Origin of the sequence: Capnocytophaga endodontalis (assembly GCF_002209445.1) — a bacterium.
Classification (GTDB): domain Bacteria; phylum Bacteroidota; class Bacteroidia; order Flavobacteriales; family Flavobacteriaceae; genus Capnocytophaga; species Capnocytophaga periodontitidis.
The window spans coordinates 3,322,568-3,378,314 of the sequence record NZ_CP022022.1; the positions used below are offsets into that span (position 1 = coordinate 3,322,568).

The 55,747-nt window shown below is 39.0% G+C and carries 68 protein-coding genes and 1 pseudogene (2 of these 69 cut by a window edge); 60 read left to right on the forward strand and 9 right to left on the reverse strand.

What is annotated here, in order from left to right:
* The 6 genes and pseudogenes from CBG49_RS15210 to CBG49_RS15235 form a co-directional block, all read left to right on the forward strand.
* A protein-coding gene (locus CBG49_RS15210) for a hypothetical protein (RefSeq protein WP_088595134.1) crosses the window boundary here: on the forward strand, positions 1-563 show its 3' end. 622 nt of this gene lie to the left of the window's left edge; only the last 563 of its 1,185 coding nucleotides appear in the window; its start codon lies off the left edge, out of view; its stop codon occupies positions 561-563.
* Positions 564-634: 71 nt separating this feature from the next.
* On the forward strand, positions 635-1,012 hold the full coding sequence (locus CBG49_RS15215; protein ID WP_088595135.1) for a hypothetical protein: 378 nt from the start codon (positions 635-637) through the stop codon (positions 1,010-1,012).
* Between the two features lie 6 nt (positions 1,013-1,018).
* Entirely contained in the window at positions 1,019-1,396 is a 378-nt protein-coding gene (locus CBG49_RS15220) for a TfoX/Sxy family protein (RefSeq protein ID WP_088595136.1), read from the forward strand.
* A gap of 367 nt (positions 1,397-1,763) precedes the next feature.
* A complete protein-coding gene (locus tag CBG49_RS15225; protein ID WP_088595137.1) occupies positions 1,764-2,186 on the forward strand; it encodes an organic hydroperoxide resistance protein in 423 nt (140 codons plus the stop codon).
* A gap of 105 nt (positions 2,187-2,291) precedes the next feature.
* Positions 2,292-3,077, forward strand: coding sequence for a DUF481 domain-containing protein (locus CBG49_RS15230; protein WP_088595138.1), 786 nt, complete (start codon positions 2,292-2,294; stop codon positions 3,075-3,077).
* Positions 3,078-3,140: 63 nt separating this feature from the next.
* A pseudogene (locus tag CBG49_RS15235) lies at positions 3,141-3,805 on the forward strand (DUF421 domain-containing protein).
* A 4-nt stretch (positions 3,806-3,809) separates the two neighbouring features.
* Here CBG49_RS15235 and CBG49_RS15240 read toward each other — a convergent pair.
* On the reverse strand, positions 3,810-4,343 hold the full coding sequence (locus CBG49_RS15240; RefSeq protein ID WP_088595140.1) for a DUF488 domain-containing protein: 534 nt from the start codon (positions 4,341-4,343) through the stop codon (positions 3,810-3,812).
* Between the two features lie 109 nt (positions 4,344-4,452).
* Between CBG49_RS15240 and CBG49_RS15245 the strand changes: the two genes are divergently transcribed.
* The 14 genes from CBG49_RS15245 to CBG49_RS15310 all read left to right on the forward strand — a co-directional run bounded on the left by CBG49_RS15245 (position 4,453) and on the right by CBG49_RS15310 (position 17,175).
* Positions 4,453-5,769: a DUF389 domain-containing protein gene (locus tag CBG49_RS15245; protein ID WP_088595141.1), complete on the forward strand. Its 1,317-nt coding sequence runs from the start codon at positions 4,453-4,455 to the stop codon at positions 5,767-5,769.
* Between the two features lie 142 nt (positions 5,770-5,911).
* The gene (locus tag CBG49_RS15250; RefSeq protein ID WP_002666814.1) at positions 5,912-6,256 is read left to right on the forward strand and encodes a YciI family protein; all 345 of its coding nucleotides are present in this window, start codon (positions 5,912-5,914) and stop codon (positions 6,254-6,256) included.
* A 1-nt stretch (position 6,257) separates the two neighbouring features.
* Positions 6,258-7,478, forward strand: a complete 1,221-nt coding sequence (locus CBG49_RS15255) for an RNA polymerase sigma factor (RefSeq protein ID WP_088595142.1) — start codon at positions 6,258-6,260, stop codon at positions 7,476-7,478.
* A 59-nt stretch (positions 7,479-7,537) separates the two neighbouring features.
* Complete coding sequence (locus CBG49_RS15260; RefSeq protein WP_088595143.1) at positions 7,538-9,100, forward strand: hypothetical protein; 1,563 nt, start codon at positions 7,538-7,540, stop codon at positions 9,098-9,100.
* A gap of 52 nt (positions 9,101-9,152) precedes the next feature.
* Positions 9,153-10,322 carry an alpha/beta hydrolase gene (locus tag CBG49_RS15265; RefSeq protein ID WP_088595144.1) on the forward strand — a complete coding sequence of 390 codons (1,170 nt, stop codon included), beginning with the start codon at positions 9,153-9,155 and terminating at the stop codon, positions 10,320-10,322.
* Positions 10,323-10,330: 8 nt separating this feature from the next.
* A complete protein-coding gene (locus tag CBG49_RS15270) occupies positions 10,331-10,795 on the forward strand; it encodes a DUF302 domain-containing protein (protein ID WP_088595145.1) in 465 nt (154 codons plus the stop codon).
* Positions 10,796-10,860: 65 nt separating this feature from the next.
* On the forward strand, positions 10,861-11,043 hold the full coding sequence (locus tag CBG49_RS15275) for a hypothetical protein (RefSeq protein ID WP_088595146.1): 183 nt from the start codon (positions 10,861-10,863) through the stop codon (positions 11,041-11,043).
* 143 nt (positions 11,044-11,186) lie between these two features.
* On the forward strand, positions 11,187-13,292 hold the full coding sequence (locus CBG49_RS15280) for a subtype B tannase (protein WP_088595147.1): 2,106 nt from the start codon (positions 11,187-11,189) through the stop codon (positions 13,290-13,292).
* A 157-nt stretch (positions 13,293-13,449) separates the two neighbouring features.
* Positions 13,450-14,454 (forward strand): MBL fold metallo-hydrolase, encoded by a 1,005-nt coding sequence (locus CBG49_RS15285; protein WP_088595148.1) that lies wholly within the window; start codon positions 13,450-13,452, stop codon positions 14,452-14,454.
* 137 nt (positions 14,455-14,591) lie between these two features.
* On the forward strand, positions 14,592-14,738 hold the full coding sequence (locus tag CBG49_RS16215) for a BRO-N domain-containing protein (RefSeq protein WP_227002915.1): 147 nt from the start codon (positions 14,592-14,594) through the stop codon (positions 14,736-14,738).
* 394 nt (positions 14,739-15,132) lie between these two features.
* Positions 15,133-15,702: a Crp/Fnr family transcriptional regulator gene (locus CBG49_RS15295; protein ID WP_088595149.1), complete on the forward strand. Its 570-nt coding sequence runs from the start codon at positions 15,133-15,135 to the stop codon at positions 15,700-15,702.
* 17 nt (positions 15,703-15,719) lie between these two features.
* Positions 15,720-16,259 (forward strand): hypothetical protein, encoded by a 540-nt coding sequence (locus tag CBG49_RS15300; RefSeq protein ID WP_088595150.1) that lies wholly within the window; start codon positions 15,720-15,722, stop codon positions 16,257-16,259.
* A gap of 82 nt (positions 16,260-16,341) precedes the next feature.
* On the forward strand, positions 16,342-16,812 hold the full coding sequence (locus CBG49_RS15305) for a DinB family protein (RefSeq protein WP_088595151.1): 471 nt from the start codon (positions 16,342-16,344) through the stop codon (positions 16,810-16,812).
* Positions 16,813-16,818: 6 nt separating this feature from the next.
* The gene (locus CBG49_RS15310) at positions 16,819-17,175 is read left to right on the forward strand and encodes a TfoX/Sxy family protein (protein ID WP_088595152.1); all 357 of its coding nucleotides are present in this window, start codon (positions 16,819-16,821) and stop codon (positions 17,173-17,175) included.
* Between the two features lie 55 nt (positions 17,176-17,230).
* Here the strand turns inward: CBG49_RS15310 and CBG49_RS15315 are convergent, their stop codons facing one another.
* Positions 17,231-18,130 carry a CPBP family intramembrane glutamic endopeptidase gene (locus CBG49_RS15315; protein ID WP_088595153.1) on the reverse strand — a complete coding sequence of 300 codons (900 nt, stop codon included), beginning with the start codon at positions 18,128-18,130 and terminating at the stop codon, positions 17,231-17,233.
* An 85-nt stretch (positions 18,131-18,215) separates the two neighbouring features.
* Here CBG49_RS15315 and CBG49_RS15320 point away from each other — a divergent pair, with 85 nt between their 5' ends.
* The 3 genes from CBG49_RS15320 to CBG49_RS15330 all read left to right on the forward strand — a co-directional run bounded on the left by CBG49_RS15320 (position 18,216) and on the right by CBG49_RS15330 (position 21,160).
* Positions 18,216-18,857: a helix-turn-helix transcriptional regulator gene (locus tag CBG49_RS15320; RefSeq protein WP_088595154.1), complete on the forward strand. Its 642-nt coding sequence runs from the start codon at positions 18,216-18,218 to the stop codon at positions 18,855-18,857.
* Between the two features lie 203 nt (positions 18,858-19,060).
* Entirely contained in the window at positions 19,061-20,131 is a 1,071-nt protein-coding gene (locus tag CBG49_RS15325; protein WP_088595155.1) for a TraB/GumN family protein, read from the forward strand.
* Positions 20,132-20,317: 186 nt separating this feature from the next.
* Complete coding sequence (locus CBG49_RS15330; protein WP_088595156.1) at positions 20,318-21,160, forward strand: aldo/keto reductase; 843 nt, start codon at positions 20,318-20,320, stop codon at positions 21,158-21,160.
* Positions 21,161-21,242: 82 nt separating this feature from the next.
* Here CBG49_RS15330 and CBG49_RS15335 read toward each other — a convergent pair whose 3' ends face one another.
* Entirely contained in the window at positions 21,243-21,662 is a 420-nt protein-coding gene (locus CBG49_RS15335; protein WP_088595157.1) for a SlyB protein, read from the reverse strand.
* A 138-nt stretch (positions 21,663-21,800) separates the two neighbouring features.
* On the opposite strand from CBG49_RS15335, the gene CBG49_RS15340 reads away from it, so the two are divergent.
* The 3 genes from CBG49_RS15340 (at position 21,801) to CBG49_RS15350 (ending at position 23,946) form a co-directional block, all read left to right on the forward strand.
* Positions 21,801-22,628 (forward strand): glycoside hydrolase family 16 protein, encoded by an 828-nt coding sequence (locus CBG49_RS15340; protein ID WP_088595158.1) that lies wholly within the window; start codon positions 21,801-21,803, stop codon positions 22,626-22,628.
* A 108-nt stretch (positions 22,629-22,736) separates the two neighbouring features.
* Positions 22,737-23,216 (forward strand): DUF1877 family protein, encoded by a 480-nt coding sequence (locus CBG49_RS15345; RefSeq protein WP_236854614.1) that lies wholly within the window; start codon positions 22,737-22,739, stop codon positions 23,214-23,216.
* A gap of 139 nt (positions 23,217-23,355) precedes the next feature.
* Positions 23,356-23,946: a Uma2 family endonuclease gene (locus CBG49_RS15350; RefSeq protein ID WP_088595160.1), complete on the forward strand. Its 591-nt coding sequence runs from the start codon at positions 23,356-23,358 to the stop codon at positions 23,944-23,946.
* Here CBG49_RS15350 and CBG49_RS15355 read toward each other — a convergent pair.
* The gene (locus tag CBG49_RS15355) at positions 23,936-24,259 is read right to left on the reverse strand and encodes a MerR family transcriptional regulator (protein ID WP_088595161.1); all 324 of its coding nucleotides are present in this window, start codon (positions 24,257-24,259) and stop codon (positions 23,936-23,938) included. The genes CBG49_RS15350 and CBG49_RS15355 overlap by 11 nt on opposite strands.
* Positions 24,260-24,358: 99 nt before the next feature.
* On the opposite strand from CBG49_RS15355, the gene CBG49_RS15360 reads away from it, so the two are divergent.
* The 7 genes from CBG49_RS15360 to CBG49_RS15810 all read left to right on the forward strand — a co-directional run bounded on the left by CBG49_RS15360 (position 24,359) and on the right by CBG49_RS15810 (position 29,269).
* Complete coding sequence (locus tag CBG49_RS15360) at positions 24,359-25,135, forward strand: SDR family NAD(P)-dependent oxidoreductase (protein WP_088595162.1); 777 nt, start codon at positions 24,359-24,361, stop codon at positions 25,133-25,135.
* A 696-nt stretch (positions 25,136-25,831) separates the two neighbouring features.
* Positions 25,832-26,695 (forward strand): AraC family transcriptional regulator, encoded by an 864-nt coding sequence (locus CBG49_RS15365; RefSeq protein ID WP_088595163.1) that lies wholly within the window; start codon positions 25,832-25,834, stop codon positions 26,693-26,695.
* 104 nt (positions 26,696-26,799) lie between these two features.
* On the forward strand, positions 26,800-27,267 hold the full coding sequence (locus CBG49_RS15370; RefSeq protein ID WP_088595164.1) for a hypothetical protein: 468 nt from the start codon (positions 26,800-26,802) through the stop codon (positions 27,265-27,267).
* Between the two features lie 19 nt (positions 27,268-27,286).
* Positions 27,287-27,463, forward strand: a complete 177-nt coding sequence (locus CBG49_RS15890; RefSeq protein ID WP_167372076.1) for a hypothetical protein — start codon at positions 27,287-27,289, stop codon at positions 27,461-27,463.
* A 1-nt stretch (position 27,464) separates the two neighbouring features.
* A complete protein-coding gene (locus CBG49_RS15375; RefSeq protein ID WP_088595165.1) occupies positions 27,465-27,941 on the forward strand; it encodes a hypothetical protein in 477 nt (158 codons plus the stop codon).
* Between the two features lie 8 nt (positions 27,942-27,949).
* Positions 27,950-28,888, forward strand: coding sequence for an SIMPL domain-containing protein (locus CBG49_RS15380; RefSeq protein WP_088595166.1), 939 nt, complete (start codon positions 27,950-27,952; stop codon positions 28,886-28,888).
* 204 nt (positions 28,889-29,092) lie between these two features.
* Entirely contained in the window at positions 29,093-29,269 is a 177-nt protein-coding gene (locus tag CBG49_RS15810) for a hypothetical protein (protein WP_157668412.1), read from the forward strand.
* 26 nt (positions 29,270-29,295) lie between these two features.
* Here CBG49_RS15810 and CBG49_RS15385 read toward each other — a convergent pair whose 3' ends face one another.
* Positions 29,296-30,876, reverse strand: coding sequence for a Na+/H+ antiporter (locus CBG49_RS15385; protein ID WP_088595167.1), 1,581 nt, complete (start codon positions 30,874-30,876; stop codon positions 29,296-29,298).
* A gap of 131 nt (positions 30,877-31,007) precedes the next feature.
* On the opposite strand from CBG49_RS15385, the gene CBG49_RS15390 reads away from it, so the two are divergent.
* The 25 genes from CBG49_RS15390 (at position 31,008) to CBG49_RS15510 (ending at position 52,197) form a co-directional block, all read left to right on the forward strand.
* Positions 31,008-31,646 (forward strand): NAD(P)H-binding protein, encoded by a 639-nt coding sequence (locus tag CBG49_RS15390; protein ID WP_088595168.1) that lies wholly within the window; start codon positions 31,008-31,010, stop codon positions 31,644-31,646.
* A gap of 64 nt (positions 31,647-31,710) precedes the next feature.
* Entirely contained in the window at positions 31,711-32,763 is a 1,053-nt protein-coding gene (locus CBG49_RS15395; RefSeq protein ID WP_088595169.1) for an AAA family ATPase, read from the forward strand.
* Positions 32,764-32,765: 2 nt separating this feature from the next.
* On the forward strand, positions 32,766-33,578 hold the full coding sequence (locus tag CBG49_RS15400; protein WP_088595170.1) for a hypothetical protein: 813 nt from the start codon (positions 32,766-32,768) through the stop codon (positions 33,576-33,578).
* A gap of 100 nt (positions 33,579-33,678) precedes the next feature.
* Entirely contained in the window at positions 33,679-34,614 is a 936-nt protein-coding gene (locus CBG49_RS15405) for a DUF6268 family outer membrane beta-barrel protein (RefSeq protein WP_088595171.1), read from the forward strand.
* A 189-nt stretch (positions 34,615-34,803) separates the two neighbouring features.
* On the forward strand, positions 34,804-35,391 hold the full coding sequence (locus tag CBG49_RS15410) for an outer membrane beta-barrel protein (protein ID WP_088595172.1): 588 nt from the start codon (positions 34,804-34,806) through the stop codon (positions 35,389-35,391).
* A gap of 30 nt (positions 35,392-35,421) precedes the next feature.
* A complete protein-coding gene (locus CBG49_RS15415; RefSeq protein WP_088595173.1) occupies positions 35,422-36,504 on the forward strand; it encodes a sensor histidine kinase in 1,083 nt (360 codons plus the stop codon).
* Positions 36,501-37,193: a LytR/AlgR family response regulator transcription factor gene (locus CBG49_RS15420; RefSeq protein WP_088595174.1), complete on the forward strand. Its 693-nt coding sequence runs from the start codon at positions 36,501-36,503 to the stop codon at positions 37,191-37,193. Before CBG49_RS15415 ends, CBG49_RS15420 begins: the two co-directional genes overlap by 4 nt.
* A gap of 155 nt (positions 37,194-37,348) precedes the next feature.
* A complete protein-coding gene (locus CBG49_RS15425; protein ID WP_088595175.1) occupies positions 37,349-37,939 on the forward strand; it encodes a Crp/Fnr family transcriptional regulator in 591 nt (196 codons plus the stop codon).
* Between the two features lie 115 nt (positions 37,940-38,054).
* On the forward strand, positions 38,055-38,702 hold the full coding sequence (locus CBG49_RS15430; RefSeq protein WP_088595176.1) for an NADPH-dependent F420 reductase: 648 nt from the start codon (positions 38,055-38,057) through the stop codon (positions 38,700-38,702).
* A 51-nt stretch (positions 38,703-38,753) separates the two neighbouring features.
* Positions 38,754-39,179: a YybH family protein gene (locus tag CBG49_RS15435; RefSeq protein ID WP_088595177.1), complete on the forward strand. Its 426-nt coding sequence runs from the start codon at positions 38,754-38,756 to the stop codon at positions 39,177-39,179.
* Between the two features lie 116 nt (positions 39,180-39,295).
* A complete protein-coding gene (locus CBG49_RS15440) occupies positions 39,296-40,837 on the forward strand; it encodes an ABC transporter permease/substrate-binding protein (protein WP_088595178.1) in 1,542 nt (513 codons plus the stop codon).
* A complete protein-coding gene (locus CBG49_RS15445) occupies positions 40,834-41,544 on the forward strand; it encodes an ATP-binding cassette domain-containing protein (protein ID WP_088595179.1) in 711 nt (236 codons plus the stop codon). The genes CBG49_RS15440 and CBG49_RS15445 overlap by 4 nt, the downstream gene beginning before the upstream one ends.
* Before the next feature lie 252 nt (positions 41,545-41,796).
* The gene (locus CBG49_RS15450; protein WP_088595180.1) at positions 41,797-42,756 is read left to right on the forward strand and encodes a zinc-binding dehydrogenase; all 960 of its coding nucleotides are present in this window, start codon (positions 41,797-41,799) and stop codon (positions 42,754-42,756) included.
* A gap of 51 nt (positions 42,757-42,807) precedes the next feature.
* Entirely contained in the window at positions 42,808-43,257 is a 450-nt protein-coding gene (locus CBG49_RS15455) for a hypothetical protein (RefSeq protein ID WP_009413888.1), read from the forward strand.
* A gap of 216 nt (positions 43,258-43,473) precedes the next feature.
* A complete protein-coding gene (locus CBG49_RS15460; protein WP_088595181.1) occupies positions 43,474-44,292 on the forward strand; it encodes an alpha/beta hydrolase in 819 nt (272 codons plus the stop codon).
* Positions 44,293-44,332: 40 nt separating this feature from the next.
* The gene (locus CBG49_RS15465; protein WP_088595182.1) at positions 44,333-44,827 is read left to right on the forward strand and encodes a 3'-5' exonuclease; all 495 of its coding nucleotides are present in this window, start codon (positions 44,333-44,335) and stop codon (positions 44,825-44,827) included.
* Positions 44,828-44,884: 57 nt separating this feature from the next.
* Entirely contained in the window at positions 44,885-45,241 is a 357-nt protein-coding gene (locus CBG49_RS15470) for an MmcQ/YjbR family DNA-binding protein (RefSeq protein ID WP_088595183.1), read from the forward strand.
* An 8-nt stretch (positions 45,242-45,249) separates the two neighbouring features.
* Positions 45,250-47,742 (forward strand): excinuclease ABC subunit UvrA, encoded by a 2,493-nt coding sequence (locus CBG49_RS15475; protein WP_088595351.1) that lies wholly within the window; start codon positions 45,250-45,252, stop codon positions 47,740-47,742.
* Positions 47,743-47,868: 126 nt separating this feature from the next.
* Positions 47,869-48,648: a helix-turn-helix domain-containing protein gene (locus tag CBG49_RS15480; RefSeq protein WP_088595184.1), complete on the forward strand. Its 780-nt coding sequence runs from the start codon at positions 47,869-47,871 to the stop codon at positions 48,646-48,648.
* Between the two features lie 76 nt (positions 48,649-48,724).
* A complete protein-coding gene (locus CBG49_RS15485; protein ID WP_088595185.1) occupies positions 48,725-49,102 on the forward strand; it encodes a VOC family protein in 378 nt (125 codons plus the stop codon).
* A 125-nt stretch (positions 49,103-49,227) separates the two neighbouring features.
* A complete protein-coding gene (locus tag CBG49_RS15490; RefSeq protein ID WP_088595186.1) occupies positions 49,228-49,659 on the forward strand; it encodes a hypothetical protein in 432 nt (143 codons plus the stop codon).
* A 3-nt stretch (positions 49,660-49,662) separates the two neighbouring features.
* Positions 49,663-50,514 (forward strand): hypothetical protein, encoded by an 852-nt coding sequence (locus CBG49_RS15495; RefSeq protein WP_227002916.1) that lies wholly within the window; start codon positions 49,663-49,665, stop codon positions 50,512-50,514.
* A 189-nt stretch (positions 50,515-50,703) separates the two neighbouring features.
* Positions 50,704-51,258 carry an NAD(P)H-dependent oxidoreductase gene (locus CBG49_RS15500; RefSeq protein ID WP_088595188.1) on the forward strand — a complete coding sequence of 185 codons (555 nt, stop codon included), beginning with the start codon at positions 50,704-50,706 and terminating at the stop codon, positions 51,256-51,258.
* 62 nt (positions 51,259-51,320) lie between these two features.
* Complete coding sequence (locus CBG49_RS15505) at positions 51,321-51,773, forward strand: EVE domain-containing protein (protein WP_088595189.1); 453 nt, start codon at positions 51,321-51,323, stop codon at positions 51,771-51,773.
* Positions 51,748-52,197 carry a MarR family winged helix-turn-helix transcriptional regulator gene (locus tag CBG49_RS15510; RefSeq protein WP_088595190.1) on the forward strand — a complete coding sequence of 150 codons (450 nt, stop codon included), beginning with the start codon at positions 51,748-51,750 and terminating at the stop codon, positions 52,195-52,197. Before CBG49_RS15505 ends, CBG49_RS15510 begins: the two co-directional genes overlap by 26 nt.
* A 136-nt stretch (positions 52,198-52,333) precedes the next feature.
* On the opposite strand, the gene CBG49_RS15515 is transcribed toward CBG49_RS15510, so the two are convergent.
* The gene (locus CBG49_RS15515; RefSeq protein WP_088595191.1) at positions 52,334-52,711 is read right to left on the reverse strand and encodes a winged helix-turn-helix transcriptional regulator; all 378 of its coding nucleotides are present in this window, start codon (positions 52,709-52,711) and stop codon (positions 52,334-52,336) included.
* Between the two features lie 94 nt (positions 52,712-52,805).
* On the opposite strand from CBG49_RS15515, the gene CBG49_RS15520 reads away from it, so the two are divergent.
* Entirely contained in the window at positions 52,806-53,351 is a 546-nt protein-coding gene (locus tag CBG49_RS15520; protein ID WP_009419375.1) for an NAD(P)H-dependent oxidoreductase, read from the forward strand.
* A 68-nt stretch (positions 53,352-53,419) separates the two neighbouring features.
* Here CBG49_RS15520 and CBG49_RS15525 read toward each other — a convergent pair whose 3' ends face one another.
* Entirely contained in the window at positions 53,420-53,743 is a 324-nt protein-coding gene (locus CBG49_RS15525; protein ID WP_088595192.1) for a winged helix-turn-helix transcriptional regulator, read from the reverse strand.
* A gap of 134 nt (positions 53,744-53,877) precedes the next feature.
* Here CBG49_RS15525 and CBG49_RS15530 point away from each other — a divergent pair, with 134 nt between their 5' ends.
* Positions 53,878-54,294, forward strand: a complete 417-nt coding sequence (locus CBG49_RS15530; RefSeq protein WP_088595193.1) for a nuclear transport factor 2 family protein — start codon at positions 53,878-53,880, stop codon at positions 54,292-54,294.
* A gap of 41 nt (positions 54,295-54,335) precedes the next feature.
* Here the strand turns inward: CBG49_RS15530 and CBG49_RS15535 are convergent, their stop codons facing one another.
* Complete coding sequence (locus tag CBG49_RS15535; RefSeq protein WP_016420169.1) at positions 54,336-55,016, reverse strand: hypothetical protein; 681 nt, start codon at positions 55,014-55,016, stop codon at positions 54,336-54,338.
* Positions 55,016-55,747: the end of an HsdM family class I SAM-dependent methyltransferase gene (locus tag CBG49_RS15540; protein WP_088595194.1), read on the reverse strand. 2,175 nt of this gene lie beyond the right edge of the window; 732 of the gene's 2,907 nt are visible here — the last part of the coding sequence; its start codon lies beyond the right edge, outside the window; it ends in the stop codon at positions 55,016-55,018. The genes CBG49_RS15535 and CBG49_RS15540 overlap by 1 nt, the downstream gene beginning before the upstream one ends.

A 55,747-nucleotide genomic window follows, 5' to 3' on the forward strand; every position in this document is an offset into this window, starting at 1 on the left:
CTAAGGGGTGTTCTAAATATGTTTTTCAGTATAAATACCCCACAAAATCAAAAAGGAATAATGAGGAGGATAGTTACATAATATTTTTTAAACCTAAACAGGATAGTATTAGCTTTATCAAAGGGATTGAAGATGATTTGGAGTGTAATGATATCTTTAATAGATTGTTTTTGAACGATACGACTATTATCTTCCGCGACAGAGGTTATTTCTTCTATTTTAAAAAGAAATACAAAGATGATTTTGCAAGTAAAAACTTTCATATAGAAGGAATTCCAGGCGATGACAGAAATTATTGGAAGGTAGAAAAAGAATATAATTTTAGCAACCTCCAAGAGGCATACAATTGCTTTTTAACCGATTTTCCTTATGGTTCAGAAAACTTATTGAATAAAATACCTCTAAAAAGTTTCTATGACAATAAACACTATATAAATTACACAATACAGAAGAACAATATTATCATAGAAAAAGAAGTGCCCTTAGGAATTGTTTCAATCAGCTTAAAAAAGAAGAATAATGTATGGCTTTTGTCCTATGAAATAAAGTATCCACAAGAGTAATTTCTCATTTTTTATAGTAAGAGCATCTTCACTTTTTCAATCAGATTTTGATAAATTTATTCAATAACATTATGACCTCCGACGAATTTGCAAAGAATTTTTACCTTGAAAAACTAAATTTTCTAAAATCCTGCTTTGAAGAGCAGCCCCAATACCCCAGTGCTGTAAATGCCAAAATAAAAGAAATGGTGCTCAGTAACACTCAGCAAGAGCAGCTAAAAGAAGTAATAGATACTCTCCTAACAGATGTTTTTTACAGCGTTTTATTAGGATTAGATGGTGAAAATTCCATAGGCAACACCCAGCAGACTTACAAAATATACGATAAAGATGGCAATCTTATTTCCGATTGTGGGGAATTGGAAGTCAGTGCTTATGAATACTTTCACGAGGGCAAATATGAAGACAGTACTTTTGCCCCCGATTTCAAAGAGCATTTAAAAATCTAATATAATATGGCTTATAGTATAACACTTGCGAATAGAGTTCGCGAATATTTAGCTGAAATACCCCATATTACGGTGGAAGAAAAAGCGATGTTTGGCGGTTTGGCTTTCTTGGTAAATGACAAGATGTGTATCAATATAGGAGAGGATACCTTAATGTGTAGGTTTGACCCTGAGCAGACAGAAGAACTCGCAGAAAGGCAGGGCTTCTCGCCAGTGGTAATGAGAGGCAAAGAGCTCTCTGGCTATTGCTATGTAGACCCTACGGGGTACAACCAAAAAAAAGACTTTGATTTTTGGTTACAACTCTGTTTAGAGTTCAACAGCAAAGCAAAGAGTTCTAAGAAAAAGAATAAAAACGACTTAAACATTAAAAAATCCCTGTGAGGTACTTACCTCATAGGGATTTTTGTCAGTTATCAATTGCCCCACTGATCATCATAAATTCTATTTTAACGTGAGTTCGACGTAAGTAATTACTTAACAATCAGTAAAATATTTTTAATCTCCCACGAATTTCACGAATTTTCACGAATTTGGGAGTGTATAAAAGTCTTTATTTTTTATTATCTCACGAATTTTCACCTGACGGTGAATTATTTTGTAAATATATTATGATATAAAGCTGTAAATCAATATTCTGTTATATCGAACTGACGTTATTTTAGGAAATTGTTTGTAAAAAACATTGTTAAAAATATTTGTCGTATCTTTGTCTCTCAAAAGTAAAGTCAAAAAGTAAATAAGAATTATTATGAAAGCATTGTACACAGCAGTGGCTACCGCTACCGGTGGTCAAAAAAGGAAAGTAACTTCCGATAATGGCGTGTTGAGCCTTGAACTGCGCTCTCCTAAAGCCTTAGGTGGGGCTAATGACGATTATACCAATCCTGAGCAGATTTTCGCAGCTGGCTATGCAGCTTGTTTTGATACTGCCCTGAATTTGGTTATCAAGCAAGCTAAAGTAAGCACTGGCGAGACCTCTGTAACGGCATACGTATCTATAGGGAAGCTCGATAATGGCGGCTTTATTTTTGCAGTAACCTTACAAGTGAATATACCCAATGTATCACTTGAACAAGCTGAAGAACTTGCCGCAAAAGCACATCAAGTTTGTCCGTATTCTAACTCTACTCGTGGGAATATAGAGGTAATTACAGAAGTGACAAATAACTAATAAATCTCCGTGTGGTATGACTACACGGGGATTTTTTCATTAGCTAACTTGCTAATTATCTAATTATTCTTACTTTTGTCGCTTGAAAAAGAAAATTTAAGTACAATGAAAAAATTACTTTATGCATTATTAATACTATTACCTTCAGCTTCTGCCTACTCACAAATGCTTTTTTCGGAAAATCTCACTATGACAATAGACAGCACCAAAACCTTACAAGGGAGCTTGATGCCTATCTTGGACTTCAAAACTGAAAAAGAGGACGTTTTTACTCTTAAAAATACAGCTAATCTCAACTTGCTCATCAATCACAATAGGGTCATCAATGTAATTAACAAGTTTGAACTTTCTACTTATGGTAGTCAAGTAATCTTAAGTGGTGGATATGTACATTTAGAATACCGCTACTTGTTAGACCACGCTTTTGAGGTGTATCCTTATGCCGAATCACAATGGGCAGAGAGCAGGGGGATGAACCACAAAATTTCTACGGGTTTGCAGTCGCGCTATCGATTAGTAAACACTAATTCCTCACTAATGTTTGCTGCTGCGGGTTTGTTCTTTGAGTATGAAAAATGGCAACACCCAGCCCCTGATGCCAATACCCCTGACCACGCTTGTAGTCGTAGTATCAAAACCCATTTATCGCTCAGCTACAAACTTCGATTAAATGAAAAATGGGAACTTATCACCACTGCTATACATCAGGGGAAACCTGATAGCACTTACTTCAAAGAAGCGCGTTTTGGCGGGGCTCTCGATCTCACTTACAACATTACCCCTACCATAGGCATTATGGGTACTTACCGAATTATCTATGACACTGCCCCTATTGTACCTATAAAAAAAGAGTATCATTCGCTTGAAGTAGGGCTTAATGTTTCATTTTAATTATCAATTTGTCGATTTGTAAATTAGCAAATTAGTAAATTGTCTCATCAATAAATCAATTTTATGTTTACAATTCCTTATATCGAATCCGAGGAGTTTTTCTACTTGGATGTGTTCCTAAAACTCTTTTAGGATTGTTGGCTATTGCCCTAATTATCAACAAATCGGGCAAGGGTAATTTGGCGCCTACTTCGGCTATGGATCAGGTGCAAAACTACGTACTTGGGGGTATTATCGGGGGCGTGATTTACAGTCCGTCGGTTACGCTCTTTCAGTTTGCTATTGTATTGATTATTTGGGCATTACTCATCATTGGCTTGCGAAAACTCAAAACCAAGAACCACGCTTTTAAGAGTTTTATAGATGGTAACCCCGTGATTGTTATCAATCGTGGCAAGATAGACATCGCGGCTTGCAAAAAAGCTAAAATCACAGCACACGAACTCGCTTTCAAGCTCCGCAAAGAAGGGGTTTACTACATCAGGGATGTAAAAAGAGCCGTACTTGAACAGAATGGCGAGCTCATTATTGTATTATCGGGTGAAGAAAACCCTAAATACCCTATCATCACCGATGGTATTATCCAAAAAAGCGTATTAGAAGATGTAGATAAAACCGAAGAATGGTTGCTTGCGAAGCTAAAAGAGTTAGGCTATGATAGTCCGTCGGAAGTATTTTTAGCTGAATACGAAAGTGCGCAAATAAAGGTGATACCGTACGATAATTAGTAAATTACCCCCAAAGAATTCCATCATCATAGTACACTACCTTGTCTCCTATAACACGAGCTGGGGCAGTGTATTTATGAAGTTCTTCTTTGTCTATTGCCATAATATGGTCTACTTGCCATCCTTTGGCTTTCAGATAATCGGATATCATCGATCTATGACAGCGCCACCAGAGGGCTTCAGCGCACATATAAGCCGTTGTTTCTCTTTTGGCAATAGCGATAAGCTGCGCAATACCTTCTTCAAAATCAAGAGTTTCCATATAATCGGCATAAGCGCGGAAAGACTCATTATGCCAGCGGGTATTCTTGGAGTCTTTGTGCACTTTTTGTCTGCCCCCCAATAGTGCCAAATGAGTATAAGCAATACCAACTTGGGGTAATGCCACTTCTAAATTCTCTTTGTTGAATTGCGGATATTTGTTAGACCCTGGTAGTCCCCTAACATCCACTAAATGTTGTATCTCAAACGATTGTAACATTTTTATAAACTCCTCCAAGGTATGGGTAGAGTGCCCTATAGTATATATTTTCTTCATAATCAGAAAGCAAAAGTAGGAAAAAACAGTGAATTATCATTGCCTAATGAGCAAATTATTACTATCTTTGCCCCTAATATTTAAACTAACATCATAAATACTTAACATTATGAGTTTCTTAAAAAACCTATTTAATCTACACCAAGGCGAAGAGAAAAAAGAAAAAGTAATTGAGGATATCCTCAGCAATATCTCTTTCAGAGGTGCTAACTTGTGGATTTTAGCCTGTGCTATCCTTATTGCTTCAATTGGACTAAATGTCAATTCTACGGCTGTTATTATCGGAGCAATGCTTATCTCTCCGCTTATGGGGCCTATCGTGGGGGCAGGATTTGCGTTGGCTACCTACGACTTTGAGCTACTGAAGAAAACAGGGCGCAGTCTGCTTATCGCTACCGTTGTGAGCCTTATAGTATCGTTTATCTACTTCTATATCAGTCCGTTTAAGGATGTGCAGTCGGAGCTTTTAGCTCGCACCTCGCCTACTATCTACGATGTGTTTATTGCCTTTGTGGGTGGGTTGGTAGGGGCTATCTCGCTCACTCGCGAGGACAAAGGAAATCCTATCCCTGGGGTAGCTATCGCTACTGCCCTAATGCCTCCGCTTTGTACAGCAGGTTTTGGCTTAGCGACCGGCAATATTAGCTACTTTTTAGGGGCTTTTTACCTATACAGCATTAACTGCTTCTTCATAGGTATTGCTACTTTTCTCATTATTAAATACTTGAAATACACCCCTAAGAATACGGGTAATGAGGCGCTTAACAAACGTTTGCGGATTGTTATTTCTACCTTGGTAATCCTCATTGTTACCCCGAGTTTGTATTTGGCATATACTCTTTTGAAAGAGAAGGAATTCCACGAGAATGTGGCACACTATATCACTGCAGAGTTTGAAAATAGCGGTTATACTATCATTTATAAGAAAATACGTTACAATACGAACCCTAAAAGCATAGAATTAGCGTTTTTGGATAAGAAATTTAGCGATGAAGAGCTGAAAACGCTACAAAGCAACCTTAAAAAATTCAAATTGCTCAATACCAAGCTTATTATACTACAAAAAGAATCGGAAATTGATAAAGAAATACTATCGGAAATCAACAAAAACAAGTCGTCGCTCTCTAGTAAAGATGTGATGATAAAGAACCTAACTGACGAGCTGGAAAAATACAAGCCTACTGATGCTACTTTTGCTAAAGAAATGCAGGTATTATTCCCAAGCATAGACGATTTTTATTTTGGTAAGCTGAACCTCTTGTCTAATAAAGATTCTCTACAAACGGCTACTGTACTGCTCTACACGCCTAAAAAAGAAACTGTGAAGGGTAAAGAAGTCGCCAAAGAAGTAGATACCCAAAAGTTACAACAATGGCTCGTTGAGAAGTTTGGCGACAAGAAAGTAATTTGTAAATTGGCAGATTAGGTCGTAGCACGACAAGCTGTAAAAAATTCCCTGTGTAGTGAATAACTGCACGGGGAGTTTTTTATTTGTTAATTTTTACTATCTTTGTCCCCATAGAAAAAATTCAATCGTTATAGGGGTATAATATTAAATTTAAAAATATATGAAAGATTTTGTATTGATTTTTCGTTTGAACAACATCGCTGATTTCAAACCTACTCCTGAGCAAATGCAAGAACGTATGAACTGGCTTGCAGGTATCGCTTCACAAAACAAATTAGCCGACAAAGGCAATACTCTTTTGCCTATTGCTGGCAGTGCCAAAACTATCAAAGCCGATAAGGTTGTAACCGATGGACCTTTTACCGAAATTAAAGAGTTTATCAGTGGTTATGTGGTAGTGAAAGCTGAAAACATTGATGAAGCAGTAGAGATGGCAAAAGCCAATCCTATTTTTGAACAAGTAGGTGGCAGTATTGAAGTACGTGAAGTGCTAAAAAGAGATTAAAATGCCTCACTCACAACTTTTATCCGATTTGTTTCGAAAAGAATACGCTAAAATGGTGGCAGTATTATGTCGCCATTTTGGCTTTTCTCATTTGGAAATTGCTGAAGATATTGCGAGTGATACTTTCTTAAAAGCCTATGAATTATGGGAAATGCAGCCCTTGCCTGCTAACCCTACTGCGTGGCTTTACACCGTCGCCAAAAACAAAGCTAGGGACTATGAAAAACACGTAGCTATATTTGAAGATAAAGTAAAAAAGGCACTTACACCTACTGAAAAAAGCGAAGAACTTACCTTTGAAACTTCTGAAATAAACGACAGTCAGTTAGAAATGCTTTTCAATATATGTGACCCTTCTATTTCTGTAGAATCACAAATAAGTTTAGCTTTGCAAATACTCTGTGGTTTTACAGTAGAAGAGATTGCCAATGCCCTACTAACCAATACCGAAACTATAAAAAAACGACTTCTTAGAGCTAAAAGCAAGCTCAGAGAGCATCATTTTCAAATCAAAACCGTAAGCCCAGCCGATATACAAGCCCGATTAGAAACCGTACTGCGCTGTTTGTACTTATTTTTCAATGAAGGCTATTTTTCAGAAACTAACAATCAGTTCATACGAAAGGAGTTCTGCAAAGAAGCCTTACGTCTTACGCTTTTACTTGCCGAGCACCCTCAAACTGATACACCACAAGTGAATGCTCTTTTATCACTGATGTGTTTCCAAAGTTCCAGACTTGAAGCTCGTATCAATACCACAGGTGAAAACACCCTTTATGAACAACAAGACAAAAGCAAATGGGATAAAGAACTCATACACAGAGGCAACTATTACTTAGTAAAAGCCTGCGAAGACTCTCAAATCTCTAAATATCACTTAGAAGCTGGTATTGCCTATTGGCATACTACCCCTACCGATGAAAATAAGTGGGAGTATATTCTCCGCCTATATAACCAACTCATTATCATTGAATATTCTTCTGTAATAGCCTTAAATAGGACTTTTGCTTACGGCAAGGTGTACGGCAAAGAAAAAGCTATTGTAGAAGCTGAAAAATTAGGACTACAAGAGAATCGTTACTACCACGAGTTATTAGGATATTTATATACTGATATCAATAACCAAAAAGCAATTGCTCACTACCAAAAAGCAATTGCTCTTTCTAAATCGGCTAACGAGCGCGCTACACTGCAAAAACAGATAGAACAATTAGTGAAATAAGAGGAGTAGTTTTATTCGCTAATTATTATTACCTTTGCCAACAAAAACCTTAGGACGATATGTTAAAAAACTTTACCCTTATCATTGCTCTCTTGCTCACTTCTTTAGCGCAAGCACAAAAAGAAACTTCAATCCGTCATATTGATATCCTCGCTTATGACTCTGATGGGGGACTTTATTTTTATGCTCAAAAACAGAAAGACAAGTTTTCAGAGTTAGAATTTGATGCTCAAGAAGATGAAAATTTAGATACCGATACCGAAGTCTACGATCTCAAATTGGTTGATTATAATGAGGAGATTTTAGAGACCCTGAGCGAGATAAAAGAGGACGATAAGAAAATTATCTACCTCAAAGATATACAACGCACTACCCCCAGCGACTTTGTAGGCAAAACCTTCAAGACACTTCCTCCTATCTATGACGAGAATACTCAAACAATTCTGAAGATTTTTAACCCTCACTTGGCTTTGTTATGTGATATCGACACAGAAGAAGAAAAACCTTATCAAAGAAAAGACTATTATGCACTACACACTATCCATCTAAAAAAGGGGCGAAATATTTACCTCTTAAGTGATGGAGAAAATATCAAAGGTTTTATGGTACCCTTAAAAGATAAAACCTTGTTTTTAACCGGCAGAGAGACAACCATACTTGCGCCAACTCAATACCCTTCCTCCTATAGTGATGATTTTATCGATTATGAGCCAGAAGAGCATCTCATACTTCGCCCCAAAGGCAAACGTTATGAGCTTATGAATACGTATAAAGAAAAAGTGCTTTCTGGCAGATACGATACAATCTATTATAACAAATTTGGCGTTATAGGTAGAAGAGGAAGCAAATTCACTCTCTATGATAGTTACTTACAAAAAAAATCGTTCAAAGGGATGCGTAGTGCTTATTTCTACCGCAATGGTATTGAGATGCTTAACAAGCAAGGAGCAGCATATTACACAATAGATGGCGAACGTATCGAGAAATTCCCCAAAATCAGTTACTCACTCTGCGGAACAGTATATGAAAGTCGTTATTCATTGAAAAAAGACCCTAAAAAATCTGAACACCCTCACTATATGCTTTATGGTTTTGGAGGCTTTGCTTCAGATTTTGAAGCCGAAAAACGAAACTATCTTTCTGATAGAAGTGCCGATGAAACACTTTCTTTCATTGATGGTAGTAGGTATTTTGTATGGGATGATAATGACTTTTTTGTCGATAACATTTATCATCACCCAGAGCTTATACGTGTGCAACGAGGAAACAAATACGGACTGTTCAAATACAATTATCAAAAGATTTCAGAAAAAGAATTATATATTGAAGGAATAGAGGAGGATAAAGAAAACGAAGAAGAAAATAGCTATAAACGCAATGTACGCAAATATGCTTCAGCACATCTCACAGGAGAAGAACAGCTCCCTATCATCTACGATAATATTCAGCAACATAAGGATGGACTTATCTATTTCTACAAAGATAATAAGATAGGAATCTACCCCCAGCATAAAAAGGTTATATACGAAAAAATAGAACCCCAAACCCGCTCTTTCTATCAGATTGTAAAGAAAGGTAAAAAAGGTTATCTGGACATCAGAACAATGAAAGAGAATTTTTAATCCTTCATTACTTTTATACTTTAAAACTACAATTTCCTCACTGTATTAGCAAATGAAAAAGAAAAAGATGTATATCCTTATTACCATACTATTGCTATTGCTCGTAGGAGGGGGTTACTATATATTCCGCCCTGTGCTTTTTGCAAAACCTACGGGTAAGTATGCCATTGGCACGGTAACCTATTGTGTAACCGACCCTGATAGGGAAGAGATTTTCATCACGGATAAACACCAAGCCAGACAAATCCCTATACAAGTGTGGTACCCTGCCGAAAACACCTCTCAAGCTAATTACGCTCCTTATATCCCTGAAGCTATAAAGGTGAGCGAGGCTATTTCAGAGCTTTTGCATATTCCAAAGGCATTGCTTTATCCCTTGCAATTCAAGCATTCGAATGCCTTAGTAAAAGCTCCTGTAAACAAGGAAAAAGTGCAATATCCTATACTTTTGTACCTCACAGGACTTTACGGACACCGATGTATAAGCACTTTTCAGATACAAGAATTAGTCTCTCAAGGCTATATAGTGGTAGGTATTGATTGCCCTATGGCTGTAGCCTTGGCAACGTTCCCCGACGGCAGTACGCTCAAAAGCCTGTCGCGAACGCTCATCGACCCTATGCTCAATGAGAGTCTTACAGAAGAAAATCCACTCTTGAACTATAACGGAAAAACTTTTGAGGGGGGATTGATAGCCTATTTCGCCAAAGATGTATCACGAGTAATAGATTTCCTTACTATGCTCAACACAAACGACCCTAACAATCTTCTTTACAATAAACTCAACTTGGATAAATTAGGAGCTTTTGGGGTCTCTCTCGGAGGAATTATCGTATCGGAAGCCTCTTGGAAAGACCCTCGTATCAAGGCTAATTTGATTATGGAATCGCGGATTCCTCAGAAAATAGCACAAACGGGTTTGCGTGTTCCTACAATGGTTATCACGCGTCCTGCAGAAGCTATGCGCACAGAAAGAGAACGCTCAGGTGGGTGGACAGAAAGCGATATTCAAGAGCACCTCAGCACAATGGAAAACCTATGCAAAAACACAGCTGAAAGTGAATTTGTACAAATCCCCAACATCTTCCACGTAGATTTTACCGATGCACCTCTGTGGATACCTTTTGCTCATACCTTGGGATTTAGTGGCAAAACTCCTATTGAGGAAACTCACCGCAAACTAAACGAACTTACCCTTAATTTCTTTGCAAAACATTTATAATAAACTATATGAAACACTTAATTATCTTCCTATTATTCCCATTCTTAGCTGCAGCACAACCTATTATTAGCTGTACTGATGTGATAAAACCTTATGCTGATTTTGAGAGTCCATTGACTTTTGAAGAGACTGTAGCAGCTCTTCAGAAAACACTGAACAGCAAAGGGATTAACATTTTTGCTACTATTGAACACCACAAGGCAGCCGAGGCAGTAGGCGAAAGTATGCAGCCCGCGACTGTACTTATAGTGGGCAACCCCAAAGTAGGGACTGCCCTAATGCAGGAAAACCCTCGCTTGGCTATTGAACTTCCTTTGAAAATACTTATCTACAAGGAGGAAAAAATTGTACGCATACGCTACGAGAAAATCTCTGCTATCGCCGAAAAATACCATATAAAGCAAAACTTCGCTACGGCAGAGAAAATAGATGCAGCAATGCGACAGTTGATAAGATCGTCAATTAGCAAATGAGCAAATGAGAGAATTAGAAAATTAGCACTATCTTTGTTGCCTTATCATTTACTAATTAGAAAAATATGCACCCTTTACGACAGCACTTTGAGGAACTCCTCTCTCTTGCCGATGAGGAGTTCGACTATATCGCCTCACATTTTACGCCCCTATCACTTAAAAAAAACGATTTCTTACTACACGAAGGTAAAATCGTTACCCACGAATATTGGGTAGTGAAAGAGATCGCTATTACAACGCCTACCTAAGAGCTTGATAGCCTCCTATTTAGGGGTATCACGCGAAACCCTCAGCCGTCTGTATTTTTCTTCACACACAAAAAAGTGACATACCTCACAGCAATATAGAGATATTAGTTGTAATTTTGTCTCCGAATTTAAAAAGAAAAACAATGAAAAAATTAATCGTATTGCTCACCCTTATCTACAGTGTAGCTGGGGTAGCACAGAACAAAAAAGTACTTTTTGTAGTAACAAACCATACCCAACTGGGGAATACAGGTGAAACTACAGGCTATTTTCTATCGGAAGTAACTCACCCCTTAGAAGTGCTTACAGAGGCAGGCTATAAGGTCGATTTTGTGAGTCCGAAAGGAGGTACAGCTACTGCCTACGGCGTAAAGTTAGACGATCCTATCAATAAAAAATATTGGGAAAGTGCCGACTATCAAAAACAGTTAGCTCACACCCTTGCCCCCTCACAAGTAAAAGCTAATGATTATGTAGCTATCTTTTATGCGGGTGGGCACGGCACAATGTGGGATTTTGCCAACAGTGAAACCCTTGCCAAAATAGCCCAACAGATTTACGAAAAAGGAGGTGTAGTAGCTGCAGTGTGCCACGGGCCATCGGGTTTAGTGAATATTAAGCTCTCTAACGGCAAATATTTAGTAAGTGGCAAAACTTTGAGTCCTTTTACTAATGAGGAAGAAGAGGCTGTAAAACTCACCCAAGTAGTACCTTATTCGTTAGAAAACAAACTCAAAGAGCGCGGGGCTATCATTGATAAAGCAGGCTTGTGGCAGGACAAAGTGAGCATAGATAATCGCGTAATTACAGGGCAAAACCCGCAATCGGCTAAGAGTGTAGGCGAAGCAGTCTTAAAAGAACTGCAAAAATCACCTCTCCGCTTTGATGCTTCTAAATACACTACCCAGCAAGTAACACAAGGTAACCAGACCCTTGCAGTACGCGCCTATGAAGGAATTGTATACGTAGCCAATCCTGTAGAAGAACAATACCAACAGCTCAATCTCTACATTCCTGAAGCCTACTTCAATGGCAAAACAATCAACGGCTTTAACGCCCAAACTGCCCCTATCTTCCTTCCCAATGGTATAGGAGGCTATATGCCTGCCAAGCCTCTTTCGCTCACCGGAGGCAAGTTTAAAGATACAAATAATTCGCTCATTATGGCTCTTAGCAAAGGCTTCGTGGTTGCCTCACCTGGTGCACGCGGACGTACCTCGGCTACCGGCAAAGCCCCCGCTGTAATTGTCGATTTAAAAGCTGCCGTACGTTACCTCAAATACAACGACAAAGAAATACCTGGTGATGCTAATAAAATCATCTCTAATGGTACCAGTGCAGGAGGAGCCTCATCTGCCCTTTTAGGAGCCTCAGGCGACCAAGCCGATTACGAGCCTTACTTAAAGGAATTAGGTGCTGCCCCCGCTACCGATGCTATTTTTGCTGTATCAGCCTACTGCCCTATCACCAACTTAGAGAACGCTGATAAAGCCTATGAATGGCAGTTTGGCAATCTCTCTCAGTACAAAACAATGGAGGTTTCTATGCTCGATTACAACGTACAGCGCACTTATAAGACAGGGACTTTTACCCCTGAACAGAGAAAAGTTTCTGCTGACCTGAAAAAAGACTTCCCTGCTTACCTCAATAGCTTACAACTGAAAGACAGCAAAGGCAAACAGCTTACCCTAAACTCCAAAGGCGAAGGTAGTTTTAAAGAACTGCTAAAACAAACTATCATAGCCGCAGCTGAAAAAGCTCAAAAAGAAGGTACCGACCTTAGCAAATATTCTTTCCTTACACTTAAAAATGGTAAAGTTACTGCTATAGACTGGGAAGGCTATATCACTTATATGGAGCGACACAAAACTCCTCCAGCTTTTGATGCTCTCGACCTCAGCACAGGTGAAAACCAACTCTTTGGTGATAGCAACACCGATAAAAAGCATTTCACCTCTTATGCCTTAAAAAACAGTACTATAGAAAGCCAAATGGCTGATGCCAATATCGTAAAACTGATGAACCCAATGAGTTTTATAGGCAAAAAGAATGCTCATTTACCCAAATATTGGCGCATACGCCACGGTGCTAAGGATAGCGATACCTCTGCTGCTATATCCTTAATCCTTGCTACGACACTCCAAAATCACCATTACGCTGTAGATTACGCCCTCCCTTGGGACAAACCCCATAGCGGCGACTATGACCTCGAAGAACTCTTCGATTGGGCTGAGAAAATTAGCAAATGAGAAAATTAGCAAATGTGCTAATTAGAAAATAAACTCCCCGTATGCAAACTGCCTATGTAACTCGCATCACGGAGATTTTTGTAAACTATCAATGGTTAATTGTCAATTATTTTATATCTTTGTATCATCAATAAATAAAGTAAAGCTAATCGACATTATGAATAGACGTAAATTCTTTCAAACCACTGCCCTCAGTGGGGGACTTTTAGCAGTTCCCTCACTAATGAGTTTCTTACCTGAAAAAACTACTGACAGCAATGTTGTAGCAACAGGATGTAACCTTAAAATTACATTGGGAGATTTGGAGCTCTTTCTCTTATCTGATGGATATATGAATGTCACTCCTCCTCAATCTATCTTTGCCCCTCAAATACCTAAAAAGGACTTTGTAAAGCAGATGCAAAAGCTGTATCTCGACCCCGAACTGATGCAGATGTCGGTGAATATATTGCTTATAAAATCAGCTAATAAGTATATCTTAATTGATGCTGGTAATGGGAAGCATTCTGGAAAAACCAATATAGGAAGACTCCCCGAAAATCTCATAAAGATAGGTGTTTCTCCTTCTGATATTACTGATGTATTTATCACTCACGCTCACGGCGACCATATTGGGGGACTTACCACTCCCGATGGCAAACTCACTTTCCCTAATGCGCAATGTTATATCAACAAAAAGGAATACGACTTTTGGCTATCACCTAATCCCGATTTTTCTAAAACTAAATATAAGAGAACGCCCCAGCAGTTAGAACAATACTTAAACTATTCGCGCAATATTCTCAAAGCTCTTGGCAATCATCTGCACTTCTTCAGCGCAGGTGATACTCTTTTTGGGATATTAAAAACCGAGTTAGCCGAAGGACATACGCCGGGGCATACGCTTGTAACTATCATCTCAGAGGGACGTTCGTTAAAGCACTTAGCCGATACAGTTCACTCGCCTTTGCTCATTGCTAAACCCGATTGGGGTGTGTTGTGGGATACTGATTATCAGCAAGGAATTTACACACGCCTGCGCATACTAGAAAACTGCTACAAAGAGCATACGCTTATTCTTGCAGGGCATTTACCTTTCCCTGGTTTGGGATATATAGGCAAAGAGAAGGACTACCGATGGGTGCCTTTTTCTTATGCTTCTCCTGAAGATGTAATCATTTAACGAGAACAAATCACAAATAAAATTCTCGTATGCAAACTACTTATATAGAACGCACTACAGGGATTCTTTGTTAATTATCAATGGTTAATTCTCAATTATTACTATCTTTGTAACTTAAAAATATATCATCATCTGAAATGAAAAAAGAAGCTATCAAATTATTTGAAGAACGCAAGGTGCGCACCATTTGGGACGACACTCACGAGAAATGGTATTTCTCTATTGTAGATGTAGTAGCTATATTAACTGATAGCCCTAACCCTCAGACCTATTGGCGTGTATAAAAAAAACGACTAAAAGAAGAGGGAAATGAAACCGTTACAAACTGTAACGCTTTGAAGTTAAAAGCTGCTGATGGTAAAATGCGACTTACCGATAAAGCTAAAGACTACCTTAAAATTGAGGAGTCATAGCACAATACGCAAGTTGTAGCACAACAAGCAATAAATAAAACTTCCTGTGGTGCGAGTCGCACAGGCAGTGATTATAGGGAGTTTATTAGCTAACTTGTTAATTAACTAATTATTACCTTTGCAGTAGCACAACAGTAAATAGCCTCATCTTCCACTTATTTAGCAGTGATTAGACAGATGTTTTACACTATTATTAGACTTAGATGATGAAAGCTTCGTAAGTAACACCCTGCAGACTTACAAATGCAAATATCAAAGAATAACAATGACACATAACTTATTTCAAAATATCTACAAACACCCTCTGATAGGGGTTCAAGAACTACAACAAATACAAAAAGCCCATCAGCCTATTGCTTTTCGCAAGGGTGATTTTATCTTGCGCAAGGACGAAATAGCTCGTGGTTATCTCATCTTGCAGAGGGGAGTTGCTCGCGCCTTTGTGTATGACTATGAAGGGAATGATATCACTACCGACTTCTTTTGTGAAGGTGAAATTATCGTGCAAGAACTTTCTCTTTTTAAGCATTTACCTTCTGCCGAAAATATCCAAGCCCTTACTGATTGTGAGGGGTGGCATATAGATTATGACCATTTTCAAGAACTTTATCACAGTTTGAAAGGATATTCGGAATGGGGGCGACTCTTTATGACAGAGAAATTGTTTGAGGCAAAGAAACGATCGCTTGAAATGATTACACTCCCCGCCAAAGAGCGCTATATGCAGTTTATAAAGGAAAAACCCAGTGCTATAAAGTACGCCCCCTTAAAACATATAGCTACTTATTTAGGCATTACAGATACTTCGCTGAGTCGTATCAGGAAAGAAATGTAAAAATTAATTATTATAAAATGAAAAAAATAGTTTTTTTAGATTTAAAAAATATTATATTAATGATATTAGCTTCAATTATATCATATTTAATTTACAACTATTATGAAAATAAAGAGAGTAATAAAGATCTCATTAGCACTACAATAATGGCTATGAATAAAAAAGTATCTGAAATATCATTTATGAATATCGAACCTATCTGGACAAATTATAACGATAAGGACACTTTATTTTGTTATAAAAATCCTATAGAATTAGAATATTTAATTTTCTATGATGAACTCTTAAAAAGTAGAGGGTTGGACGATGAATTTCGTGTAAATATACTAGATTTTCAAAAGAAAAGTAGAAAGTTACTAAAAAATTACACAACAAAGGACAGTGACTTTTTAAGAAAAAAAATAAGTAATACTATTGTTTTAGAAATACAAGAAGAAAAAGACATATTAGAGGGAGAGCTTAATTATCTTAATCGTGAAATATCAAAAGATTCATTAAAAAAAGTCAGAGAAAATACATTTCGAAAATATATTTCTTTTGATCTAGATAATTACTAAGAAATAAAATCTTGTCATAAGACAAGATTTTTTTAGTTTGAAGGCAGTACTTTTGCCCCCGATTTCTAAAAAATATTTAAAAATGACAAAAACAAAACACTTTGATTTTCTTTTATCCATTCGCAAAAACCTATTGAGTTACTTAGATAATCTCACTCCTGAACAATTAGATTATATCCCAACAGGTTTTTCTAACAACATCTTTTGGAATATAGCACATTGTATTGCTGTACAGCAATTCTTATGTTATCAGCTCAGTGGAAATAAACTACTAATCAGTACTGATTTTTTAGAGAAATACAATCGTGGTACTTTTCCTCAAAAGATTACACCTTCAAAGGAAGAAATCTACCAAGTAAAGGAATTGTTACTCAGTACAGCCAATCAATTACAAGAAGATTATCAAGGAAGGCTATTCAATGAGTTTCCAACGGTTAAGGTAGGTTTATTTTCTATTGATACTATAGAAGATGCTATGTATGTAAACAATATGCACGAATCGAGACATTTGGGAACTATAGTAGCTTTAAACTATTTTAGTTCAAAAATCTAATATAAAATGGCTTATAGTATAACACTTGCGAATAGAGTTCGCGAATATTTAGCCGAAATCCCCCATATTACGGTGGAAGAAAAGGCAATGTTTGGCGGTTTAGCTTTCTTGGTGAATGACAAGATGTGCATCAATATAGGAGAGGATACCTTAATGTGTAGGTTTGACCCTGAGCGGACAGAAGAAATTGCCGAAAGGCAGGGCTTCTCGCCAGTGGTAATGAGAGGCAAAGAGCTCTCTGGCTATTGTTATATAGACCCTACGGGGTACAACCAAAAAAAGGATTTTGATTTTTGGTTACAACTCTGTTTAGAGTTCAACAGCAAAGCAAAGAGTTCTAAGAAAAAGAATTTAGCTAATTAAGTCGTAACACGAGTCGTAGCACGACAAGCGTAAATAAAACTCCCCGTGGTGAAGCCTATGTAGCTCGCATCACGGGGAGTTTTCGTAACTCGTCATTTGTCTCTCGTAACTCGTCTCTCATCATTCGTAACTTCCTCAGCCATAAACCTACGCCAAGGTACAGCAGACAAGGGATTATCCCCGAAACTGGCGAAATGAGGATCTCTCTACCCGTTTCAATGAGAATGTGCTTGTCGTATATCAAACTGTTGATAGTGGTATCCTCAATAGCATGCATCCACACCCCAGCCCATATCGACTTTGTAAGGCGGAAAAGTTCGGTATACATCACCGTCCACGAGGTGCAGCACACCAATGCCATTATACAAAAAGTAACCTTATCGTAAGGGAATACAGCAAATATCTGTTCGGGTTTTATGAAGTAGAAAAAGTAAGGCCAATGCCACGAACACCACACTACCCCCACAATGAGGTAAAGCCACACATCTTTAATATGCAAACTGAGCAAACGGGCGGTAAGATACCCCCGCCACGACGATTCTTCAAAGAAATTCTTTACAAATTCCGCTACTACAAAAATACCAAAGCCTGCAAGATAGTCTGTCCACCGGATTTGTACATCCAGCCAGCCCAAAAGCTCCCCTATAAGCAGGGTAATGGCAATCACCACAGGGTAAATAAGGGTTGCCACCCCATACCAACACAGGTTTTTCTTAATAAGCGGACACAATCCTGCATCGCTCCAACCATCGCCCATAAAAGCGCGCAACACAAGCCAAGTAAGCAGCGGGGCAACTATAAAAATACCCATTCCGTTAGTACCATTACTGGTATCACTGAAATCACCCGTCGTTTCGCCCGTAAGAGTATCTACCCATACGCCCACCCAGCCACAACTAAGGGCTACGAAAATAAAAATACATAAATTTCTAATGGTTCGTGCTTGATGCTTCATCTTTCAAAAATATTTGATTATCTTTGGCGCAAAATTACGCCGGTGCGCATCACTACACAATACTGAATAATAACCATTTTTAAAGATGACAACCGATAAAAGCATAGAGGAAATAGCCCAAGAATACATTTCTTATATGAAAATCTTGGAACAAGCAGGTAGTTTTGCCGTTTTTCTATCGGATAGATTCGGGCATTACTATTATGTAACCGAATATATTGAACCGCCTCAAGAGCTCAATATTGAAAATTTGGTACATCCCGATGATTTAGAGGTGGTAAGAAGAATTGATAAGAAAGTATGGGAGTTTTTAGACACACTCCCCGAGGAAGAAAAGTTGGCTTACAAATACATCTATGAGATGAGAGTGCTCGATAGAGGGAAGTATGTACGAATGATTTACCAAACGCGCCTATTGGCATTCAAAGACGATAATTTTTTGGCTATGGGTATGATAGACCTCGCCCCCGAGCAATCAGCAAATACTTCAGTGCGTTTTCAGATAAAAAACTGCCTTACCGATGAAGTGGTACCTTTCACTATCGAAACCGCTACCGATGTCCTGCTCACTCCGCGCGAAAGAGAGATACTCGCCCTTGCCAAAGAGGGAATGTTCAGCAAAGAAATATCGGAAAAATTGAACATCAGCATACATACCGTAAACCGCCACCGCCAAAATATCCTCGAAAAACTACAAGTAGATAATATAATTGAAGCCATAAGATAATTGGTCGTAGCACGAGTCGTAGCACGACAAGCAATAAAAAAAACTCACTCGGACTTACCCCTAAATGTTGTTGTACAAAAAAATACTCATTAATTATCTATTCATTAAAATTAATTTTATACTTTTGTTGTGAATTTAAGGAAATGAGATTCTTTTTACTTAGATTCTTGTGAGTTTATATTTATTAACTAAATAGTTATGTTATGAAAAAAGTAATAAAGAAAATACTACTTACTATTCTTGTTATTTTCTTGCTCTTAACCGTATTGCCCATAGCGTATTTCTTTATTTATGGGTTCTTCCTTCGTGGTAATATTAGTGAAGAAAAAGTAAATTACCTTAAAGCTAATAGCATAATATTACCGCCAGAAAGCACAATCTCCGATACAACATTATTTACAGAGGTTAATACACCTACTGTGTTTATGTTTGGTGAGATTCACGGATTTGCGAAGACACAGCTTTTTGACGCTCAACTTTTGATATACCTGAACAAAAAGTTTGGAGTTACTGATTATTTTAATGAATTTTTTACTGAAGATGCTGAACTTCTGAATCAATACCTAAATACTGACACTCCTGATGAAACGTTATTGAAACAACACTTCAACAACCTTAAAGAGAATATCCCGCAGCGCCAAACACAGGAGTATCTTGAAAAATGGAAGATACTTTACAACTATAATCAAACACTACCAAAGGATCAGAAGATACGAGTTTATGGACTTTTAGGTAAACAAGAAGCCTTTAAGCACAATCGCGATAGTGTTATGATGAGTAATTTTGGTTTAACTATCAAGCAGTTAGATAGTGTGAGTAATACAAAAAGAAACTATTATTGCTCTTTGGGTAGCGGACATATCTATCAGGAAAAATACAACGCGAGAAAATGTTTTGCTACTCTTCTAAAACAGAAAGATTATACAGTGATTTCTGTGATGCATCGCCCTTTCGATTCAGAAATGTATCTTCCAAAAGGTTTGGGTATGCCAACGAGCCCTAACGAGATGATTTCTTGGGCAAACTGCGATGGGCCTATCTCCTATTTCACAAATGCAGAAAATTTCAAAGAAGCCTCTGAAAATCCTTCAATAGTGCTTTACAAGCTCAACAGTAAAAATTCTCCTTATGCACACTGTCAAGATGTTGTTGGTTTCAAATCACCTATTAGTTTCCTTATGGGAAAGATAACGCCTGAGGAGGATAAATATACTACCGATTATTTTCAATATGTTTTAGTAACCAGAGGCTGGAAAGGCCCAAAATTACCATAGTAAGCTTCTGTGCTACAAAAAAACTCCCTGCGTGATACATACCACACGGGGAGTTTATTATTACTGATAAAATTCACTCGGATTTACCCCTAAATGTTGTTATACAAAGCGAGAGAAATAGGCAATGGAGAAATGAAAAAATATCTGTATCTTTGCTGGGTATAAAACTAAAAATAAGAATTACAAATGAAAAACATCCAATTAAACAACGGAATAGAAATGCCCCTATTGGGCTATGGTGTATACCAAGTAGACCCTAAAGAATGTGAGCGTTGCGTAAGCGATGCTATTTCGGTAGGCTACCGAATGATTGATACTGCCCAAATCTATCGCAATGAAGAGGGCGTAGGCAATGCTATTAAGAAAAGTGGTATCGACCGCAAAGAGTTCTTTATCGTTACCAAAGTGTGGATAAGCAATGCAGGTTATGAAAAGGCAAAAGCCTCTATCGAGACCTCTTTGCACAAACTACAAACTGATTATATCGATTTGCTGCTCATTCACCAACCTTTTGGCGATTATTACGACTCTTATCGCGCTATGGAAGAAGCCTACAAAGAGGGTAAAGTACGCGCTATTGGCGTCAGCAATTTCTATGCTGATAGATATCTCGATTTGGCATACCACTGCGAGATAAAACCTGCTGTAAACCAAATGGAAACACACGTATTCTACCAACAGCAAGACCTCCAAGAGCTAATGAAGAAATACGACACTAAACTAATGTCGTGGGGGCCTTTTGCTGAAGGCAGAAACGACTTCTTTGCCAATCCTACGCTCAATGCGATTGGTGAAAAGTATCACAAAACTGCTGCCCAAGTAGCTTTGCGCTATCTCTTACAACGTGAAATTATCTGCATTCCTAAGTCGGTGCGCAAAGAGCGTATGGAACAGAACCTTAATGTATTTGACTTCCAACTCTCAGTGGAAGATATGAGCCAAATAGCCGCTCTCGACACCCAGCGAACGCTTTTCTTTTCTCACAGAGATCCTGCTTTTGTAGAGATGATACTACAATATGGTAATTAGCAAATTAGCAAATGTGCTAATTAGTAAAATTCCCGTGTGGTAGTACCACACGGGAATTTTTAATAAAACATCTAACTTGTATCTATTTGCTAAATTCTACTTCAGCATTTAGTTTAGTTATCTTTTCTTGCAATTTAGTGATGTCTTTTTGCAACTTCTCAATACGGCGATTACTTTTGGCTAATTCCTTATTAGCCTTACTAGCCTTGCGCAAAGCCTTTTCAGCTTTGTTCGCTTTTTTAGCACTTGCCGAAGCCGAGTTGGCATCACTAAAAGCATCCGTACGATTGGTAGCTTCTTCATTAGCTTGTGTAGCCTCAGTTTGCAACGACTGATTATTGGTTTGCTCTTGTGTGAGTTTCATTTGCAATTCGTTGAGCTCGGTATTGAGTTTCAAGGCTTGTTGTTGTTTTTCCAAGCGTTTCATCTCTGGTGATTTAGCTGTACCACAACCCGCTAACATAAAGGAAGCTAACACTCCCATTAAAAGTACTTTTTTCATAATTATATTATTAATATTTTAATGCTGCAAAAGTAATACTTAATTGCCTAATATGCAAATTCCCTAATTTACTAATTTGCTAATTATCGAATTATCACTACCTTTGCATTTAGAATAACTTAAAAACAATACAATATTATGAGAAAAACTTTTATTATTTTATGCATTTGGAGCATCATTGTAGGCTGTTCTCAAGAACAAAAAGAAGATGACTCTTCTGGCATAGAAAAAGAGGGATGGAAATTAGTTTGGCACGACGAGTTCAACCGCGACGATATCTTTGCTACTGGTATATGGTCTAAAATATGGGGTTGTCCTACTTCCACTGCCGATTGGTGCAAAACAATGAATCACGACCCCAGTCTGTTTGAGATAAAGGATGGCAATCTTATTCTCTTGGGCAAACCCAGAACAGACCCAGCTAAGCACAAGACTCCTTACATTACGGGAGGGATAACTAGCCAAGGAAAGAAATATTTTCAAAATGGACGTTTAGAAATCCGTTGCAAGCTCGAAGCTACCCAAGGCGCGTGGCCTTCTTTGTGGATGGTACCCGATGCTCCTTGGCCTACGGGTGGTGAGATAGACATCGTAGAACGACTCAACTACGAGCCTTTTGTACACCATACGGTACACTCCACTTACACCCAAGAGGGCAAAAAAGACAAATCTAAGCGTACTCCCCCAAGCACCGCTACTGCCCCTATCAACCCCGATGATTACAACATCTATGCAGTAGAGCTCGACACCGATGAGGTGCGTTTTTACGTAAACGACAAACAAACTTTCAGTTATGCACGTGTGCCTGAAAAAGAGAGTGAAGGGCAATTCCCTTTCAACCGCCCCTATATGTTGCGCATTGATATGCAATTAGGCGGTAGTTGGGTAGGTGAAGTAAAACCTTTTACACAACCGATAAGAATGTATGTAGACTGGGTACGGTTCTATCAGAGAATTAACAAATAAGAAAATTAGCAAATTGCTTATTATTTTGTATTTTTGCCTTATTAAAATCACTTACGTATGAGTTTTTATATAGAATTAGTTAGCATACCAAAAGAAGATTTTGAAGAAATGCTAAAAGAACCTTGTTGGTTCAGAGAGTGGAAGCTTGGTTTTTCAAAAGAAAACTATTCTTATATTTACACTAATGATTGGGAAGATATAGAACGTATGATTGTAAGTTATAAACCTATTCTTCGTTCAAAAGACATTATTCATAAAACCTTTCATAGTGGTGTGTTTTTAGGCGAAGACTTAACAGGAGATTACTCTAATTGGTATTATGAATACCTTACTCCTGATGAGGTAAAGGAACTCAGTGCTGAATTAGCCAATATAACAGAACAAGAATTAAGAAAAATTTTTGATGCTGATAGTATGGAATGTGCAAATGCTTTTCCTTTATTAGAAGAGGAAGACACAGAAGTAGACCCTGAAACAGACGTAGAAAGAGTTTTTGACTATATGATGCAGGAATACGAGAAAGTAAAAGAATTCTATATGGCAACAGCTAAAAGTGGTAATGCTGTTATTAGCTTCAGATTATCCTAATTTTTGAGTTTTTTTTGTAGAGACTCCCTTATAGATCACCCTTTAATCTCCTCTTGCAATCAGTCTTAGCGAGGGGAGTTTTTTTATTGCCAATTATTTTATATCTTTGCCCTTGACAATCGTTTAAAATTAGTTAACTATGAGTACAACAATCAACAATATCAATCAGTTAGACCTTGCAAATGGGGTATATACGTATGCGGATTATGTACTTTGGGAAATAAAAGAAAGATTGGAAATTCTCAAAGGAAAAATTTTCAGAATGAGCCCTGCTCCTGCTATCTCACACCAAAAAATAGCAAGAAATTTAACGGGAGAACTTTATCATTATTTCAAAGGAAAAACCTGTCAGCTCTTTGCAGCTCCTTTTGATGTGGTACTCAAAAATAAAAATGGTTTGGAGGACAGTGTGGTACAACCCGACCTCTGTGTGGTGTGCGACCCTAAAAAGTTAGAGAACGACAAGCGTTGTTTAGGAGCTCCCGACCTAATTATTGAAATACTATCTCCTGGCAACACTAAAAAGGAAATGCGCAATAAGTATGAATTGTATGAAGAAACAGGGGTGATGGAGTATTGGGCAGTCCGCCCTATCGACAAGGAAATCACGCAGTTTGTTCTTGAAGAGGGCAAATATCGCGCCCTCCCTCCTATTGTAGAAGGCGATATAGTTCAATCAGTTAAATTTCCTGAACTCTATGTATCAACTGAAGATATTTTTAGACAGTAACTAATTGGCTCATCTTGGTGAGCGTTTCCTCTATCATCGCCATACGCTTCTTTACTTTCTCTACCGAAGCATCTAATGTATACCCCTCATCAAGGAGTTCTTTGATGAGGAGTATTTTTTTGATATTAAGGTAATCATATCGGCGGTTTTTTCCTTCCTCTTCTGTCAAACTGCTGATAATTCCTTTCTCTTCCCAATAGCGTATTTGTCGGGTAGGGATACCAGTGATTTGTGATACTTCCCCTATGCCCACTACCAATTTCCGCAGAAAATCAAAGTCTAACAAGAATTCTTTTTGTACTTCTTTTGCCATAGATTGTAAATAAATTACGAAATAAGTTGCAAATATACAAATAAATACTTTACCTTTGCACTTTGCAAATAATCTACAATTAAAGAAGATAATTAACAAATGAAAAACTTAAACAACAAGAACGCCGTGATTACTGGCGGAAGTGACGGTATTGGCTTAGGAATAGCCAAAGCCTTTGCCCGTGAGGGCGCGAACCTATTGCTCATAGGCAAAGACCCTGAGAAACTACAAAGAGCCCAACAAGAGCTACTAAATGAGTTTGGCGTGCAAGTACACACCCTCTCTGCTGATTTATCAAAAATAGAGACAGTAACTGAGGTAGTGAAAAACATTGAGCAACTGCTACCTGCGGTAGATATTTTAGTAAACAACGCCGGTTTGGCGAGGTTCGTGCCTTTTGAGCAAGTGGACAACACCTTATACGATGCTCACTTCAACCTCAATGTAAAAGCGCCTTATTTCCTTACCCAAGGTCTGCTTCCTGCTTTGGTGAAAAGCAAGGGGAATGTCATTAATATCTCGTCGTATTCTGTGCACCGAATGCTTCCTAACCGCGCGGCTACCGTCTATTCGGCTACTAAAGGAGCGTTAAACTCTTTTACCATAGCCTTAGCTTTTGAAGTCGGACACTTAGGCGTACGCGTAAATGCCATTGCTCCTGGAAATATTTCTACCCCGCAATTCAACCGCAATTTGCAAGCTCTCACCCCCGAAAAACAAGCCGCTTTTGAGACTATGGTAAAGGAAATATACCCTTTACAACACATTGGCTCTCCTGAGGATATAGCCAAAGCTTGTGTATTCTTAGCCAGCGACAATGCTTCGTGGATTACGGGCACTGTGCTTGCCGTTGATGGCGGGCTCACTACAAATTAAAATTTGCTAATTTGCTAATTATTACTATCTTTATCCTCTCAATTTCAGGTAGATTATATGCACACCGATAATTCCGATATACTTGCCAAGCTCATAAACACACGCCTTTTACAAGTGAAAAACGAACCAGCAAGAAGGATGTTGCAGAGCTACACAAGTACGCTCATATCATAAAGTTATATCAGATAAAAGAAGGAGAAGACCTCTATAAAAAAGATGGGTAAGAATTGGATTATACATATAGATGAAATAAGCAAGCTATAGACAATGATAGCTACCATACGAAAGCAATTAGCAGAAGTAAACCCTATGGAGAAGAAAAGCTGGTGAGTGTAGTCCCTTCTAAAAACGGCCTGCACCTCATTACAACTCCTTTTAATATCAGTGGGGCAACCTTCGCAGGCAATATAGAGGTCAAAAAAGATTATCTGACAAATTTGTTAATCTGCTAATAAAAATAAGCACTTATAGCTACTATTGTTTTTATTTGTTAATTAATTTATTTGTTACTATATTATTTTTTTTATTACCTTTGCCTATTATATAATAACAAATGAATATTTTCACTGACGAAACGCTTGAAGGTACGGGGATGAATCTCTTTCTTCAGGTGCTGTCAGTATGTTATCTCATTCGCCAATTGACTTAACAAATTGATAACTCTTTGCAAAAATAGCTAAACTATATTATAGACAAATGGAAAAATATAACCCACACAAAGACACCCCTACTGCCTTACAACTTGAGCTCGTTCCTCTAAATGAGTACCTTGAAAAGAACACTACTTATACCCAAAAGGCACATACACATAACTTTTACCAAATCATATGGTTTGCTAAAGGTAAAGGCACACACTATGTAGATTTCAAAGAATACGAGGTAAGCCCTCATCAACTCTTTTTTATTGGTAAAGGACAAATACACGCCTTCGACAACCAGCCTTATGAAGGTTTTGTTATTCACTTCAACAAAATTTTCTTAGCCGATGAAGTTGATACACTTGACATCTTCTTAAAACATAACATCTTCGATACTTTTTCGCAAAAGCCTTATCTATCATTAGCTCCTGAGGAAGTGCCTAAATGGCATCAGCTTATAGATAAGATGCAGGAAGAATTAGAAAACTCTGAAGCCTTTGCTCACACTGATTATTTAAAAAACTTATTGCATCTCCTACTCATCAAAATACAACGCTTTTTCCTTAAAGAAGACCGAAAACAACTCTCAATAAACGACCCCAAACATCTGCTTTTTATACGTTTTTGTGAAGCAGTAGAACAGCATTTCAAAACACTACACACCGTAAAAGAGTATGCCAAGCTGTTACATATCTCCACTAAAAACCTCACTAACTGTACCAACGAGCTCATACAACAAACACCTTTGGCTCTCATCAACGAGCGGCTTTCTCTCGAAGCTAAGCGTCTACTTACCTACACTGATGACTCCGTGAGTAAAATTGCCTATACTCTCGGCTTTGAAAATTCTTCCAATTTTATTCGCTTCTTCAAACGCCTGAATGGAATAGCCCCTTCTTTTTTCAAAAAAATAATTGTATAATTTGTCTCTAAAATCCGTTCATATATGGCATAACATACTAAATATATAGAACAATAAAAACTCTTATATAAGTAACTAACATCAATTATTTTATTAATAGACATATGAAAAAGATGAGTTTTATAGCTCTTTTGGTGCTATCACTCGCTGCCAATGTAGTATTGGTACGCAAATTATTTGTAGGAAATACCCAAGTAATTGAAGGCGACTCACGTACAAGTATAGTGGTAAGTCAGCCGAACCGTGATTTTGTGATGAGCGAAATGCGCAATTTTGTAGAAACCTTACATCAAATCAATATGGGAATTGAGCAAAACGATTCCTCACTGATAGTGGAAGCAGCACGCAGTTCAGGAGGTTCGGTAGCGCATCACGCTCCTGCAGGACTCATAGCTTCTATCCCTATGGGATTCAAAACTATAGGTTTCGATACGCACGCTAAATTCGATAGCATTGCCAATAGCGCCGAAAAGAACTTCGACCCTAAAGTTACACAACAACAAGTAACTGCCCTACTCGGCAACTGTGTAGCCTGCCACCGCAACTATCGTATGGATGTGAAAAAGGATTAGCAAAAACACATAATACACTATGAATTTGAACATATTCATTACCCTACACCTTTTAGAGAAACGCCAAAAAACCTTTGGGAGTATGCTAAGGACAATCCTTTTGTTTCCATTGGCATTTGTAGGGGATATGTGTTTGTTGATAGCTTATTTGGTAGCTTTGATAGTGAGCAACATACTTGAAAAATACAATAATTAAAATGAAAAAACTTTTTTTACTGGTATGTGTATGGGCAACACTTCCCGCTGTAGCGCAAACCTCGAAAGACAAAACCCTGATTATAGATGCAAGTTACCTCAAACAAGGTAGTAGCTACGGACAGTTAGGGGTACATTTCACCTATTATGACAGCAATAAGTTGGCACTATTTGCGGGATTGGCGGGCAACTTCCGTTCGGAAAACGGATTAGTCGCTATCCCCGAAGCGCAACTCTCGGCGTGGATAAGAGCCGATAATGAGCGTGGAAACTTTGTTGATATTCCTGTCTTGCTCTTGCGTCCACAGCTGAATTTTTCACCTTATTACTTCGCCCCTGAAGCGGGTATACAAATTCTCTTTCTTTACATAAAAGCAGGCTACGCATTTCCTTGGGGTAAAATGAGTGACAACTATCCTTTTGACACGGGTAAATTCCGCCTTTCAGTAGGAGCTATTATACCGCTAAATATTAAATAAAAAATAATATGAAACATCTCTTTTTCTCCGTAGCCCTTGTGAGTACAATGCTTGGTTTTGGGCAGGCCTCAGGAAACCTCAATTACCAAAACAGAGGCCGAAATAGCTTGAATAACAACGACTATTCTCTTGATTTCCCTACCAATTACGAAATGGTAGTCTCAGCCAAAGGGCTGGCTAATATCAAAGCCGATGCCTTTGTGGCGATCTTCAGTGTGGTGCAGGTAGGCAAGAGTGCTGAAGAGGCTACCTCCCTAATGAGTCAGCGCCTTTCGCCTGTACTCTCTGCCTTAAAGGCTAAGAATATGGAGGCTTTTGTAGATATGATCTCCTTTGTGCCTATGTACGAATACGAGACCGAGAAGAAAGTCTTTAGCAAGCGCACCTACAATGAAGTTCCTGTGGGCTTTGAACTCAAGCAAAATCTACATATCAAAATCAATGAAGCCTCCCGACTCAATGAGTTAATCACTCTACTGGCTAATAACGAGATTTACGACCTTGTACGTATAGACTACTACAGTAGCCAGTTAGAGACGGTAAAAAAAGAACTGAAGGACAAGGTAAAATCTGCCTTTGCTGAAAAACAAAAGGCCTATGAAACAACCCTTGGGGAAAGCTTTGCCTCCGCTGAAAAGAAGGTTATTGATGGTTTTTCGTACATTTCCCCTACTGAACAATATAGTAGCTACGAAGCCTATAGTAGTGCATCCTTACAAGGCAAGCGAGCAGGCAATGTCGTGCAAGCCAACAAGTCTACTACTCAGTATTACCAACCTATTGCTAACCGAGATTTTGATGTGGTGCTCAACCCTATTATCATAGAACCTATGATACAAGTAGTCTATGAAATAAAAATGAGTATAAATCGCCCTGATAAATATAAAAATAAAGAGGCACTATTGCTCACCCCTGCTGGCGAACTCAAGAAGATAAACTTGCCTTAGCTGATACCCTCAAAATACTCTTGTAATTCATCGGTTACAACCGATGAATTACCAACTTAATGTGTATCAATAACTTTGTAGTAGTCGTAAGCGATATAGAAGATTCTTTTTTTGAAGAAAGTATAGAGTTCAGGTGTCAGGTTTTAGGTATTAGTTTTGTCGCAAAAATACACTTTTTTGCGACAAAATAACAACTTATTTTATATGGAAAGCACTGATAAAGATTATCAAAACGCAGGAGGAATATTGAGAAATGACTTTTTGGTAGAAATTCAATCGCCGAAAACTACCAAATTTGAGGTGTATAATAGTGTTTATCCTTACTTTGCAAGCCTTATCGGATTGTATAATCCTAATGCTGATATAGAAAAATACGAATAATGATATTCAAAAAACATTCCTATAATTTACCCTTCCCATACTTCCCATTTTTCTTCTTCTAAATTCAACTGTCGGTGGAAATTGCGTATTTGCTCCTCATCAATACGTGGGTTCTTATTCAGTTGTCGCAATATCTCCCGCTGATGATGCAAAATAGCAACGTATTTCTTTCTCACTTCAGGGGTAGTATTGCATTTAGGCATATCGAGTTGGTATTGCCATATATCTTTCTGATTCTGTAATAGAAAACTATCAGTTATTCCTTCTTTGTAATGTTTTTGCATATAATCTAAAGCAGCTTGCGCTAAAGATTTTCGAATAAGGCTTTCGGCTTCGGCTTCAGGAATATGATCTTCATAATCAGGGAATTTAGCCCAACGGATAAGGGCAGGCAAACTAAGTCCTTGTACCAGTAGGGTTGCCAATATCACTATAAAAGTGATGTAGAGAATCAGGCTGCGATGCGGAAAAGGTTCGCCGTTCTCTAAAGTTAGAGGAATAGAAAGCGCTACCGCTAATGAAAGCACCCCGCGCATTCCTGCCCAACCTAATACCAAAGGTACCCGAGTTCCAGGATTACGCTCATCTGCTACAGTGATAAAGCGTTTCATTATTTGGGTAATGAGTACTGCCCCATAAGATGATAGCAGTCGCACCCCTACCACTACCCCTGTGATGAGGAGCCCATAGCTGGTAGCAGTAGTAAGACTCATTCCTTCGGCTTCTATCCCTTCGAGTACTTCAGGCAAAGCAAGTCCTATCAGCATAAAGGCAAGACCATTGAGTATAAAACCTAAAATATCCCATACCGCCACCCCTTTGTTGCGTGTGGAGGCAATAGAAATGCTAGTAAGGTGGAGCGACATATACATACCCCCAGCCACTACTGCCAACACTCCCGAAGCCCCTAACTCGTCAGCTATAATATGCATTATATAAGGAGCAATAAGGGTAAGGATAATATCCATATTAGCATCGGTAGGGAGGAATCTGTGCAACTTGCGCATCACCCAAGCGATAGCCAAACCTATAAGTGACCCAGCAATAACTACCCAAAGGAAATTCAATGCTATATCCGTCCACACCAGCTGACCGGTAGTAACTACCAAAGCCGCAAACCTAAATACAATCAGTGAAGAGGCATCGTTGAGCAAACTCTCACTTTCTATTATTGTTGAAATATGTTTAGGCACCTTCACAAAATTCATAATCGCTGCTGCACTCACGGCATCGGTAGAGCCTATCACTCCTCCTAAAAGAAATCCTAACGCCAATGAAAACCCTGGGAATACCATATTAGCTACCCACGCCACTGCAGCTGCTGTAATAAACACTACAATAAAGGCAAAACTAAAGATAATGCGTCGCCATTTCCACATCTCTTTGAGCGATATCGAGAAAACATCGGCATATAAGAGTGGAGGCAAGAAAATGATGAGTACCAAATCGGGGTTTAGCGTAATGGCAGGTATATTAGGAATAAAGCTAATCGCCAAACCTCCTAAAACCAAGAGAATAGGGTAAGCTACTTTAAGTCGGTTAGCCAACATAATCAGCAGCATAATAGCTACCATCAAAAGTAATAAGTAAGGGAAGTATTGTACCATAGTTTATGACTTATGAGGCGACAAAAATAGTAAAAAATACTTTTTATCCATAACCCACGAGTATTTTTTGTATCTTTGCAGCCTTGTGCAGCAGAACAAATTATCTCTTAACTCTTATCTCTTACCTAAAAATGAAAGCTCTTATCATCGGCGCTACAGGCGCTACTGGAAAAGATTTAGTAACACAACTATTGAACGACGACGCTTATACCGAAGTGCATTGCTTCGTGCGTAAACCCTTAGCCCTCACCCACCCGAAGCTACACGCTCACGTGGTCAATTTTGATACCCCCGAGACGTGGGCTGATTTGTTGCACGGCGATGTAGCTTTCTCTTGCTTGGGAACCACCTTAGCTGTAGCAGGCACTAAAGAAGCCCAATGGCGTGTGGATTACGACTATCAGTACGCTTTTGCTGAGCATTGTAAGAATAACGGAGTGCCCACCTTCGTATTGGTATCTGCAGCAGGAGCTACAGCGCAGTCTAAATTGTTCTACAACCGTATGAAAGAGGCTTTAGAAGAGGCAGTTAAAAAACTTAACTTTCCGCGCTTGCTTATCTTTCAACCCTCTATACTCATCCGTTCTAATAGCGACAGAAGTGGCGAAAACTTCACAGTAAAAGCCTTCAACTTTTTAAACAAATTAGGCATTTTAAAACGTTACCGCCCTATGCCTACCGAAATATTAGCCGAAAAAATGTTATCGGCTGTATACAACTCCCCTAAAGGAACTTTCACTTTTGTTTTAGATAAAATTTTTGAGCTATAATAAATTGGTAAATCGGTAAATTATTTCTAACTTTGCCTTCTCTAAGTTCAATAGTAAAAAGAATATGAAAATAAAAGAGATAACTCTTCGAAATTACAAACGTTTTGTAGAACAAAAAACTATTTTTTTTCACAAAGATGGAGAGATAAATGATATGACCCTTATTGTAGGGAATAATGGTACAGGGAAAAGTTCTCTGTTACAAGCTATTGTAATGATGATAGCCCCCCTTACACGTGATCACTTTAGTGTAGAAGATATCGATTGGAGTGGTTTTGAATACCGTTTTATACAAAGCGGAGGACGTATGCCTTTAAAGGTAGAGGCGACTATTGACTTTTCAGAAGAAGAACTCAATGAAACAGTTCTTTATGCTGAAAGACTTAAGAAAATGGGGAATAAGTTAGATCTCCCTAATAAAAATGAGACAGTCAACATTTTTTTTGATTATAAAAAAAAGAAGCCTATTGTTAGAGGTAAGGGAGGAGGAAATCTTTTTCAATTCTTTGGGCATCAATACGCTAAACAACTCACTTCTTTTGAAATCGATAAAAATAAACTTTTTGAAAAAGTAGGTAACATCTATTGGTATACAGAACAGCGTACTTCTTATAGTGTGAACAATATGTTTGAAGGAGATGTCTCTCAGTTAGACGCTATTCGTTCCTTTTTAGCTAATGCTTATAGTTTTCATATAGCTCTTGAAAAAGGACGAGAGTTAAAAGCAGGTGCGTTTGATTTTTACCAAAAAATATCAGAACTATATAGTAAGGTTTTTACAGATAGAAAATTTGTAGGAGCTACCCCTCGTTTTGATATTTACGAAAAAAGTACTGCTCCCGATTTCTTTTTAAACGACGGCAAAAACGACTATGAACTCTCTGAAATGTCAGCTGGTGAGCGCGCTATTTTCCCTATCTTGATGGATTTTGCACGCTATAATATTAATAATTCTATTGTTATTATTGATGAAATAGAACTACACCTGCACTCCCCATTGCAACAGGCTTTTATTCGCGCTTTGCCTAAATTAGGCTACAACAACCAGTTTATACTCACTACTCATTCCGAAAACGTTGCAACAATGTTTGACAAAGACCAATTTATTAGATTATAATTATGTCTGAAATTATTACTATTTATTGTGAGGGACAGAAGGAAAGCCACGATATTACAATACTTAACAAAGTTATTGATGGATTGAACAATATTTTAATCAAGCCCATCGGTGGAAAATTAGGAAGTAAAGCCATCGTCCAGTATTTGGAAAATAATCAAGAAAGGGAGTTATCAAAATCCAAAGACTACCTTCTCTTTAGAGATAGAGATTTTGACCAACCTATTCCTAATAAAGAAAGACTTATTATTGAAAAGAAAACCTGTTACAGCTATCGTACTACCATCGAAAACTATTTATTAGATGTAAAGACTTTTTTTCATTTTCTTCAAGAACAGGAAAATAACTATGGAATTGCTACAGAAGAAGCCGTAAAAACATTCTTTATAAAAGTAGCCAAAGAGTTACAATACTACCAAGCCGTAAGACACTCTTTAGGGGCTTTGCGTTTTGCCAATAGTTTTGATACTACTTGGGAAAAAGGGAGTGGTACACTACCTAATGCATTAGATTTAGGCTCTTGTAAGGCTAATGCTTGGCAACTGATTGAAAAGGTACTTAACAAGAGTAATCAACAATGGACAAAGAAAACTTTTGAAACTACCCTACAAGAGTTCTTAACCCTATTTGAAGCACAGTCTTTTTTTGATGAGTTGAAGTTTTTAGTCTATTACCAAGGGAAAGATTTTGCTAAAGCCCTCTCTAAAGAACTTCCTAACTTTTCAATAGAAAACTACTACAAATACGCTAAAAAAAATTTTGATTACACAAAATACCTCGATCTTGTAGAACTGAGAGCTTTTATAGAAAATTAGTCTAATAAATCCTGCTTTTGGTATAGAAAAACAACTCTTTTTCTTCTAACAATCCGTTTTTCTGTACTTTTGCCTCTGTAATACTTAAATCTTTATTATAGTGAAAGAAATAATAACTCTTATAACATTACTCTTTGCAGTAAGTGTTTCAGCGCAAATCAGTGTAAAAGCAGAGTATATAAGCAATTCCGAGTTCTACGATGCAGTAAGCGACAGCAATATAGGCGATGGTTCGGCTATGATTTACTCTGTGGGGGCTTTGGTGCCCCTCTCTATGCAAACCCCTGAGGAAGACGACCCTTACCAGCGACCTACCTTATGGGGTGTAGGGCTTAACGGCACTTTTGTAAAGATGAACAACCATAACTTTCCTATCGGGAAAGAACTACCTTCAGAGGTGATGAACCTCGGGGTAAGTGCTATCCACTTACGTCCATTAAAGGAACGTTGGTCTATGCTTATGGCACTCGGTGCGGGGAGCTATACCCCCGAAAATCGTCTTTCGTCTATTCACATAGGTGAAAATGTAGTAGCCAATGGTGCTTTTATACTTGTATGGCACTGTCGACCTAATATCGAAATAGGAGGTGGGGTAGCGCTGAACAATAGTTTCGGTTACCCTATGGTGTTCCCTGCATTTTATTTTAAATACAATGGTGCTTTTAGCGATAAATTTACTATTGAAGTAGGGAGTATCGATGGGCTAAAAGTTGCCTTAGGGTATAACTACCGCGAAAACCTCGACTTTAAATTAATAGCTAATATGGGAGGATATTCCGCTTACCTCAGGCGCAATGGAGAAAAGGAAATATTCAGTCAGCAGACTTTTGTTGTAGGATTGCAACCTGAGTTCAAGATAGGTAAACACGTGAGTATTCCACTTACTGTAGGGGGAAGTTTTATCCGTTCAGGGCGTTATAGAGAGCGCAAACTCAGTGCTATGTTTGCCTCAGAAGCTAAAAATGAAGACGGCACTTCTCGCTCCAGTCAGTTCAATCCTGCATTGTATTTCGCTGCCGGAGTTACAATTAAATAAGGGGCAGGCGTCAGGGGATAGGTATCAGGGATTAGTATAGCAATTCCTACTTTTGGTATAGAAAAGTACCTTTTTTTATTCTAATCATCCATTTTAGCGTACTTTTGTTACTGTAAAAATTAGTTTTCATTACAACAAATAATGAAAATATATATTTTTTATGTATATTAATTTTAAACATATAAAAAAATGAAAAAAATTATTATCTTTATAGCCTTGATAGCGTTCACCGCTACGGCTACAGCACAAGTAAAATTTGGCGTCCATGCGGGTTGTGGAATTGGATTGATGAGCAAAGATGTTCACGACGACCGATATGAAGGACAAAACAAAACGGACAAAGAGCCTTTTAGCACCTCTTCTTATGGTGGTTTCTTTGTTGAAATCCCTGCTTCTGAGAAATTATTGTTAGATCTTAGGGCAATATATACCAATTATTCCACTATAGGAAAGGGAAAAACAATACTTCACAGAATTGATGTGCCTCTGGCTATCAAATACGATATCAGTGGGTTACATCCTAAAGTAGGAGGCTATGTGAGTTATATACCTGAGGTTACTCCTTTTGAAAACAAATACCGTTCATTAACCAGAAAGGATATTGAAAAATTTGACTATGGGGCGCTCTTAGGTTTGGAATACAACTTCAACGAAAAATTCTTTATAGAAACCAATTTCTACTTAGGATTAGCCAATCTCCTTACCAAAGATCCTCGCCACAGTAGCGACTATTTGCACACACGCTCTATCTTTGTAGGACTAGGATACAGATTTTAATGGTTAACGACTAACAACGCCCTCTCACTAATGACTACCGAAAATCCATACATATTTTTGAAGAACAATCTCTTCTTGCAGTTCCTTATTGCCGATAGATTTCGTATCTATCGGCATATTGTGGCTTGTAGCTCATTACTGCTACTTTTCACACTAAGCAAACAATGGGGTGATTACGAAGGAATGATAGACCATTGGGATTGGATAGAGAAATGGCTGGGACTTACCGCTACTTTTTACTTGAATATGTATGTGTTTATTCCGCGTTTTTTCTTCAAAGGGAAGCTCGCTACCTATATCACCCTCCTCTCGCTATGGGTACTTTTTATGCTGGGTTCTACCTATTATCTCAATTTTGTACTATGGAAAGAGTATATGATAGGAAGAAAAATCATAGCAACAACAAAAACTCCTGCTTCTATAATAATTTTTTCTGCTTCATTTTATGTAGTGCCCTTTATAATGACTTCTACGCTTATCAAAACCTTACAAATATGGGTAAAAGATAGCAAGAGGATGCAAGAATTGGAACGACAAGCCAACGAGAGTGAACTACAAGCCCTAAGAAGCCAAATACAACCACACTTTTTGTTCAATATGCTCAACAGCATCAACACGTTGTTGTATATCGACCCCGAAAAAGCCTCTTATACCATTACCAAACTCTCCGATTTCTTGCGACATTTGCTGTATCAAACGCACGAAGAACAGGTTTTTCTCAGTTCGGAACTGCGTTTTTTAAAAGATTATCTCTCTTTGGAAGCAATGCGCCGTGATGATTTTACTTATGAAATTACTTACAGCGAAAAAAACCTACAAGGCATACAACTGCCCCCTAATATTCTGCTTATTTTAGCCGAAAATGCCGTAAAACACAGTACCGACGCCCTTGCCCCCACCTATATCTATATAGAATGTGAGCAAAAAGAAGGGAGGTTGTACTTTTCTGTTAGAAATTCCGTACCTTTGCAACCCAATCCAAAACACAAATGTAGTGGCATAGGCTTGCCCAACCTAAGCCGCCGATTGGAACTGCTCTATGGGGAGCGTTTTAAGCTGTTGCAAGAAGCTCTACCACAAGAATATATAGTAACCTTAGTTCTACAACTATGAATTGTTTGATAATAGACGATGAACCCTTAGCGCGTATCGGTATGGAGCGCCTCATCAGGCAATACAGTCATTTGAATGTAGTAGGCACCTTCAAAAACACTGTAGGCATTGCCGACTTTCTGAAAAAGAACGAAGTACACTTACTCTTTTTGGATATAGAAATGCCTGGAGTCAATGGTTTGGAGTTTGCCAAAACCTTACCTGAACATACTTTGGTTATCTTTACCACCGCCTACAGCCAATATGCCTTAGAAAGCTATGAAGTAGATGCCCTCGACTATTTAGTGAAACCCATTACCCCCGAACGCTTTAAAAAAGCCGTTGCCAAAGCCGAAAGTTACCACCAACTGCTCACTCAGCAGAAAACAGACTTTGAGGCTACTGATACACAATGTATTAGTATCCGTGCTAACAGGCGGAATTACCGCATTCCTCATAACGATATCCTATATATAGAAGCATTGAAAGATTACGTGATTATCCACACCTTCACCGACCGCTACATCACGTGGATTAATCTCAAAAACATACATAACCAGCTCCCTGAGTCGATATTTGTACGCGTTAATAAAAGTTATGTAGTGAATATACAACACGTTACCTCCTACACCCAGCAATTTGTGTATATAGGTGAAACAGAAATCCCTATAGACAGGGCGTATGAAGTAATTAGCAAATTTGCTAATTAGCAAATTATTCACTACTTTTGCACTCATCATTCGCCATTCGTCATTCGTCATTCGTCATTTGGTTAGGGATAAAACTCGATAAAATCAAGCAATCCTCTAAAAATTAACCTGTAAAAACTCTGCTATATTTTCCTTTACCTGAACAAATGAATACTATGGAACCCTATATCACCCCAATTATCAATCATTTTGAGAAGATTATTCCGCTTAACGCCGAAGAGAAAGCCTATGTAACTGAGGCTTTTCAGCCACGTTTGTACCGCAAGAAGCAATACATCTTGCAGGAAGGCGATGTGTGCCACGTGCTCAATTTTGTAGTAAGTGGTTGCCTGCGGATGTACACCATCAACGAGAAAGGCACCCAGCATATTGTACATTTCGCTGCTGAAAACGAGTGGATATCCAACCTAATGAGCCTCTATAAAGAAACACCTTCAGAGTTCAGTATTGATGCCCTCGAAAACACCACTGTACTACAGATAAAACGAGAGGATTTATTTCAACTCTACGGCTATTCGCCTAAGTTTAACCGCATCTTCCGTGTGTTGATAGAAGAAGCCTACGCCCAACTTCAACAACGCTTCCTATTGAGTATCAGTGCTTCGGCACAAGAAAAATACCGATACTTCACCCAAGCCTATACTCACCTACTACAACGACTACCACAAACGCAAATCGCTGCTTTTCTAGGAATCACTCCCGTATCGCTTAGCAATGTAAAAACCGAATTGCTAAGAAATGGATAATTACCCGTCGTGCTACGACCTTAAAGTATTTTAAGCGTATTTCTTAAAATACTTTATTGCTTTCGCCTGCCGTATCGCCGTACCTTTGCACCAGAATTTTAAACGTATTATTAAAATGAAAACAGAACAAAAAATTGCCGTTATAGGCTTAGGAAACATTGGTAAGGCAGTAGCCGAAAACCTTAACAAATCAGGTCGCAAATTTATAGTAGCAGGTAGAGATACCGCCAAAGTAAAAGAAGTTGCTAAAGCTTGGCAAAACGCACAAGTAGCCGACATCGCTACTGCGGTAAAAGAAGCCGACATCGTAATCCCCGCTATTTATTTTCCACTTGTTGCTGACTTCTTGAAAGAACACGCTGAGGCACTCAAAGGAAAAGTAATTGTAGATGTATCTAACCCTATTGCTCCCGATGAAAACGGAGGCTTTAAGAAAGTAATTGCTGCTGAAGCCTCAGCAGGTGAAATCAACGCCTCACACTTGCCACAAGGAGCGCACTTGGCAAAAGCCTTAGGTACCCTATTGGCAGGATCGCTCAGTGCTGAAGCCTTTACCACTCCACGCAAAGTGCTTTTCTACGCTACCGATGAGGTAAGTATCAACCCAGTGGTAGAGCAACTTATCAAAGATACAGGTTTTGAACCCGTACGTGTAGGAGGTCTCAACCAGTCTATCCGTTTAGAGGTATTCGGCGACCTAAACGAAGCAGGAGCTGTAGACAAACCCGTTACCTTAGAAGAAGCAAGACAATTGGTTAAATAGTCGATTTGCTAATTTGCCGATGAGCTAATTAACAATTAATATTTTACAAAAATGAAGAAAGTATTTTTATTTATCGCCGTGATGATAGGGCTTAGTGCAACTGCCCAATCAAAAGAACAAAAAGCTGTTGAAGGAGTTATCAATACTTATTTTCAAGCACTTAACGCCTCTGATGCTACTAAAATAGTGTCATTATTTACCTCTGATGCCGAGCTATTGGCTCCGCAAGCCCCTACAGCTGTAGGTAGTGAGCAGATTTTAGGTACTTATCAATATGTATTTCAAAATCTTAAGCTCAATTTGAAGGTAACTATCGACAAGGTAACCCTACTTAAAGACTATGCTATCGTAACTTCTACCTCAGCAGGTACAGCTAACGGAGCAGAAGTAACGGGTGGTTATCGCGAGACTTTTGTATTGCGCAAAGACAAAGGCGCTTGGAAAATAGCAAGGTATATGTACAATACCCCACAATAAAACAGAATCTTTTTCAACCATTTAATTAGCCAATGTGTTATCGACACATTGGCTAATTGGCTAATTATTTTTATCTTTGCACCATTATCACATTGGTAAATTAACACATCAACACATTGGTAAATTTTATCACTCTTCTTCGTGAGGAAGCGCCGTTCTTCCTGCACCTGACTGCTGAGCATTTACTTATCTCGCTCTTGGCAATTGTTATCGCAACGTTTATAGGGGTGCTATTGGGGATCTTTATCAGCGAGTACCGCAAGTATGCCGTTTGGCTCTTGGGGGCTGTGAATGTGCTCTATACTATCCCCTCTATCGCTTTATTGGGTTTCTTTATCACTATTACGGGGGTAGGTAACCTCACGGCTCTTATTGCTCTAATACTCTATGCTTTACTACCTATTATCCGCAGTACTTATACGGGTATTACCCAAATCAATCCGCTGATTGTAGAAGCTGCAGAGGCAATGGGTAGCACTCGCAGGCAACTGCTTTGGAAAATCAAACTTCCTTTAGCCCTGCCTGTACTGATGTCGGGCATTCGCAATATGGTAACGATGACCATTGCGCTGGCAGGGATTGCCTCGTTTGTAGGTGCCGGGGGCTTGGGGGTGGCTATCTACAGAGGTATCACTACCAATAATAGTACGATGACCCTCATAGGCAGTGTGCTGATAGCCCTCTTGGCTTTAGGTTTTGATTTTCTTTTGGCAAAAGTAGAGCAACGATTGGTGCACCGTGAAGTTGCCTATAAGCGCAATCCGCTAAAGCTGGTAGGAATAGGAGTGTTGGCACTGCTCATCACTCTCTTCTTTGTGCTTTCGCCAAAAAAGACGAAAGATATACATATCGCTACCAAACCGATGACTGAGAGCTATTTGCTGGGGCAGATGCTTTCTTTGCTTATTGAACAAGACACGGGGCTTTCGGTGCGACTGACCAATGGTGTAGGGGGTGGCACCTCCAACATTCACCCAGCAATGTTGCGCGGAGACTTTGATATGTACCCCGAGTACACTGGCACCGCGTGGGAAGCAGTACTCAAGCGCAAAGACCCTTACAACGAGAACAAGTTCGCCGACTTAGAAACTGCCTATAAAAAGCAATATGGATTGGAATGGGCTAACCTATATGGCTTCAACAATACTTATAGCTTGGCAGTGAGCAAGGAAATGGCTCAAAAATACCAGCTCAAAACCTTTACTGACTTGGCTAAGGTGAGCGAGCGACTTATCTTTGGAGCTGAATATGATTTCTTCGAGCGCGAAGACGGCTACAAGCAACTGCAAGAAGTCTATGGTATGCACTTTGGTAAAGTAATCGATATGGACATCGGACTGAAATACCAGGCGATGCGTGATAAAAAAATTGATGCTATGGTAGTATTCACTACCGACGGACAACTTTCTATCAGTGAGGTGGTGGTACTGCAAGACGACCGTAATATGTACCCCTCCTACAAGGCAGGTACGGTGGTACGCACCGAGCTACTGACCTCCTACCCCACCTTGCGCACTACTTTGGCAAAGCTGAACCTGCTAATAGACAATACCACGATGGCGCACCTCAACTTCTTAGTAGAAACTGAAAGGAAACGACCTGAAGAAGTTGCTAAAAACTATCTGCTACAAAAAGGACTTTTAGACCCACAACGATGATTACTTTTTCTCATATACACAAAAATTATAATGGTAAGGAAATTATTGCTGACTTCAATCTCACCATTGAAAGCGGCACTTTCCTCACTATCATAGGCACTTCGGGCTCTGGCAAAACCACCATACTAAAAATGATTAACGGGCTGGTATTGCCAGACAAAGGCGAAATATACATTGACGGCAAGAATATTTTGGAGGAAGACCTCATTGCCTTACGCCGCAACATAGGTTATGTAATTCAAGGGAATATCCTCTTCCCGCACCTCACTGTTGCTGAGAATATTGCTTATGTACTCCGTCTGAAAAACTACTCTAAAACCGACATCACACACATTGTAACCGAAAAACTACAACAGATAAACCTCGACCCTGAACTCGCCAACCGATTCCCACATCAGCTTTCGGGCGGACAGCAGCAGCGGGTAGGTATTGCAAGAGCCTTAGCGGCAAGCCCTTCAATCATCTTAATGGACGAGCCTTTTGGAGCATTAGACATCATTACCCGTCAGCAGCTACAGCGAGAGCTCAAAGTGCTGCATCAGCTCTCAGGGGCTACTATCGTATTTGTTACTCACGACATAGCCGAAGCCTTAACACTGGGTACCAAAGTATTAGTATTAGATAAGGGAATTATTCAACAATACGACACCCCCGAAATGATTAAACAACACCCTGCCAATGAATTTGTAAGACAATTAGTGAATTAACGTCAGTTCGATATAACAGAACATTGATTTACAGCTTTATATCATAATATATTCACAAAATAATTCACCGTCAGGTGAAAATTCGTGAGATAATAAAAAATAAAGACTTTTATACACTCCCAAATTCGTGAAAATTCGTATTTCACATACCCAGCTGCGCCAACTCGCTGGCTTTGTGGGAGATTAAAAATATTTTACTGATTGTTAAGTAATTACTTACGTCGAACTCACGTTAATTAATAATTTATAAAAATGAAAGCTATCGTTATTTACAAAGCGGGCGATGCCCAACAATTACAGTTAGAAGAACGCCCTATCCCAACACTCAAAGAGGGGTGGACGTTAGTAAAAGTAAAAGGCTTTGGCATCAACCGTTCGGAGATATTCACGCGGCAAGGGCACTCACCTTCGGTTATTTTTCCGCGTATCTTAGGCATTGAGTGTGTAGGGGTAGTGGAAGCTACTACCAGTCCTACTTTGCAAAAAGGGCAGACTGTTGTTTCGCTAATGGGTGAAATGGGTAGAGCTTTTGACGGCAGTTATGCCGAATATACCCTTTTGCCCAACGGACAAGTATACCCCATAACCACTACACTGAGTTGGGCGGAACTTGCTGCGGTACCCGAAACCTACTACACTGCTTTTGGCTCTATGCAGAATCTACAAATCAAACCCACCGATACTGTACTGGTGCGTGCTGCTGCCAGTGGGGTAGGCATTGCTTTTTTACGATTGGTAAAAGCTCAATACCCTACGCTGAGGGTAGTAGGTTCTATCAGAGGTAATAACACTGAGAAAACAGCTGTACTCTTGGGGTTGGGTTACGATGCTATTATCGCCGATAATGATAACGTTTTGGCTACCGATGAGTGTTTTGATAAAATATTAGAGTTGGTGGGACCTGCGAGTATTAAGGATTCATTTGCCCATATAAAAGAATATGGCATCATCTGTGCTACAGGACTTTTAGGCGGTAAGTGGTATTTAGAGGACTTTGACCCTACTCGCGACCTCTTGCACAATGCCTATCTTACCACTTTCTATTCAGGTAGTGTAAATGCCGAAAAGATTACCCAGTTATTTGCTTATATTGACGAACACGATGTACCCGTTGCTCCCGAAAAAGTATTTGCCTTAGAAGAAATAGTTGCTGCTCATCAATATGTTGAAAGTAGTGCAGGTTATGGCAAAGTAGTAGTGCGCATTAACTAATTTGCTAATTATTTTCGTATCTTTGCCCCTAAATCATCAAATACAAATCCAATGAAAAAGATTTTTTTATTCTGTTTAGCCCTTGTGGGCTTTGTAGCTACAGCACAAACCTACGAATTTAAAGTCGTAACTGCTGTAGAATCGGTCGTACCTTATGGAATCGGTCGTTCTCGTTTGATCTCAACTAACGATGAGCGCAATTACAAAGATTTTACCACCACCCGCTCCGAAGACGGCGATGAACGTAACAAAAGCGACCGTGATGAGATTCGTGTCAAAGGTTTTGACGAAACCAAGTTGCTAAACTTCTTTAACCTCGGAGGAATTCGCTTTCAGAATATCGCTGCCAACGATGCCCTTATCACTTCCAAACTCAATGCAATGAGTGAAGAAGGATGGGAGCTCGCCTTTGTTACCAGTGGTGTAGAAAGTAATTCAGGTAAAGACGATTCTACAGGGCTTTTTATCACCCGCTTTGTTTTCAAACGATTGAAAAAGTAGTCTTCAAAATTAGTAAACGTAAAATTGTCAATTTCGTGAAAATTTATCTTCCACATTACCCAGCAGCGCCAACTCGCTGGTTTTGTGGAAGATTAAAATACTTTGCTGATTTTTAAACAATTACTTACGTTGAACTCTCATTATTCATCACAGAGTCATTTCAAATGGATAACTATATAGTCCCCGTAAAATAATAAACCCTAAATATCAGATAAGATGAAAAAAGTATTGACTTTATTGTTCTTAACGACGTTTTTTTGGGCTAATGCCAAAACTGAACCCATAGAAATACAAGGTGCGGTAGGCAAACTCCGAGGGGTACTTACTACTCCCGACAATTTCAACCAAAAGAAAATCCCCGTGGTGATTATGTTTCACGGTTTTACTGGAAATATCAACGAGAAAATAAACATTACTATAGCCGAAACCCTTGCCAAAGAAGGCATTGCTTCTGTGCGCTTCGACTTCAACGGACACGGGAAAAGCGATGGCGACTTCGAAAAAATGAGCCTCGATAACGAATTAGAAGATGCACGCCGTATTGTTCAGTATGTTGAACAACTGCCTTTTGTGAGTAAAATAGGCATCTATGGTCATTCACAAGGAGGGCTGATCTCAATATTGCTCAGTTCAGAACTCGGCAAGAGTAAAATCAAGGCAGTGGCAATGCTGGCTCCAGCGGTTATCATTCACGATAATATGTTACAAGGGTCTTTTTTTGGCACTACCTTCGACCCCCTAAATGTCCCCGATAAGGTGAGCCTCTTCTCAGGCAAAATTACCGTAGGCAAGGACTATATTCTTTCAGGGCAACGCATAAAGCCTTTTGAAGCCGCTAAGCGTTACAAAGGAAAGGTAAAAATCATTCACGGAACAGGTGATAGAGCCGTACCTTACTCGTATAGTGAATATCTTTTGTATTTCTATAAAAACGCCGAATTAACAATCACTCCAAAAACCGACCACGTTTTCTCTAACCAAGAAGATATCCCCGCCACCGAGGTAAGTCAATGGATGAAAAAACAACTTAAATAACGTGAGTTCGATATAAACACTGACTTTACTTGTTACCTAAATGAACACTTTCGCAGCCTTAGACTTTGAAACCGCCAACCAATACCGCAGTAGCGTATGCAGTATCGGACTCGTTTTTGTAGAAAATAACGAGATTGTCGATACTTATTACCAACTGATTAAACCTGCACCAAACTTTTATAGTTATTTTAACACCCAAATACACGGTATTTCGCAGCGCGACACCGAAAATGCACCGCTCTTCCCCGAAGTATGGGCAGAAATATTACCAAAAATAAAAGATTTACCCCTTGTAGCTCATAATAGTACTTTTGATGAAGGCTGTTTGCGAGCAGTATTAGCTTATTATGAGCTCCCTCAACACACTAATCCTTTCTTTTGCACCTGCCGAAAAGCGCGTAAACTCATCCCTCAGCTTGTGAATCACAAGTTAGACACTGTATCCGCTTATTTTGGGTTTGATTTAAAGCAACATCACCACGCCTTAGCCGATGCCGAGGCTTGTGCACATATCGCTTTAGAACTTTTCAAGTGAGACCTTAAAAAAACTAATGTCAATTATAAACCCTAAACTGCCCGTGGGGCTCACACTATGAATATAGAAGAATTTAGAGACTTTTGCCTATCCCTGCCTGATACGTATGAGAAAATGCCCTTTTCGGGGTTCTTTAAAAATGCTGATTCAATCTTAGTTTTTTATGTGGGTACAAAGATGTTTTGCTTCTTTGATATCAATAAGTTTGACAAATGCACGCTCAAATGCAACCCCGATGAGATAGAACAACTCAAAGCAAATTATCAGGCAGTAGAAGACCCTTTTAACCTAAGCAAAAAGTATTGGGTGGGTATCCGTTTCAATGAAGATATGCCCGATGATAAAATCAAGGCTTATGTAAAACAATCGTATGATTTAGTAGCTTCTTCACAGAAAAACAAATTAGTAAAATAATGACAACTATGAAAAAAGAAAAACCTAAACGCCCCAAAAATATTGAAGTTCGAGGGGCTAAAATACATAACCTCAGGAATATAGACGTCGATATACCCCTCAATAAGATTGTAGGGATTGCAGGCGTATCGGGCTCTGGCAAATCATCTCTTGCCTTAGGAGTTCTCTATGCCGAAGGCTCACGAAGATACTTAGAATCGCTTTCTACCTACACAAGACGACGAATGACGCAAGCCGAACGCGCTGAGGTAGACGACGTGCGCTACGTGCCAGCCTCCTTAGCACTGCACCAGCGCCCTACGGTACCTGGTATCCGCAGTACTTTCGGCACAATGACCGAATTGCTCAACAGCCTCCGCCTGATGTTCTCAAGGCTTGCCAATCACTGTTGCCCTAACGGACACTATGTAAAACCTTCGTTTGCTGTAGCAGCTATGCAAGAAATCACCTGCCCCGAGTGCCACGAACATTTCTACGGACCTGGGGCTGAAGATTTAGCTTTCAACAGTCGTGGGGCTTGCCCTACCTGTGGCGGAATAGGAACCGTCAGAACGGTAGACGAAAGCAAGTTAGTCCCCGATCAAAACCTCACTATCGACGAAGGAGCAGTAGTGGTATGGGGCACCCTGATGTGGTCACTTATGAAAGATGTATGCCGCGAAATGGGCGTGCGTACCGATGTGCCTTTCAAGGATTTAACCCCCGAAGAAAAAGAAATAGTCTACCACGGGCCTGCTGAAAAGAAACATATATTCTACCTAAACCCCAAAACAGGACAAACTGCCGAAATGGATTTCACTTACTACAGTGCTGTGTATAGCGTACAAAACGCTTTGGCTAAGGTAAAAGACGATAGCGGAATGAAACGCCTCGAGAAGTTCCTAAAAGAAGACGTTTGCCACGACTGCCACGGCACAAGGCTTTCTCCAGCGGCACGTGCCCCACGCCTTAGGGGCATTGGCTTAGACCAAGCTACGGCTATGACGCTCGATGAGTTAATGGTTTGGGTAGCAGGCGTCCCCGATTCATTAGAAGAAGCTATGCGCCCAATGGCTAAAAACATCTGCGAAGCCTTTACCGATACCGCCCACCGCCTCATCGATTTAGGCTTGGGATACCTCTCCTTAGACCGTGCAGCAGCTACCCTTTCCACTGGCGAACGCCAGCGCGTACAGCTTGCACGCGCTGTACGCAACCGCACTACTGGGGTGCTCTATGTGTTAGACGAACCCTCTATCGGGCTACACCCTCACAACCTCAAAGGCTTAACAGGGGTGATGGACGACCTCATAGCCGACGGCAATTCGGTGATATTGGTAGACCACGATACCCAAGTACTTACTCACGCCGATGAGATTGTAGAAATGGGCAAAGGCGCAGGGACTAATGGCGGAACCGTCATCGCACAAGGAACGGTAGATGAAATAACACAAAATAAGGAATCGGTAATAGCACCTTACTTATCGCAAGAGAGCAAACTGCCAGCAGAACTCCCAAAAAACGAACTCTTTTCTATGGGAAACATACACCTCTCTACCGATGCTATACACACCGTACACCCTTTAGAAGTCGAATTTCCAAAGGGGAGACTTACAGTAGTTACAGGGGTTTCGGGCTCAGGCAAAACTACTTTAGTGTTAGAGAGCCTAATTCCCGCTTTAGAGGCAAACGCTATGGGGAAGAAATTACCTCAGCACATCAAATCGGTAAAAGCAGAAGGTATTCGTCAGGTAAAGCTCATCGATGCTACCCCTATAGGTATCAATGTTCGCTCTACGGTAGCTACCTATGCCGGTATTCACGACGAACTCCGTAAGATTTACGCCAAAACCCTCGATGCCAAACAGTGCGGCTATAAGGCAGGCGACTTCTCCTACAATACAGGCGACCTCCGTTGCCCTACCTGCGACGGCACAGGGCAAATATCCTTAGATGTGCAGTTCCTCCCCGATGTTGATATTGTGTGCCCTGATTGCAAAGGGAGCAGGTACAAGCGCGAAGCCTATAAAGTATTTCGCACCGTCAAGAATGGCGAAAAATACAGTCTACCCCAGCTGATGAGTATGAGTATAGACCAAGTAATAGAGGTAACTACCGATTTGAAGTTAGTAAATCAAAAACTACAAGTGTTACAACAGTTAGGATTAGGCTATTTGTCGCTTGGCGAAGATACCCCAGGGCTTTCAGGCGGAGAAGCCCAACGCCTTAAGTTAGCCAGCGAAATGGGTAAAGGACAGAGCGATACCGTTTTCGTATTTGATGAACCCACCATAGGGCTACACCCGCAAGATGTACGTGTGCTGCTCGGTGTTTTTCAGAGCCTCCTTAGCTTAGGAGCTACCGTGATAGTGATTGAACACGATTTAGACGTCATTCGCAATGCTCATTATATTATCGATATGGGTCCCGGTGGCGGTGCCGCAGGCGGAAGAATCGTAGCTCAAGGCACTCCTCAAACAGTAAAGAATAACGCCAATAGTATCACAGGGAAATATTTATAAACCTAGTAAAATTATAAAAATCCCCGCTGGTAGGCTTTGCCTACCAGCGGGGATTTTTATAATAATTAACACATTTGCCAATTGGCTAATTATTTCTATCTTTGCCCTTCATCAATAGCAAACAACATGTTATCACTTCGCCCCTATTATCACCCTATGCAATCGGTTATTCCTACAGAAGAAAAAGAGGTTACCTATACCGAGTTTCTTCCGTGTGAGGCTTTGCGTTCGTTTATCTATTGCTATTGGGAACTTAAATCACCTCCGCGTAACACGCCTTTCTGCTACCGAGTAGTTGCCGATGGTTGTATAGACCTATTTTTTGACTGCAACAACGCGCAGATGAGTTCCCTTATGGGGTATTGCAATACATACATAGAGTTTCCCATAACGGGGACTTTTCACTATGTGGGGGTTCGCTTTCTGCCCAGTGCCTTTCCGCTACTTTTTGGTCAGGATGCTTTTGAAATCAGTGCACAAGAAATTCCTTTGCGCGAGGTAGTTCCTGCTTTGGCTACTTTTATCGCTCAGCAGTTGGAATCTCCCCTTTCGTTAGCTACCATAGCACAGCATTTGGACAACTATTTTCTCCGTCACCTATCACAACGCCCTTTGCAGATGGACAACCGCTTTTTCTCAGCACTTTTGCAGATATTGCAAAGCAAAGGCAGCCTACACATCAGTGAGTTGGATACCGGCATCAGCACCCGACAGTTGCGCCGCCTTTTCGACTACTACATAGGCGATAGTCCTAAGACTTTTAGCAATATTGTGCGCTTCCAACATATACTAAGTGCAAAAGCCTATCACAACCATTCTTTTTTAGACACTTATTACGACCAAGCCCACTTTATCAAATCGTTTAAAACATTCTATGGCGATACACCGAGTAAGGTGTTGGGCTAAAGAATGTCCGTTTTTTACAATCGTATTCCCTGCGCTTGCGGTACTTTTGCCCCCGAATAACAAATACATTATCAGAATGAAATTAAACGCAGGTATTATCACCGAGAAATTAGCCGAGAGCAAGGCTTTCTACACCCAAGTATTGCAATTTGGTGTTACTTTCGAAAACGACTTTTATTTGCTGTTGCACACCCCCAATCACGAGGCAGAAATCAGTTTTTTGTTGCCTAATCACCCTTCGCAACAACCTCTCTTCCAAAAACCTTTTACCCAACAGGGCGTATATCTCACCATTGAAGTAGAGAACGTAGATGATTATTACCACAAGCTAAAAGAACAGGGCGTACCCATTGCAATAGAACTTCGCGAAGAGCCTTGGGGCGATCGCCATTTTGCCATTATAGACCCCAACGGCATCGGAATAGATATTGTAACCTATTCCGCACCTGAATAAAAATGAAAATCCCCTCTGAAAGAGAAATCTACCGGCGGGGATTTTTTAATTAGCTAATTATTCACTACCTTTGCACTCATCATTCGTAATTCGTAATTCGTAATTCGTAATTCGTCATTAAAATTATGCCTCATACCTCTTCATTACTTTGCAAAGCAATTATAATAGAGACTATGGTTGTTGTTATTTCAGTATATATATTAGGAACAATCTATGGCGGAACAGATGCCGCCGATTCAATTATAGCAACCATTTTTATCCCTCTACTTGCAGGGGTAATTCCCTCTTTCTTAATAGCTAAAATCATAGAAAAGTACATAAAACTCACTTCTAAAAACGCAATAATAAGTGTTCTTCTATTTTTTGCACTCACCTTTATTTCAGTAAATATAGGCGCCATAGTTTTCAGTTTTTTAGAAGATGGTAGTTGGATTGATAGACATCATTTATATGAAATACAAACAGCATTCTTCTATTTTTGTGGTATACATACCTTAGGGATAGCCATTTGGTTAGGAATTAAACTCGATAAAATCAAACAATCCTCTAAAAATTAGCCTATGAAAACATTCCTATTCTTAATCTTTATACTTAGCTATTCTCAAAATATGTTTAGTCAAACTAAGATAGATATAGATACCATCTACAAACAAGACTTCGAGGACTTTACCCTACAATTAGTCAGAGATGACAGTGGAGAGAAGCAAGCCGAATTCCGAACACTTTATATAGACAAAAAATCAGGAGAAGCAACTAAAATATTTGTCTCTACTTATAAAAAAGACCTTCATTGGATTTTTGGAAAATCAATAGGAGAAGGCGCATATTATACTTATAATATCATCAAAGGATTTCATTTAGAAAATAAGCTACTTGTTTTCTATTCTTGTTGGGGAGTAGTAACCGCCGTAAGTTTTGATTTAACTACAATGACACATAAAACTTACTATATCGGTTTTTATCCTCATACGGGAGCTTTTGCAAATCTTGCACATAGTATAGAAACCAAAGAATATAAAGGTATATTCTATTTTCATATAGAAGCAGGACAACAATACGGTGGGAGAGCTAACATATTAGGCTACTTTAACCCTAAAACCAATGAAATGTATGATTATATTCCTGATAATACGCTTGGAAAACGTATTTCTGATATAAACAAAGACTTTGAAACCCTAAAAGAAGACAAAGAAACTTCTCTTTTTATAAAAAAGCTACTCATAAGACTCAAATTAGCCCCTGATAATGTAGCAATTTCTTGTCTTTTTAGAGCTAAATATCAAAATTTCACTTATTTTTTCTATGTTAAGGACAATTCATCTGTAGAAATACTAAGTTTTGATATCGAGAAAAAGGAATGGTTTGTGGGTGGCTATAATGCCTCTCCTTCACTAACATCTGAAAAGCCATAGAACCTTTAGAAAACACCCCCCCCTCCCCGCTGAAAGAGAAATCTACCAGCGGGGAGTTTTTATATCCCTAACTCGTAGTAATACCTACACCTTAAAAAAATATTTATAAAATAATATATAGTAAGTTTGCTTATTATATAAAAACATATTACCTTTGCGCCCGAATAAAGAAGTAAATTTAAATTATATATGAAAGTTTTAATTATCAACGGGCATCCTACTATGGAGACGTCTAACGCCAATAAGGCTATTTTAGAAGAAATAAAACGCTTGCTCCCTGAGGCTGAAGTAAGTAACTTGCAAGCTCTCTACCCTAACTATCAAATTGATGTAACTGCCGAACAAGCTAAACTTGTAAAAGCAGATGTAATTGTATGGCAATTCCCTGTGAATTGGTATTCGCTTCCTGCCTTGCTGAAAAAATGGTTAGACAACGTGTTTTCACACGGCTTTGCTTATGGCGACAACAAGCTGATGGGCAAGAAACTCATCCTTTCTTTCACTACCGGAGCACCTGAAGAGGCTTACCAACACGGTGGCGCACAGAACTATCCGTTTACCGATTTTCTCAATATTCACCGCCAAACTGCCAATCACTGCAAACTGCTTTTCCAAGAGCCTGTAATCTCTTATGGAATGAAGTACATTCCAGAGGTAATGCCCAAAGAAGCACTTACAACCTTACAACAAAGAGCCAAAGAGCACGCCGCTCGATTGGTTGCGCAAATCAAAGAATTAAACTAATTTTGCAATTGATAAAAATCGCCGTGTGGCAGTGTGTCACACGGTTTTTATTCCATTTATAAATGAAAAACAGACCTATCAAATATTGGATTATCGTGGCGAGCAAAGACCACGTACAAATGGGCGTTGCGGGAGGATTTGCCCAAGCTTGCCACGGAAAGGCACAGCCTTTGAAACGTATGCAGGAGGGAGACGGTATTCTCTATTACTCTTCCAAACGCTATTTTGGAAAGGAAGACAAATGCCAAGCCTTCACGGCTATTGGCAGAGTGAAAGACGAGGAAGTCTATGCCTTTCAGATGAGTGAAAATTTCTGTCCGTTTAGGAGAAATATTACTTTTGTAGACTGCGAAGAAACTCCTATAGCTGACCTTATCGAGCTATTGGACTTTATCCCTAACAAAAAAGCGTGGGGATATCCTTTTCGCTTTGGTATTTTAGAAATATCCGAGAACGATTTTAAACTTATAGCCTCTAAAATGTTACACAATGACCTCTCAGCACTCAATTTTTAGTTTAAGAGCCGAAGAAAGCTCAGGGCTTTTACTTTGGCAGGTAAGTATGTTATGGCAACGCGGAATTAAAAAAGTGTTGCAACCTTTCGATCTCACACACCCCCAGTTTGTACTCTTGGCGAGTGCCCAGTGGTTTGCCCAACAAGGAAAGGAAATCACGCAGGTATCTTTGGCAAATTTCACCAAGATAGACCCAATGACTACCTCGCAAGTGGTGCGCACTTTGCAGAGCAAAGACCTCATTACAAGGGAAGAACACAAGACCGACACCCGCGCCAAAGTAGTTGTTATCACCGCTCAAGGTGCCGAACTTATCGCGCAAGCTGTCGCTAAGGTCGAGGCTTTCGACGATGAATTTTTCAGTATTTTGGCAACCGAACAGTCCTCGTTCAACGCTCAACTGCACAAACTTTTGACGAATTAGCAGAATCGTTTTGCTCCTTGCTATCCTTGATATAGGTTTTTGTTTGGGTATTAATGGAGTGAATATTTTGAAAAAGGGATCGGAGAATAATTGAGCAATTAGCAAATTAGAAAATTTGGAAATTAATAATTGTGCTTTATTCCGTTAGGAAAGTTCCTTTTTCAAGCACAATTTTATTTCCCCATTGGGTAAGGGCATCGAGTATGGGCAAAAAAGATTTCCCTAAGTCGGTGAGTGAATAGATAGCCACCAAAGGAGGTTTTTCGCCATAGACAACTTTAGAAATAAGCTCGTCGTTTTCCAATTGTTTTAGCTGGATACTCAGCGTAGTTTCGGTTATCGAATAGAGGTCTTTTCTCAGTTCGCTAAATCGCTTTTCACCTTCTTTAAGATGATACAAAATCACGGCTTTCCATTTTCCTCCTATCAAATCCATCGCTACGGCAATGGTACAAGGATAGGTCTTTTCTCCTAAGCGAACGCTGGGGGCTGTACACTCTATTTTTGTTTCCATAATAGTTGAAATTATAAAGTATCTATTTAGATAGTTATTGCCAGATTGAAAGTTGTACTATAATTTTGCGCCAAAATTAAAAAATAATTTCGATATGGCATTAGTAATTTTAGCACACCCCCATTTTGACCAATCGATAGCTAATAAGGCTATCATAGAGGAGCTTTCTCGTAGCGATATAGATTTTGAAATCAGAAATTTATCAGCGCTATACCCTACCTTTCAAATAGATGTAAAAGCAGAGCAAGAAGCCTTACTCAAGCATCAAGAGGTTATCTTTCAATATCCTTTTTATTGGTATAATATGCCAGCTATACTCAAGCATTGGTTTGATGAGGTTTTCACGTATCAGTTTGCTTATGGTTCACAAGGAGATAAGCTCAAAGGGAAATATTTTATCCCAAGTTTTACCGTTGGGGCACCCGAAAGTGAATATCACACTTTGGGAGAACACCATTTCAAAGTATACGAGTTTTGCAAGAACTTAGCGCAAACGGCTTATTATGCGCAGATGAAGTATGTAGAGCCTCTTTATTTTCACGGGACATCAGTAAATGCAGGTTATACCAAAGAGGATATAGAAGCAAAAGCCAAAGCGCAAGCCCAACGATTGTTAGCATTTCTTTCTTCGCTGAAATAACACACAAATTAGGATTAAAAAGCACCCTCCCCACTGATAGGAAATACTACGAGCGGGGAGGGTTTTCATTAGCTATTCTTCAAGTGGTCATTTCCAAAACGGATAATTGCTTCTATGATAGGCAAGACTTCTTTACCTAAATCTGTAAGGGAATACTCCACTCGCGGAGGTACTTCTGGATAACTCACTTTTGCTACCAATTGATGAGTACAGAGCGTTTTTAGTTCTTCATTGAGTACTTTTTCACTCACTTGTGGAATGGCACGCTTTAGTTCTCCATAACGATGTGTGTGCTGACTGAGATGAAACAGTATAAGCATTGCCCATTTGCTTCCCATTATTTGCATTGTTCGCCATACAGGACAGTCTTTGTTAATATTTTTTTCGTTCATCGCAATATTTTTTCTATTTGATACTGAGTAATTCTAACTTTTTTGTAAGGTGCTTACTTTCTCGTAAGTACTTGTGTGCTTGGATACAAAGGTATAATTTTGCAGTGAAATAACAAAGAAAAATTCATATAAAAATGACAAAAACAGAAATTGTACATCAGTTTTATGTCTCCTTAGCTAAAGGAGATTTTGAGAAAGTAGGCAGTTTATTAGCCGATGACTTAGTATGGCATCAACCAGGGAAAGGGGCTCTTTCAGGTAGCTACAAAGGTAAAGAGGCAGTATTCTCTCATTTGGGAAGAATGTCGCAACTCAGTGGAGGCACTTTTGCTATTGACCAAATTGATTATATCACCGAAAACGACCCTTTGGTAGCTGCTGCTGTCGCTTTTGAGGTCTTTGCTTTTGACAAAAGTATGCGAATGAGAGGTATTGATCTCTATCGGGTAGAGAACGACAAAATACAAGAGGTTTGGTTATTCTCTGAACACATAGACGAAGAAGACACTTTTTGGACAGAAGCCCTTAGGTTATCTAACCAACAGAAATAATATTTCCCCGCTCGTAGAGAATACTATGAGCGGGGATTTTGTTAATTATTCTTATAAACAGTGATCCACAAATGAGTAAGATTTAGTTTATTATTAGTTCTATGTACCTTTGATTTCAGTAGATAGTAGTCATTATGTGGTTCAGTAATATGCAGTTTTTCATCTTTATACCAATTGTTATCAGTGTTTGATAGAGCTTCTATCCACTCATTAATTTGAGAATGCCAATGTTCAAAAGTTTCATCTTCTACAAAGCCTAACAAGCCACATTCATTCAATCCTTTACCGTGTTTTTCATTTTTAAAACGTTCTATACCTCCATTGTTATTATTGCCTACTACATATTCCTTTTTTCTCTCTTTTTTAGTATGAGTATTTAGCATTTTTGACTCCCAAACTATTATAGGTTCATTATAAAAACCTTCCTCTATCTTATGAAAATAAAAATCAGGCACTCCTTTTGTATTGTAAAATACATCTGAATATTGGTTTTTCACCCCTATATTTGGGTATTGTCTTAAAAATACGTCTACTTGCTCTACAAATATCTGAGTATATTTATTTTCGTTTAAAGGCTTCTTTAAATCATCTTGTTCTAATACTATTTTTCTAAAAGGCAATATAGCTTCATTCATTGCTTTATATATAAGCTGAAGTGTTTTTCCTTTTTGTACAGATAAAGTAGGCGTTTGTGTAAGTGGTGAATATTCGTTGGCTATCATTAGTATCCTGTATTTATTAAATCAGAAAAACATTTATCAGCATCTCGATAGGCAGTGAGAGATAGCCAATATCTGTATTGATTAGGTTTTACGAAAACAATCATATCCTTTTCAGGGTATAATTTTATAATTCTGTTAGCGGATAGATGTGCTGAAAGGTTTTCATTACTGAGTTCTTCAATATTTACAGCATTTTCGTTTACAAACTCAACAGGATTTGTTAAATCGTCATATTTAAAAACAGTAGCAATGAATGAGTTTTTAAGCTGTACTACTTGTGCGAGTCTAAATTGTCGTTCTTCATTTCCATAAATAGCATTTAAAGCTCTTGAAAACTCGGTACCATAATGCAATAGTACTGATTGTAACTCTTTCTTTGCAATAGGTTGTAAAGCTTTAGAGTTTTCACCTTTTCGGAGCATTAGTTGAAAATAGTTATTAACATCTGAAATGATATTCCTATCAAAATCTGAAAAATAATTTTCTGTATTTTTATTGATATATCGTAATTGCATATAATTTTTCTTTATAAGCGAAGAATTACGATTGATAAGTAGATAACCACTTGTAACAAACATATAAAACCTATAAAAATCATTATAAGTATTCATATTGATTACTATATCTTTCAATAGTTGTTTATCCTTTCCTTTAATACCTATAATCTGATTTTTAAAACTAAAATCAACTTCGTTGTAAAATACAGGCAACTTCTCCTTACCTACATTTTT

Excerpts from the sequence above, each read along its gene's own strand:
- CBG49_RS15215 (WP_088595135.1), top strand. The coding sequence starts at position 635 with ATGACCTCCGACGAATTTGCAAAGAATTTTTACCTTGAAAAACTAAAT.
- CBG49_RS15220 (WP_088595136.1), top strand. The coding sequence starts at position 1,019 with ATGGCTTATAGTATAACACTTGCGAATAGAGTTCGCGAATATTTAGCT.
- CBG49_RS15225 (WP_088595137.1), top strand. The coding sequence starts at position 1,764 with ATGAAAGCATTGTACACAGCAGTGGCTACCGCTACCGGTGGTCAAAAA.
- CBG49_RS15230 (WP_088595138.1), top strand. The coding sequence starts at position 2,292 with ATGAAAAAATTACTTTATGCATTATTAATACTATTACCTTCAGCTTCT.
- CBG49_RS15240 (WP_088595140.1), bottom strand. The coding sequence starts at position 4,343 with ATGAAGAAAATATATACTATAGGGCACTCTACCCATACCTTGGAGGAG.
- CBG49_RS15245 (WP_088595141.1), top strand. The coding sequence starts at position 4,453 with ATGAGTTTCTTAAAAAACCTATTTAATCTACACCAAGGCGAAGAGAAA.
- CBG49_RS15250 (WP_002666814.1), top strand. The coding sequence starts at position 5,912 with ATGAAAGATTTTGTATTGATTTTTCGTTTGAACAACATCGCTGATTTC.
- CBG49_RS15255 (WP_088595142.1), top strand. The coding sequence starts at position 6,258 with ATGCCTCACTCACAACTTTTATCCGATTTGTTTCGAAAAGAATACGCT.
- CBG49_RS15260 (WP_088595143.1), top strand. The coding sequence starts at position 7,538 with ATGTTAAAAAACTTTACCCTTATCATTGCTCTCTTGCTCACTTCTTTA.
- CBG49_RS15265 (WP_088595144.1), top strand. The coding sequence starts at position 9,153 with ATGAAAAAGAAAAAGATGTATATCCTTATTACCATACTATTGCTATTG.
- CBG49_RS15270 (WP_088595145.1), top strand. The coding sequence starts at position 10,331 with ATGAAACACTTAATTATCTTCCTATTATTCCCATTCTTAGCTGCAGCA.
- CBG49_RS15275 (WP_088595146.1), top strand. The coding sequence starts at position 10,861 with ATGCACCCTTTACGACAGCACTTTGAGGAACTCCTCTCTCTTGCCGAT.
- CBG49_RS15280 (WP_088595147.1), top strand. The coding sequence starts at position 11,187 with ATGAAAAAATTAATCGTATTGCTCACCCTTATCTACAGTGTAGCTGGG.
- CBG49_RS15285 (WP_088595148.1), top strand. The coding sequence starts at position 13,450 with ATGAATAGACGTAAATTCTTTCAAACCACTGCCCTCAGTGGGGGACTT.
- CBG49_RS16215 (WP_227002915.1), top strand. The coding sequence starts at position 14,592 with ATGAAAAAAGAAGCTATCAAATTATTTGAAGAACGCAAGGTGCGCACC.
- CBG49_RS15295 (WP_088595149.1), top strand. The coding sequence starts at position 15,133 with ATGACACATAACTTATTTCAAAATATCTACAAACACCCTCTGATAGGG.
- CBG49_RS15300 (WP_088595150.1), top strand. The coding sequence starts at position 15,720 with ATGAAAAAAATAGTTTTTTTAGATTTAAAAAATATTATATTAATGATA.
- CBG49_RS15305 (WP_088595151.1), top strand. The coding sequence starts at position 16,342 with ATGACAAAAACAAAACACTTTGATTTTCTTTTATCCATTCGCAAAAAC.
- CBG49_RS15310 (WP_088595152.1), top strand. The coding sequence starts at position 16,819 with ATGGCTTATAGTATAACACTTGCGAATAGAGTTCGCGAATATTTAGCC.
- CBG49_RS15315 (WP_088595153.1), bottom strand. The coding sequence starts at position 18,130 with ATGAAGCATCAAGCACGAACCATTAGAAATTTATGTATTTTTATTTTC.
- CBG49_RS15320 (WP_088595154.1), top strand. The coding sequence starts at position 18,216 with ATGACAACCGATAAAAGCATAGAGGAAATAGCCCAAGAATACATTTCT.
- CBG49_RS15325 (WP_088595155.1), top strand. The coding sequence starts at position 19,061 with ATGAAAAAAGTAATAAAGAAAATACTACTTACTATTCTTGTTATTTTC.
- CBG49_RS15330 (WP_088595156.1), top strand. The coding sequence starts at position 20,318 with ATGAAAAACATCCAATTAAACAACGGAATAGAAATGCCCCTATTGGGC.
- CBG49_RS15335 (WP_088595157.1), bottom strand. The coding sequence starts at position 21,662 with ATGAAAAAAGTACTTTTAATGGGAGTGTTAGCTTCCTTTATGTTAGCG.
- CBG49_RS15340 (WP_088595158.1), top strand. The coding sequence starts at position 21,801 with ATGAGAAAAACTTTTATTATTTTATGCATTTGGAGCATCATTGTAGGC.
- CBG49_RS15345 (WP_236854614.1), top strand. The coding sequence starts at position 22,737 with ATGCTAAAAGAACCTTGTTGGTTCAGAGAGTGGAAGCTTGGTTTTTCA.
- CBG49_RS15350 (WP_088595160.1), top strand. The coding sequence starts at position 23,356 with ATGAGTACAACAATCAACAATATCAATCAGTTAGACCTTGCAAATGGG.
- CBG49_RS15355 (WP_088595161.1), bottom strand. The coding sequence starts at position 24,259 with ATGGCAAAAGAAGTACAAAAAGAATTCTTGTTAGACTTTGATTTTCTG.
- CBG49_RS15360 (WP_088595162.1), top strand. The coding sequence starts at position 24,359 with ATGAAAAACTTAAACAACAAGAACGCCGTGATTACTGGCGGAAGTGAC.
- CBG49_RS15365 (WP_088595163.1), top strand. The coding sequence starts at position 25,832 with ATGGAAAAATATAACCCACACAAAGACACCCCTACTGCCTTACAACTT.
- CBG49_RS15370 (WP_088595164.1), top strand. The coding sequence starts at position 26,800 with ATGAAAAAGATGAGTTTTATAGCTCTTTTGGTGCTATCACTCGCTGCC.
- CBG49_RS15890 (WP_167372076.1), top strand. The coding sequence starts at position 27,287 with ATGAATTTGAACATATTCATTACCCTACACCTTTTAGAGAAACGCCAA.
- CBG49_RS15375 (WP_088595165.1), top strand. The coding sequence starts at position 27,465 with ATGAAAAAACTTTTTTTACTGGTATGTGTATGGGCAACACTTCCCGCT.
- CBG49_RS15380 (WP_088595166.1), top strand. The coding sequence starts at position 27,950 with ATGAAACATCTCTTTTTCTCCGTAGCCCTTGTGAGTACAATGCTTGGT.
- CBG49_RS15810 (WP_157668412.1), top strand. The coding sequence starts at position 29,093 with ATGGAAAGCACTGATAAAGATTATCAAAACGCAGGAGGAATATTGAGA.
- CBG49_RS15385 (WP_088595167.1), bottom strand. The coding sequence starts at position 30,876 with ATGGTACAATACTTCCCTTACTTATTACTTTTGATGGTAGCTATTATG.
- CBG49_RS15390 (WP_088595168.1), top strand. The coding sequence starts at position 31,008 with ATGAAAGCTCTTATCATCGGCGCTACAGGCGCTACTGGAAAAGATTTA.
- CBG49_RS15395 (WP_088595169.1), top strand. The coding sequence starts at position 31,711 with ATGAAAATAAAAGAGATAACTCTTCGAAATTACAAACGTTTTGTAGAA.
- CBG49_RS15400 (WP_088595170.1), top strand. The coding sequence starts at position 32,766 with ATGTCTGAAATTATTACTATTTATTGTGAGGGACAGAAGGAAAGCCAC.
- CBG49_RS15410 (WP_088595172.1), top strand. The coding sequence starts at position 34,804 with ATGAAAAAAATTATTATCTTTATAGCCTTGATAGCGTTCACCGCTACG.
- CBG49_RS15415 (WP_088595173.1), top strand. The coding sequence starts at position 35,422 with ATGACTACCGAAAATCCATACATATTTTTGAAGAACAATCTCTTCTTG.
- CBG49_RS15420 (WP_088595174.1), top strand. The coding sequence starts at position 36,501 with ATGAATTGTTTGATAATAGACGATGAACCCTTAGCGCGTATCGGTATG.
- CBG49_RS15425 (WP_088595175.1), top strand. The coding sequence starts at position 37,349 with ATGGAACCCTATATCACCCCAATTATCAATCATTTTGAGAAGATTATT.
- CBG49_RS15430 (WP_088595176.1), top strand. The coding sequence starts at position 38,055 with ATGAAAACAGAACAAAAAATTGCCGTTATAGGCTTAGGAAACATTGGT.
- CBG49_RS15435 (WP_088595177.1), top strand. The coding sequence starts at position 38,754 with ATGAAGAAAGTATTTTTATTTATCGCCGTGATGATAGGGCTTAGTGCA.
- CBG49_RS15445 (WP_088595179.1), top strand. The coding sequence starts at position 40,834 with ATGATTACTTTTTCTCATATACACAAAAATTATAATGGTAAGGAAATT.
- CBG49_RS15450 (WP_088595180.1), top strand. The coding sequence starts at position 41,797 with ATGAAAGCTATCGTTATTTACAAAGCGGGCGATGCCCAACAATTACAG.
- CBG49_RS15455 (WP_009413888.1), top strand. The coding sequence starts at position 42,808 with ATGAAAAAGATTTTTTTATTCTGTTTAGCCCTTGTGGGCTTTGTAGCT.
- CBG49_RS15460 (WP_088595181.1), top strand. The coding sequence starts at position 43,474 with ATGAAAAAAGTATTGACTTTATTGTTCTTAACGACGTTTTTTTGGGCT.
- CBG49_RS15465 (WP_088595182.1), top strand. The coding sequence starts at position 44,333 with ATGAACACTTTCGCAGCCTTAGACTTTGAAACCGCCAACCAATACCGC.
- CBG49_RS15470 (WP_088595183.1), top strand. The coding sequence starts at position 44,885 with ATGAATATAGAAGAATTTAGAGACTTTTGCCTATCCCTGCCTGATACG.
- CBG49_RS15475 (WP_088595351.1), top strand. The coding sequence starts at position 45,250 with ATGAAAAAAGAAAAACCTAAACGCCCCAAAAATATTGAAGTTCGAGGG.
- CBG49_RS15480 (WP_088595184.1), top strand. The coding sequence starts at position 47,869 with ATGTTATCACTTCGCCCCTATTATCACCCTATGCAATCGGTTATTCCT.
- CBG49_RS15485 (WP_088595185.1), top strand. The coding sequence starts at position 48,725 with ATGAAATTAAACGCAGGTATTATCACCGAGAAATTAGCCGAGAGCAAG.
- CBG49_RS15490 (WP_088595186.1), top strand. The coding sequence starts at position 49,228 with ATGCCTCATACCTCTTCATTACTTTGCAAAGCAATTATAATAGAGACT.
- CBG49_RS15495 (WP_227002916.1), top strand. The coding sequence starts at position 49,663 with ATGAAAACATTCCTATTCTTAATCTTTATACTTAGCTATTCTCAAAAT.
- CBG49_RS15500 (WP_088595188.1), top strand. The coding sequence starts at position 50,704 with ATGAAAGTTTTAATTATCAACGGGCATCCTACTATGGAGACGTCTAAC.
- CBG49_RS15505 (WP_088595189.1), top strand. The coding sequence starts at position 51,321 with ATGAAAAACAGACCTATCAAATATTGGATTATCGTGGCGAGCAAAGAC.
- CBG49_RS15510 (WP_088595190.1), top strand. The coding sequence starts at position 51,748 with ATGACCTCTCAGCACTCAATTTTTAGTTTAAGAGCCGAAGAAAGCTCA.
- CBG49_RS15515 (WP_088595191.1), bottom strand. The coding sequence starts at position 52,711 with ATGGAAACAAAAATAGAGTGTACAGCCCCCAGCGTTCGCTTAGGAGAA.
- CBG49_RS15520 (WP_009419375.1), top strand. The coding sequence starts at position 52,806 with ATGGCATTAGTAATTTTAGCACACCCCCATTTTGACCAATCGATAGCT.
- CBG49_RS15525 (WP_088595192.1), bottom strand. The coding sequence starts at position 53,743 with ATGAACGAAAAAAATATTAACAAAGACTGTCCTGTATGGCGAACAATG.
- CBG49_RS15530 (WP_088595193.1), top strand. The coding sequence starts at position 53,878 with ATGACAAAAACAGAAATTGTACATCAGTTTTATGTCTCCTTAGCTAAA.
- CBG49_RS15535 (WP_016420169.1), bottom strand. The coding sequence starts at position 55,016 with ATGATAGCCAACGAATATTCACCACTTACACAAACGCCTACTTTATCT.